Source organism: Chryseomicrobium aureum (assembly GCF_016909155.1).
GTDB lineage: Bacteria > Bacillota > Bacilli > Bacillales_A > Planococcaceae > Chryseomicrobium > Chryseomicrobium aureum.
On sequence record NZ_JAFBFG010000016.1, the window covers coordinates 1 to 57671 of the forward strand.

Consider the following 57671-nt stretch of genomic DNA (forward strand, 5'->3'; position numbering starts at 1 on the left):
CGTCTTTTCCTTTCTTCAGGTTTGTTAAGGACATTATATCCGTCAATTCCTGGACAAACAATACCGTCAACAAATTGACGTTTTTAATCAGCATTAACACTAATAAACAACAGACACTGTTGGAGGAACTACTGGCATTAGTCATACAACACAAATGATTTTTTTAAAGACAAAAAAACCGTCAAGTCATGGATGAAAATATCCCTCAACTTACGGTAATTATCTAGCGTCATTAACACTTGTAGCATTTGCTTATTTGTTTTTTTTCAATAATATCTTAACTACTAATACCCCTACAGCACCTAAACTAGTTAGTGCAACTGCACCACCATTTTTAATTCCTTTCCCAACACATTCTTTACAAAAAAATCCCATTTCAGTTATATTAGTGCATTCCTTGTTTTTACAAATGTTAAATTCAGTCTGACATGAATCGCACTGATATTTATTTTCCTTGGTCGCATTAAACTTTCTTCTACGATTACAAATAGGGCAATTTGCTTCAATCATCATTATCACTTCCCCAAATAATTTTCGGATCAACTAGATAAGAAACCTTCACATTTTTAAATTGAGTATCTGACAGTCTGTCATGCATTTTATTGGCACTTTCAATAATGGCTTCATTTTCCTTAATGCTATCTATTAAAGGCAATTTTCTTGTTTGTAGTTTTTCATGCATATCAGATATTGTTATTTTGTCATCAATGCTTATGTCTTTGATATTGAATATATATACCAGCTTGTTCGCTAAATCCAAAGAATATAATTTTACTTTCTCACTAAGCTTGGTATAGTATTTTTTTGAATTTTGATATTCACCAATAACTTGATAACATGTTCCGATTAATCCTAAAGTCTGAAAATAAATTTCTATTAGAAACCCAAATTCATCAATTAGTTCTTTTGAGTTTTTAATGTAATTGCTATTATATTCCGCTCTATTTTTATTGAATATATCCCATACTTTCAGTCCTTCGATAAAATCTTCTTTAAGACTGTGTTGAATTTTACGTTTTAATACACCTTCAATTGTCGCTTCGAAAAAATTTGATAAAATTATTAGCTCTGCAATACAAGTATTAACTCTTTCAATAGCTCTCTGATTAGGAAGTGAATCTATAGCTTCTTCAATTACAGATTTTATTCCATTTAAAGTTGAGACCTTTTCTCGCCATAAAAATGCATTTATATGCTCTATCTTTTCATCAATAGCTTCTAGTCTTCTTGAAATTTCTGCAGCCTGCATTTGACCTGATAAAGTGCATATACTTCTCGAAATGTTTGAAAGAGCAGTTGTTTGTTTAACTTTTCTCATATGTCTTTCAGCTTCTTGAAGCTTTGCTTTGCCTACAAACCTACCCGTTGTAGCGTTTCTTATTTCAATTGATCCTTTTTTTATTATCAATTCTCCATTTGATATACCTTCTTGAAATTCGGGTGTTACTATTACTTCCCACAAACTCTGAGCGGTTTCTCCAACTGATTGAATTTCTTGTTTGAATTTTTGTTTGCCTTGCAATGCTTTTGCTACAGCATCCATGATTTCTGGTGGTAATTCAAAATCATGTTTATATTTCTTTTCTGAAGTATCATTTCTAAAGCTTATTTCGCCATTTTCATATTCGACTATATCTATTTTCTTCTCCTTCAAAGTAAACTCCCCCCCTCTTTCATTCTATTCACACAATATGATAGTAAATTAAAGAGCAGCCAAAACTTAGTTGTTTACTGGCTGCTCTTTTGTTGAATTGAATTTCAATATCATTCTTCATTTAGATACTCTTCGGTTTTAATTATTACTTGCAGATTGTCACGACCGTTCTCAATTTTTGATAAGGTTTCTAGACCAATGCCTAGTTTCCAAGCTAGCGCTCTTTGTATTAGACCCTCGGCTTTACATTTACAATTGACATCCATTGCTCATGATGACGGCAACCGGTAAGCATCGATGTCCTCATCCCAATCTTGTGCCCAGTCGTCATAATCTTTATTAAACTTCATGTCTATCTATGCCTTTATACCCACTGGCGTTCAAAGTTCTTCTTCTGTTTCATACATGAATCTAGGATATAAATTGCTTTTCATACTATCATCACCTTTTGGTCAAATTACAAACAGAGTGTATTTTGTTCGTCTCGTCTGCTAATTTGAGTAGAGCCATTAGGTACTGATAAAGCAAGTTTATATGCAGGTCTATATATCCATTTTGAATTTTTCATAACTGTTAGCGAGCTTATATGTGACACCGTTCTCAAGTGCAGCAAAATGCTTCCGACCACATGTGATCTTTCCATCCTCTTTCATTCGAAGATCCTCCTGTTCAGTGCTCCCCTTTGTCTCAACAACGAAGAATAAGGTTTCTACTCCTTCTTTTTCAACCAATACCGCCCAGTCGGGATTGTAGTTGCCCAGCGGAGTATCTATTACGAATGACGAAGGAAGCTTAACAAATAACTTCACGTCTTCATCAGTATTAAGCTTCTCTGCGAATGCTCGCTCTACGCTAGAATCATAGCGAATGTAATTATAGACTGATTTGTCATTAGAAACTTCAACAGCATTGGCTTTCATGTAACCAACAAGCTCCTGATGCTCAAATAAAGATTGTTGATAAAAGGCATGGTCACCAATTCGCTCATATTTGATTCCATCGATAATTAGCTTTTTCTTTTCTCTGTTAATGATTTTCATGACAGCTTCCATGAATGCTTGTGGATTCTTTTCAAAGTCCTTCAAACGCTTGGAACCAATCAAGATATCAACAAGTGTACGTCTTTTTAAATTTGTTTGTTCTTGTAAATAACGAAGGATATCTGGCAAACGACGTTTCTCTTCTACCGCTTCATATACACGCATGGTCTGTCCCTCACCTGAAACTCCAGACTGATCCACTTTTAATAAGGCATTTTCTCGTTTGATTTTCCTAGCCTTGAAGGCGTCTAGCCTTTGTATTGCATCTATACAACGGATTTTAAGTGAATTAGAGTCCAAATCTACCGAATAAGTCGTCTTGTACTTTATCTGGCTCCATAGTTGATTAAAATCATCGCTCAAGAGAACTTCTTTATTCAGTTTGATTTCCACTTCATCTTTCTTATTGAAAATCGGTAACTTCTTAATGGATTTTCTTATGACCCCTTCAATATCATGCTTTATTTCTATAAATTCATCAGGAACATCGAAAGTATCAGCTGCAATTGCTTCCTTCAGCTTCGTTTCAACTTTTCCTTTTTTATCAAGGTAGTTTTCTTTAACAAGGAAGGAGTACACTTTAGCAGAATACTCATAACCTACTTCTTTAGACTCCCCAGTGAGCTGATCGGTCATGGTAATTGTAGAGAAGGATTGTTCTTCAAGATATCCAAACTTCACACCAGTCTCATCTTCCATTTCCTTCTGAAGTGACTCTGCAAAATCTTGGTACGACTCATTTGCAATTACTGTAAGAATATTGATATTTTCATCATACTGTCTCTGACCATGCTGATTCACAGACAAGCGCAATCCTCGACCAATTTTTTGACGCTTAGTGAAAGGGTCTTTGGTTTCAACTAAAGTACAGATTTGGAAGACGTTTGGGTTATCCCAACCTTCTTTAAGAGCAGAGTGGGAAAAGATAAATCGCAACGGAGTTTCAAAACTTAGCAACTTTTCTTTTTCTTTCATGATGAGCTCAAATGTAGATTCATCATCTTTATTCGAACGCAAACTACCATCTTTCGCAACATTACTGTCTTTATAGTTTCCACTTTTATCTTTTGAGAAGTATCCGTCATGAACTTCATCTGCACTTTGATTCGATATATACTGGTCTTCTTCAAACAGGGATCGATATTTGGGTAACTTAATCAGAGTGGCATACTCTTCTTCAAAAATTTTGGCGTACTTCCCTTTTTGCCAAGGCTGCCCTTTTGGATAAATCCGATAGTTTTCTACTCTGTCTATAAAGAAGAGGGTAAGCACTTTGATTCCTTGATGGACAAGTCTCTTTTCCTTGTCTAAATGCGTGCGAACCGCTTCTCTTATTTGATATCTCTTGAGTAGATCATCATCAATACTACCGATCGACTCTCCCAGTTTCAGTGTCTTACCATTTTCGAATTCAATCAATTCGTTTCCTGGATAACAATCGATACCTCCTACAATATAACCACGATAAAGTTCTCGTTCTCCAGATACTAGATATAAATTTTTTTTGCTGTTAAGGTTTATTTCTTTTTTTACTCTTGTAACAGTACCATTCTTCTTTTTTTCATCAATTTCAATAGTAGCCTTATATCCATTTTTATTAGAAACACTGACAAGCTTAATATATGGATCGTTAAAGTCGTCATCTGAATTAATGGATAGTACCTCAATCTTCTTAACAAGCTTTTTTTCATAAGCATCCACAGGGTCTAATTTGTACATCAGATTGTATGTGTCCCTATGAGTAGCAGAATATCGCAATTTACAAAGTGGATTTAATGAAGCGATAGCTTCCTTTGCTTTATCCGTGTTATCTACACTTTGTGGTTCATCAATAATTACGATAGGGTTCGTTTCTTGAATAAATTGAATCGGCTTTTTCCCGTTCATTGTGTCTCTTTCGCGATGGATCAGGTTAGCCTTGTTTTCCTTTTCTGGATCATCGAAGCTTTTTTTAAACGCATCAATGTTAATTATCATTACTTCAATATTGGTGCTTGTTGCGTATTCACGTACTTGTTCCAATTTTGAAGAATCATATTTAAAATAGTGACAATGTTGTCCAGGGTACTCTTTTGCAAAATGTTCTTCGGTCATTTGAAGTGATTTATAGACCCCTTCACGAATGGCAACACTAGGTACAACTATGATGAATTTTGAAAAACCATATAGCTTATTCAATTCGAATATGCTTCTTGTATACACATATGTTTTTCCTGTTCCTGTTTCCATTTCGACTGTAAAGTTCCAGTCTTGAATATTCGTGCTCTTTTGAAGATGATTTCTCACCTGTACTTTTTGAATATTTTCAAGGACTTCCGCTTCTGACAACTCCAGCTTGTTTCCAATCCCAAGCTCAGTTATTTCTTGTCCAACAATATCACCCATGCTTACTGTGAAGTTTGATACTTTTACTGTTTGGCCTTCAAAAATATCAGTAATGGAATGAATGGCATCAAGCTGATATTGTTGTTCATCAAACTTAATTTTCATATTACCATTCCTCCTAAATCACTCGAATATCATCTACACCATAACGCTTGAGGATTTGCTGCGCATTTGTACGAACAGTATCGTCCTTAAACCCTTCATCATAAAAGACAATTCGTGCAGGTTGTTGTTTTGCCATTTCTTCAATGTGTAGTAACGTTAAGTCACGTTCTAGACATATCAAAAGATATCCCAAACCAACAGAAAAAACAGTCTTCCCAGCAATACTCTTTTCTTCAATTTGGATTGTTAAATCAATACCATATTTAAGTAATATCTCATAAACAACATCATCTTGAGTACGTCCTTCTTTAACTGGTTCTACCAAATCTAATAAGTCTTTTTCAAGATTCAAGGACTCTTCGTCCCAGATTTTTAGGTTTGTCTTATCTAGCTTAAAGACTTTAAACCCAACATCTAGTTGATTTATTCCTATCCCATTATCCTGTAAAATTTTCTTTCCTGCACGACGAATGCGTTCTTTCCCTATATCACAAATAGTTTTATAACCTGCTTTATATGCTTCTGACTCCTCATCACATTGTTCAGGTAATTGCACTAAGATAAATTTGTAATGAGCGTCTACTTGTTCATTTAACTCCATAACTGCATGTGCCATTGTTGCTGACCCTGAAAAAAAGTCTAGGACAATATCTTCATCTTCTAGATTAGCCACAGTTAATAGTAATTTAAGCAACCTAACAGGCTTAGGACCATCAAAAACTCCAATATTATTAAACAGGGATTTGGTTTCTTGTTTTCCTTCTTGGTTGTGCCCAGCCTCATTATGAAAGATTATTGTATTCGGTCTCAAACCATTCTGTACTTCAGATAAGAATGTTTTAAGTCTAGGAGTACCGTCTCCTTTGGTACCAAACCAAATTCGATTATCCTGCACTAGTTCATCAAATCTATCCTTATTAACACTCCAATACCTGCCACTTGGCGGTGAACAAACTCGTCCGCTTGGTGTAACAATATCATATAACAGTTTACTAGAGCCAGATTTTGCAGAAAGGACAACAGATGTCCATACTCCCCGTGGGTCATTGTCTGGATTTGAATAACCCTGTGGTATTTCATCACCTCTAGGTAACAATCCTACCTTCCACCCGTTAACGTTACTTTGTATACTATTTTTACAGTAACATAGTATATGATCGTGCATTTTTGAGAAGTAAGTTGCATCGTTGGCACGGGAGAACTTTTTTTGCCATATTAAGTTTGCAACAAAATTAGTTTCACCAAAAATTTCATCGCATATCTTACGTAAATTAGAAACCTCTGAATCGTCAATGCTAATAAATATTACACCGTTTTCTTTTAATAGATTCCTAGCTATCTTTAAACGGGGATACATCATATTTAACCAATCAGTATGATATCTTCCGTTTGTTTCTGGATTAGATTTCATACTCTCATTATTTTTTTCTTTATAGTTATTCAAATTATCATGAAAATCATCTTTATAAACAAAATCTTTACCCGTATTATATGGCGGATCAATGTAAATCATCTTTACTTTATTCCTATAAGAACTTTGTAAAACTCGCAACACTTCTAAATTGTCTCCTTCAATATAAAGGTTTTGTGTCGTATTCCAATTAACACTTTCCTCCTTAGAAGGTAGTAGTGTTCCTGTTGTTTGATTATGAGCAAGATGAATAGCTTCTGTTTTTCCATTCCAAGTGAACTCATATCGTTCTTTTTCCTTCTCGACACTATCTCCAAGGGCAATTCGTAGTTTATCGAGATCAATCTTGTTTTCTGTTATGACTTCAGGAAATAATTCTTTTAGCTTTTCAATATTATCCTGAACAACATTGAGTGTTTGTCCTTCTAACTTCTGCAATTAGCACAACTCCTTTATTCTCAATAAATGTGTATTGATTTCCTGTTCTTGCCGCTTTATCTTCATATGCAATTCCATCTTTTTACCGAAATCAACTTGGCCTTTCTGTTCAAGCTGCAATTGTTCGATATTCTTACGATGTTTTTGAACATTTCTTAATATGTTGACTACTTCTTCTCGCTTGTCTTTACTGGTAGGTATCGTTCCGACTAACTGAATTACTTCTTCGCATTTTATCAATTGTTGAATATCCTCGTAAATGCTATACAGGTTTTCAAAAGATAAATTTGAAACGACTAATGCGTTTAGAAATTTGGAATATGCGGTATCTTCTTCCCTAGGGTTAAACCAGTCGGTAATGGTAGGTTGTTCAACAACCACTTTGGTCTTGTCATTTTTATTAAGCCTTTTGTGACTGGTACTCAAAAGAATTCGACCTTCCGAAGAACCAGCTACTAATACGACTGGATTGGGAATAGCCTTGTGAATAGCACTTGCAATTTTATTGATATTTTTAGTGATTCTTAAATCGACATATATCCAAACTACTTCTGAATAATTGAATTCGTCATCTTGAAAGCTGGGAATATTCATACTTTGTTGATTCATAACACTTATTAAGTGCATCCCCTCAATATCAGAAGTAAACAATTCCTTTTCCGTCGTAGAAAGGTCGGTTTGAGTAAAAAAGGCTTTCTTTGGTATTTTACGGTTTAGCACGGTCCGTTGCGGTATCTGCAAACGATTAATCAACCATTCCCTCATTCCATCACCTACTTTATAACTAAAAATGATATCAATTCAAAGTCATCAGAAGTTGCAGCTGTTTCCTGTAAAAGACTAGAATTTCCGAGACTGAACAATGACTCCATTCCTTTCTCTTCTACAATACCGAGAACAAATTCGACTGCCTTGTCTAGTAGATACTTGTAAGTAGACATGTCGTTCATATCCTCTGTTTCTTGAACGAACTGATGAATCAACTCGTTGAACACGTCCCCTTGACCATTAGCAACTTTACGGAAGAGATCCAGTATCTGCTTTGTCTTTAAATGTCCTAGTCGAACCTCTCCATCCATATTCATATAGACCAGATAATATGGATAAAGTGCGCTTGTTTCTTTTACTGGTGCTGCTGCATTGCGTTGTTTGATGCAGAATATTACCCCTGGTTCGGTATCAGAAGACGGAGCCAACTGAAGCGATGTAACTGCATGTAATCCTAGAGGGGCTGTTTCAACTTTCTTCTTATTGGTATCCATGTAATCAAGTAAATCCATTTTAAAGTCGTTCAGGGTCAAATCTGTGATAGAGATTCCTCCAGAAATGTCTTCCAAATCAACAACCTCTTCTTGTAACTGCTTCAGTTGCTTTTTACGGTATTCCAAATCGTTCATTTGCTTCTTTTCATCGTATTCTATTACGTTCTCTTCACCCGTTGCTGAAATATCAAGGAGTACCATTCTGCCACTGACACGTGCTTCTAAATTAATGTACTCATCAAGATCCATGTTCGGCCAGAAGTTCACCAGTTGAATGACATCATTCTTGGAGCCTAATCGATCGATTCGACCAAAGCGTTGGATGATTCGAACTGGGTTCCAGTGGATATCATAATTGATAAGGTAATCACAGTCTTGTAGGTTCTGACCTTCTGAAATACAGTCAGTTGCAATCAAGATATCAATTTCATCCAGTATTTTTGAATCGACTTTATTTCTTTCCTTTGAAACAGGTGAAAAATTCGTCAGTATAGAATTTAAATCTTTCTGGATTCCTTTCAATGTAGTCTGATTTACTCCAGAACCCGTAACTAGAGCTGAGTTAACACCATGTTTTTTTGCCACCCATACTGATAACTCTTTATATAAATAACTTGCTGTATCTGCAAAGGCAGTGAAAATGATGATTTTTTTATTTTCTCCATTGATAGGATGGAAGAGCTTTTGGTCAATCATGGATTTAAGTTGATTCAACTTGGCATCCCGTGGAGCTTGAACTTTTGCTGATTCAATGAGTAACTGCTCAAGCTTCTCTCTATCATCCTCTAGATCTTGCTTCCACTTAATACGGTCGATATCTTGAAGCAGCACTTTCACCTTAGATCCTATTAACATGTTTTCAATATCCTCATCATCAATATCAATTTCATTAATATTAATATCGGCATTGGAGTATTGCTGAATATTATCAAGCTTCAGTAACAAATCGTCGATTTTTTTTAAAAGAGAAGCTACTGTCATACCGAATGAGTGAATGGAGCTTTCCATCCGTTTAAGCAAGTTAACCCTCATTAGATGAACAAGGCTTCGTTCACGGTCAATTTGTTTAAACACTGAACCGCCTTTCACTTTCTTATCATATTTACGACTATACTCTTCTTGCTTTTCAGGCATTACATACTTCAGCGGTGAGTAAGCACTTAGATTTAATCTGTTAATGAGCTTATTGACTTCCTTTATTTCAGGGAATTCATTGTACTCATCAATATCAGCATATACGTTGCCTGGCTTTAATCGGTGTGGAAACTTACCAATCTCGGACATATCGTAGTATTTTTCAATATGTTTTCTTGAACGAGCGATGGTAACTGCATCAAGTAACTTGAAATAATCAAAGTTCAACATTTCCAAGAGATTGTCTGATTTTCGCTCGCCTTCATCTAACTTGAGCCATTTATTGAAGGACAGTTGTGCTTTTCTTAACGTTTGTTCAATACTTTCAATACCTGCTGACTCCAAAGCTTCATCTTTACCTTCTGTGATAAAGGCGACTTGGTTTTTCAAATCATTCATTTTGTTGTTTACAGGCGTTGCTGATAGCATTAGAACCTTTGTCTTAACACCCGCTTTAATAATTTGATTCATGAGTCTAGAATAACGAGTTTCCCTGTCATTTCTTGCCTGGTTATTCCTGAAATTATGTGACTCGTCAATAACGACTAAGTCGTAGTTACTCCAGTTCACAGTAGACAAATTAATATCTCCAGACAATCCGTCTGTACGACTCAAGTCGGTATGATTCAGTACATCGTAGTTGAAGCGATCCGTTGAAAGAATGTTTCTCTTATCGTTTTGAGTATAGATCAACCAGTTTTCTCTTAATTTTTTTGGACACAAAACCAGTACTCGATCATTTCTCAGCTCGTAATACTTAATAACTGCCAAGGCTTCGAAGGTCTTTCCCAAACCTACACTGTCTGCGATGATACAACCATTGTGCTTTTCCAATTTATCAATGGCTCCTAGCACACCATCTTTTTGGAATTTATATAGCTTGTTCCAAATTGTAGTGTCTTTAAATCCTGTCTTTGATTTTACTATCGCATCTTCATCGAATTCTTCTAGGTAGTCACTAAAAATGTTGTAGAGCGTGACAAAGTAAAGGAATTCTGGAGAATGATCTTTATAAATTGCTGCCATTCTTTCCAAAACATTTTCTTTTACTTCTTCAATAATCGGCTCGTTTTGCCAAATGTCATTGAACCACTGAATATATTGTTTTGTTAACAGCGGCTCATCCATTAAAGTGTTCATATGAAGGTTTGGGGAATATGTATAGCCTAATCCGCTGCTAGTAAAATCAGAGCTCCCTTGAATAGCTACTGAAGAACCATCTTTGTTTTCAATATGGACTAGGCGATTCTGTGTTAATGGTGATGTCAAAGATTTCATCTTTACTTTCGAACTTATCCAGTCCGCACATTCTTTAGCGATTTTCGCCTGAGTAAGTTCATTCCGCATCTTAATTTCGAGTTCAGAACCAGACAATTTTTTTTCTCGGTCTCTTTTATCACTGTCAATAGCATCCTTTGTATCTCTTTCTGAAGTAAATGTAGGATCAATAAATAAAAATCTTACCTCTTCCACTTTCATTAATTCTTTCTTTAGTGCTTCGAACGCATAAATTGTAAAGTAAGATGACATGATTGCTACTTTGGCATTCTTCTTAAAGTAAGGCTTCAAAGCATCTCCGACAATACCAGTTTTTTTGTTATCTAACATTTTATTAAACAATAAGCTCACCGCCTTATAAGAAATTAAAAAGTAATAAAATCATATGATTAGCATTTGAATATATTACTTATTTTATCATTCCAAAATATTACTAACTAGAGGTTCTCAAGAGATTTGGTGATATTTTCTAGAAAATTTGATAATTTCATTTTCATAAATTTTAGTTTTCTATTTTATTCGAAGCATTTCAGCTAGTTTCTATAGAATTATATAAATTTCAATAGACAATCCTAACTTTCTAAACATTCTTCAAATATATAATTTGAATTGAATTCCTTTGATAGAAATCTAGTGAAAATTATAGACGGAGCCTGTCACAGCCACAATTCTAGATCGGCAGATGACGAGCCACACTTCTTCGACTCCGTCTCGAACTGAGTCTCATCACCTGCCAGAATTGAGTCTAAAACAGGCACCTCACCCCTCGTCTTTCTTTTTGGAGGAGTTTTTAATGCAGAAGACTCTTGAGTGTGTAGAGATTTGAAAAGTAACTTGTCTGTTTGTGTAAACTTGCTGTCCTAGACTGTGACTATACGCTCGATGATTCGGGCCTTGCGTTAGCACAGCCCGCCCCAAGATTCTTACAGAGAGATTGCTTGAGTATCTAGATAAAAAAGGTAGAGGCGGAGCCGACTCGAATTTATGAGTGTTTGCGACTTCTCAGTAAAAAGAAGTACCGATATGTGTTTGGTCTGCTGTCTAAGGTTGATTATGTGGAGAACTAAGAAGAATAGTGGCCGATTCGCTTTTTGAGCGAATCGGCCACTGTTGGTTTTTATTTCTTTGACAGAATCGAACCTCGGGTGGTAGAAAAGATTTCTATCGGTGTGCTTTTTTCTTTTTATACGGAGCCTGTCACAGCCACAATTCTAGATCGGCAGATGACGAGCCACACTTCTTCGACTCCGTCTCGAACTGAGTCTCATCATCTGCCAGAATTGAGTCTAAAACAGGCACCTCACCTCCCGTCTTTCTTTCTGGAGGAGTTTTCAAGACAAAGAAAAAACCCCTTAATCTCAATGAGATCAAGAGGCTTTTGTGGAAGATGATACTTCCGGTTATTAACCATTGAACCTTGCCACTCAAGCAAGATTCGAATGGAGACGGCGGGATTTGAACCCGCGTCCAGAAACTCCAACACTTGAGCTTCTACGCGTGTAGCTTACCTATTAAAGTTCGTCCAATCCTTTGCCGATAAGCAGGCGTTAGATGGACTAGTCCGGAAATCTCTTGCAACTGACTCAGACTGCACCAGTTACCGTATCCCACTAAAAGTGAGCTCTACATAGCCACATGGGCGATGGATACATAGAGCAGATTCACGCTATTAAGCAGCGAATGCTAAGTTGTTGTTTGTTTTGCCTGTTATTATAAGTTCCGTTGTTACAGAGCCGAGCCTCTGACGCGCCACCCAAGCTTGAACCATTCCTGTCGAATCCATAACGTCCCCGATATGGAAAAAGTGAACTTGGTTGTTCTACACTTAGTATATATCAAAGAAGGTCAAACTTCAACCAATTTACTGGTTACGCGTTTTGAAAGCACGTTCGATCTCACGTTTAGCTTCCTTCTTCTTCATATCACTCCGCTTATCGTAATCTTTCTTCCCTTTCCCTAAACCGATCAGCACTTTTGCATAGCCGTTTTTGACATACATTTTGAGAGGAACGATTGTGTAGCCGTCCCGCTTCGTCTTGCCAATTAGCTCAGCTATTTGTTTTTTGTGAAGAAGAAGTTTACGCACACGCAGTGGATCATGGTTGAAACGGTTCCCTTGTTCATACGGACTGATGTGCATGTTCGAGATCCATGCTTCATTGTTGCGAATGCGAATGAAGGCATCTTTTAACTGCACACGGCCGTTTCGAATTGATTTGATTTCAGTACCTTGCAACACAAGTCCTGCTTCCATCGTATCCTCAATGAAATAATCGTGAGAAGCCTTCTTGTTTTGTGCAAGGACCTTGTCATCGTGTTTTTTTGCCATTTGACTCACCTACTGAAAGAGGAGGCTAGACGCCTCCTTATTTTTTTCGTTTCTTTTTCTTCTTTTTGGCTACATCTTCAAAGAATCGCTTCTTTTGAGAGGGTTTGCCTTTTGCTTTTGGTTTACCACTCTTTGCGTCTTTCCCGCGTTTGTCACCGCTGCGCTCCGCTGGTTTTCCTGAACGGCTTGCATGAATGACTTTCGGCGTTTGGCGACGCTCACGCCCAGCTGCTTTGATCATTCCCACGACTTCAAAGTCAATGGATGACTCTTCCACTGTAACGTTCGTGACTTTTACTTTCACTTCGTCCCCTAATCGGAACTCGCGACCCGTTCGTTCCCCACGCATAATCATCTGACGGTCATCGAAGTTGTAATAATCATCGGATAAGTTCGTGACGTGGATCAAGCCTTCGATTGTGTTTGGAAGCTCAACGAAGATTCCGAAGTTCGTAACAGAACTCACAATCCCTTCAAACTCTTCCCCAATCTTATCGACCATAAACTGCGCTTTCTTCAACGCTTCCACATCACGCTCTGCATCAACCGCGCGGCGCTCCATTTTCGAAGCGTGTTCTGCGATGTCCCCAAGGTTTGCTTGCCAGTGCATGATCGTCGACTGAGAAAGGTCGCCCTTAATCAAATACGTACGAATCAAGCGGTGAACAATTAAATCTGGGTAACGACGAATCGGCGATGTGAAGTGTGTGTAGTACTCTGTAGACAATCCAAAGTGACCAAGGCATTCCGGGTCATACTTCGCTTGTTGTAGAGAACGCAGAAGCATCGTCGAGATGACTGGCTCTTCTGGAAGCCCTTCAATCGATTCGATGATCTCTTGCAATGCTTTCGGATGAATGTCATTGCTTGAGCCTTTTACAACCAATCCGAATGATGTTAAAAATTCGAAGAAGCGTTGTAGTTTTTCAGGCTTTGGATCTTCGTGAATACGGTACATGAACGGAACATCCATCCACTTGAAGTGTTGCGCAACAGTTTCGTTCGCTGCTAGCATGAACTCTTCAATCAATTTCTCCGCAACTGTGCGATCACGGTTGACGATTTCAGTTGGCCAGCCGTCTTCGTTGACTAAGATTTTTGCTTCTGGGAAGTCAAAATCAATTGCTCCGCGTTCTTCACGTTTCCCGCGTAACACTGCAGCAAGTTCTGCCATCAATTCAAACATCGGTACGAGTGACTCGTAGCGTGTACGCAACTCTTGGTCGTTCTCTTCCAAGATCAAGTACACATCGCGGTACGTCATACGCTCAGCCGTGTTGATGACACTCTCAAAGATCTCGTGGTTGACGACTTGACCTTTCGAATCGATTTCCATCACACAAGAAAGCGTCAAACGGTCCACTTGTGGGTTCAACGAGCAAATTCCGTTTGATAAGCGGTGTGGAAGCATCGGAATCACGCGGTCTGCTAAGTAGACACTAGTACCACGCTCTAACGCTTCTAAATCGATTGGCGAGTGCTCTGTGACATAATGACTGACGTCCGCAATGTGAACTGACAGCTCGTAGTTGCCATTCTCAAGCTTCTTCACTCCAACTGCATCATCCAAGTCTTTTGCGTCTGCGCCGTCAATCGTGACAATGACCTCTTCACGTAAATCGCGTCGTCCTTCGATATCTGCTGGGTCTACTGTGTCGCCCGTTGACTCTGCTTGCTCGAGCACGTCTTCTGGGAACTCCGTTGGAATGCCGTGCTTATGGATGATTGATAAAATATCGACACCTGGATCATTTTTATGCCCAAGGATCTGTGATACTTTCCCGGCTGCTGAGTTTCTGCCTGAAGGCCAGTCTGTAATTTCTACAATGACTTTGTGTCCATCTGCAGCACCCAGTGTATCGCCTTTTGCGACGAAAATATCCATCGGTAGTTTTTTATCGTCCGGAATGACGAATCCAAACCCTTTGTTGTCTTGGAACGTTCCGACGATGCGGTCAAGACCACGTTTTGTGATTTTAATGATGGCTCCTTCACGACGGTCCCCCGATGAAGCCGATGACACGCGTACGAGTACCATATCTCCGTTAAACGCACCGTTGATTTCAGTCGGTGGAATGAAAATGTCATCCATGCCTTCCTCTTCCGGCGCAACGAATCCAAATCCACGTGCGTGTCCAATGAATTTCCCTGCAATCAAGTTCATTCGTTCCGGCACACCGTAGCGGTTCGAGCGTGAACGAACGATTTTGCCGTTCTCTTCTAAACGCACAAGCGTCTTCACAAATTCTTTGAAGTCATCCGCATCATCCAATTGAAAATGCGCTTCTAATTCTTTCGTTGTGAGTGGCTTGTAACTATCGTCTCGCATCAACTCAACGAGCGCTTGTTCTAGTTGTTGTGTATCCATTTCTGTCCCTCCTTTGTCTTACTATTTCCTAAAAGACGCTGCCTTACTCGTGCCAATCCAATTTATTTAAAAAGGCAAGAATGTCTTCGTGCAGTTGTTCTTTTTCTGGGCCAAGTGTAATCACATGACCTGATTGTTCATACCATTTGATTTGTTTGTCTGTCGATTCCGCCGTATCGTGAATGATGGTTGCAGAGTTCGTATCAATGACGTCATCCAGTCGGCCTTGCGCGACAAATAGTGGCGCATAAACGTGATCGACGATACCCCGAACCTCTTGGATCAACTGCTGAAGTTCCGGAAGAGTCTGCATCGGCGTTTGACGAATCGCTTCGATTTCTTGGTCGATGACATCCGCTTCTTTGCCTTCATACTTTTTGTATTCGCGAGCGTAGCCAAGAACTCCTTCAAACATCAGTTCTGTCGTTTTCATTGTCATCGGCGCACACATCGTGACGACACATTTGACGGGCATTTCTGATGCGACTTTCAATGAAAAGACGCCGCCTAGAGAAAGTCCTGCAACAGCAATCTCCTCATAGCCCTTCTCTTTCAATTCATTGTAGGCACCAATGACGTCTTGCCACCAATCGGCTGGACCCGTCGCAATGAGTTCTTCTGGCGGCACTCCGTGGCCTTTGTAGTGAGGCGCTATGGATGTGTAGCCATTCTTTTCAAGAAAACGTCCTAGCATTCGTACGTCAGACGAGTTCCCAGTGAATCCGTGAAGCAATAACACGGCACGTTTTCCCGCTTCAAAGAAAAACGGCTTTGGCGTTGAAATACGCATCTTGTTCCCTCCAAAAGTGAGTTGCGTTACGGGGCTGCTTTCCGAGGGCGCGGCGTGAGCCTCCTCGTCGCAGGCTCCTGCGGGGTCTCACGTTCCGACTTTACTCCCACTGGAGTCAGCCCCTTCACTCCACTCAATTTTTTCTAGAAATCCCGGAGGTCAGGTTGTCATTTCCCAGGGTGTAAGAGTTTTATCGAGACCCGGCAACGAAGCCGAAAGTGCTCTTCTTTCGGCTTACGTGGGGAGGCTCGGTAAAACTCTCCCTAGGACAATGATGACCTGACCGGAGGGATTTCCCCAAACTTGCAAAAAACGCCCAACCACACTACTTGTGGTCAGGCGATTAAAGAACATTTATAGTTTCATAACAGCAATCGTTAAAGCAAAGAATAGTACGGAAAGTACAATTGTTGCACGATGTAGGACTAACTCCATCCCACGTGCTTTTTGTTTTCCAAACAGTTGCTCTGCTCCACCAGAGATGGCTCCAGATAACCCGGCACTTTTCCCTGATTGCAATAACACAACTACGATCAATGCTAGCGATACGATGACAAGTAATGTCAATAGAAAGGCTTGCATTCACTCCACCTCCTGATAAGAACATACACAACAAGATTAATTTTATCAGACTTCTCAGGTAGTGACAAGCTGACCCGTATTATTTTTTCAAATTATAGAAAGTTTCACGGCCTAAATATTCAGCTGTAGAATCCAACATATCTTCGATGCGAAGAAGTTGATTGTACTTCGCTACACGGTCTGAACGTGAAGGAGCACCTGTTTTGATTTGACCTGCGTTTGTCGCAACTGCGATGTCTGCAATTGTCACATCTTCAGATTCACCTGAACGGTGAGAGATGACTGCTGTGTAACCTGCGCGTTTTGCCATTTCGATTGCTTCAAACGTTTCCGTTAACGTACCGATTTGGTTTACTTTGATTAGAATTGAGTTAGCGATGCCTTTATCAATTCCATCTTTTAATTTCTTCGTGTTTGTTACAAATAAATCGTCTCCAACAAGCTGAACGTTTTTACCGATACGCTCTGTTAGAAGTTTGAATCCGTCCCAGTCGTTCTCATCAAGACCATCTTCGATTGATACGATTGGGTATTTGTTGCAAAGCTCTTCGTAGAAATCAACCATCTCAGCAGATGTTTTCACGACGCCTTCACCCGATAAGTGGTACTTGCCATCTTCTTTGTTGAACAACTCAGAAGCTGCAACGTCCATTGCAAGAAGAACTTCTTCGCCTGGTTTGTAGCCTGCTTTTTCAATAGCTTCCATGATGGTTACAAGTGCTTCTTCATTTGATTTCAAGTTTGGTGCAAAACCGCCCTCGTCACCAACAGCTGTGTTCAAGCCGCGCTCTTTTAGAACCGCTTTTAAGCTGTGGAAGATTTCAGCGCCCATGCGTAGTGCTTGGCGGAATGACTCAGCGCCAACAGGCATGACCATGAATTCTTGGATATCGACGTTGTTGTCTGCGTGCTCTCCACCATTTAAGATGTTCATCATCGGTACTGGAAGTTGCTTCGCGTTGAAGCCTCCAAGGTACTGATAAAGTGGCATGTCTAGGTAGTCCGCTGCAGCGTGTGCAACAGCCATTGAAACACCAAGAATAGCGTTTGCACCCAGGTTGCCTTTATTTTCTGTTCCATCTAATTCGATTAACGCTTGGTCAATTGCTACTTGATCAAGAACTGTATAGTTTTCTTCTAATTCTTCAGCGATTACTGTGTTTACGTGTTCTACGGCTTTTTGAACACCTTTACCTAAATAACGGCTCTTGTCGCCATCACGCAGTTCTACTGCTTCGTATTCTCCAGTAGATGCGCCTGAAGGAACGATAGCGCGGCCAAATGCACCGCTTTCCGTAAATACTTCTACTTCAATTGTTGGGTTACCACGTGAATCAAGGACCTCACGAGCAAATACGTCTGTAATAATTGGCATTATCGTCTCTCCATTTCAAGTAAAGTTTTTCCTGTCATTTCAACAGGTTGTTCAATCCCCATTAAGTCTAGCATAGTTGGGGCTAAATCGGCTAAAATTCCACCGTCACGAAGCGTTATTTCGCTTCGCGTAACAATGACTGGCACGGGGTTTGTCGTATGCGCCGTCATTGGATTTCCTTCAAGTGTAGTGACTTCATCGGCATTCCCATGGTCCGCTGTGATAATCGCATCTCCACCTTTTGCAAGGATGGCATCGACTACACGCCCTAGACATTCGTCTACCACTTCGATTGCTTTGATTGTCGGCTCGAGCATGCCGCTATGACCGACCATGTCCGGATTCGCAAAGTTTAATAGAATCGCGTCGAACTGATCGTTCTCAATCGCTTCCACTAAAGCATCCGTCACTTCATACGCACTCATTTCAGGTTGCAGATCGTAGGTTGCAACTTTTGGTGAGTTTATTAGAATCCGGCTCTCACCAGGGAATTCTTCGTGACGACCGCCACTCATAAAGAATGTGACGTGTGGATATTTTTCAGTTTCGGCAATACGGACCTGCAATTTGCCGTGCGCTGAAAGAACCTCTCCCACAGTGTTTTTCAAATCTTGTTTTGCGTAGGCAATCCCGCCGATCACTTCGTCGTTGTATTCCGTGAAGGAAACGAACGGCAAGTGTTCCGGGTGATGCTCTCCGCGTGGGAAGGAATCAAATGTAGGGTTTGTAAGCGCAAATCCTAATTGAATCGCACGGTCTGGTCGGAAGTTGAAGAAGATGACACCGTCGCCTTGTTGGAACACAGCTTTTGGTGCTTCTTCCGTTCCGATAACAAACGGTTTCACAAACTCATCCACAATTTTTTCACTGTATGACGCTTCAATTCCAGCAATTGCATTCGCAAATCGAGGACCTTTCCCGTCTACAATCGCGTCGTATGCAAGTTGTACACGTTCCCAGCGACGGTCACGGTCCATTGCATAATAGCGGCCACTGATCGTTGCAAATGAGCCATAGTTCAAGTCCATCATGATGCGCTCGGTTTCTTCGACATATGGAATCGCTGTAGCAGGCCCCACATCGCGCCCATCTAAGAACCCGTGAACAAATGTCTCGCCTACACCTTGGTCTTTTGCAAGCTTCAAGAGTGCATGCAAGTGCGTGTAGTGACTGTGCACACCACCATCTGAAAGTAATCCCATAACGTGCAAGCGACCGTTTGTAGCTTTTACTTGCGCAATCAACTCTAGTACCGCTTCGTTTGTGAAGAAATCCCCATCACGAATGGATTTATTGATGCGCGTTAAGCTTTGATACACAATACGGCCCGCTCCAATATTTAAGTGACCGACCTCCGAGTTCCCCATCTGTCCTTCCGGAAGACCAACAGCTTCACCAGAAGCCGTTAGTTCGCTGTGCGGAAAGTGATTCCAGTAGCGGTCGAAATTCGGTTTCTTTGCCTGCGCAACAGCGTTTCCAGCTGTTTCATTGCGGCAAGCAAATCCGTCCAAAATAATTAAGGCAGTTGGCTTTCTCATTTCTGAGTCGCCTCCACCAGTTGTAGGAATGAATCCGCTTCAAGACTTGCGCCGCCCACTAGTGCTCCGTCAATATCTTCTTTTCCAAGTAGTTCCTCGATGTTTGCAGGCTTCACGCTTCCGCCGTACAGAATTCGTGTTGCGTTTGCTGCTTCTTCCCCGTGAAGGTCAAGAAGTGTTTCGCGAATTGCTTGGCATACTTGGTTGGCATCATCTGCAGTTGCAGTTTTGCCTGTTCCGATCGCCCAGATTGGTTCGTAAGCAACAACTGTTTTCTCTACTTCAGATTCAGTTAAGCCTTCAAATGCTTCTGCCACCTGTTTTGATACGACAGTTTCTGTTTCGCCTGCTTCACGTTGCTCTAAACTTTCACCGACACAAACGATTGGCGTTAGTCCAAGATCAAGTGCCGCTTTTGTTTTCAAGTTAACCGTTTCATCTGTCTCGTTGAAATATTGACGACGCTCTGAGTGACCGATGACGACGTGTGTGACGCCAACGTCTTTCAACATGTCCCCGCTGATTTCTCCTGTGAACGCACCTTCTTTTTCTTGGTGCATGTTTTGTGCTCCGATATGAATCGAAGAGCCTTTCGCAGCCTCAACTAGAGCTGGCAATTGTAAGAATGGTGCACAGATTACCGCGTCTACTTTTGATGCATCGATTGTTGCTGAAGATGCTGCATTCCAAAACTCATGAGCCTCTCCAACCGTTTTGAACATTTTCCAGTTTCCTGCAATGACAGGTTTACGCATAGTATTGCCTCCTATTCTTTATCGTGAAGTGCTGCAACGCCTGGAAGTTCTTTGCCTTCCATGAACTCAAGTGAAGCGCCACCGCCTGTAGAAATATGGTCCATTTTGTCTGCTACATCGAACAGTTCAACTGCTGCTGCAGAGTCTCCGCCACCGATGACAGTATAGCCAGCAGTTTCCGCCATAGCGTCTGCCACAGCACGTGTTCCTTTTGAGAATGGTTCCATCTCGAACACACCCATTGGTCCGTTCCAGATGATCAATTTGCTATCTTTGATAATGCTTGCATAGTGTTCAGCCGTTTTCGGACCGATATCTAGACCCATCCAGTCAGAAGGGATCGCGTCAGACGAAACTACTTTCGTTTCCGTGTCTGCCGAGAATTCTTGTGCGATCACTGCATCTTGTGGAAGGTGCAACTGAACACCTTTTTGTTTAGCTTTTTCAATAAACGAGTTGGCAAGGTCGAGCTTGTCTTCTTCAAGTAAAGAAGTCCCGATCTCGTGACCTTGTGCTTTTAAGAATGTATAGGATAGTCCTCCACCAATGATCAAGTGGTCGACTTTTTCTAACAAGTTTTCAATGACGCCGATTTTATCTTTGACTTTCGCCCCACCGATGATTGCTGTGAATGGACGTTCTGGTTCAGATAATGCTTTGCCTAACACATCAAGTTCTTTTTCAAGGAGTAGTCCAGATACTGCCGGAAGGTGCTTCGCAATACCTGCTGTCGTTGCGTGTGCACGGTGTGCTGCGCCAAACGCGTCGTTTACGAAAACATCTGCAAGTTTCGCGAACTGTTCAGCAAGTTTCGGATCGTTCTTTTCTTCGCCTGCGTGGAAACGAACATTTTCAAGCAACACTACGTCACCTTCGTTCAATTTTGCGATTTCAGCTTCAACTGATTCTCCAACAGACTCATCAAGTTTTGTCACTGGTCGGTCAAGTAGCTCGCTCAGACGTTCTCCGGCAGCTGTTAAGCGAAGATCTTCCTTCACTTCACCTTTCGGACGTCCCATATGGCTCGCTAAAATGACTTTGGCACCTTGTTCAATCAGGTGTTGAATCGTTGGAAGCGCTGCACGAATACGTGTGTCATCTGTGATTTTGCCATCTTTCATTGGAACGTTGAAGTCGACGCGACAGAAGACGCGTTGTCCCTTTAGTTCGACGTCTTTCATTGTTTTCTTTGCTAGCATGTGAAAACCTCCCAGGTTATGGTGTGTTCAAGTTACGGGCAAATAAAAAGAGTAAGGGTAGCCCTTACTCTCTGTTACCCTCTGCTCTTATTATAGAGGTTCAAGTGCATTCCTGCACGGGATATTAAAGACCTTTAGCAGCCATGTATACAGCTAGGTCGATACAGCGAGCTGAGTAACCAGACTCGTTGTCGTACCAAGACAATACTTTCACCATGTTGTCGCCGATTGCCATTGTTGAAGCTGCATCCACGATTGAAGAGTGTGTGTTGCCGTTGTAGTCAGTAGAAACTAACTCAAGTTCTTGGTATTCTAAGATACCTTTCAAATCGCCTTCAGCCGCTTCTTTTAACGCAGCGTTCAGTTCTTCGATTGTTACGTTTTTGTCTAACTCAGCAACGAAGTCAACTAGTGATACGTTTGGCGTTGGTACGCGAACTGCCATTCCATCGATTTTGCCTTTTAGCATTGGAAGAACTTTTCCTACAGCTGCTGCTGCACCTGTTGAAGTTGGGATCATGTTCTCTGCTGCTGCACGTGCACGACGGTAGTCGCTGTGTGGCAAGTCAAGGATGCGTTGGTCGTTTGTGTAAGAGTGAATTGTTGTCATCATTCCACGTTTGATACCGAACTTGTCGTTCAATACTTTCGCTACTGGAGATAGACAGTTTGTTGTACATGAAGCGTTTGATACGATGTTTTCGTTTGCTGCATCGTACTCTTCATGGTTAACGCCCATTACGTACGTTGGCATGCCGCCTTCACCTGGTGCAGATACGATAACTTTTTTCGCTCCAGCATCGATGTGCGCTTGTGCTTTTTCTGGTGAACGGAAGATACCTGTTGATTCGATAACGATGTCAACACCAATCTCGCCCCATGGAAGTGCTGAAGGATCTTTCTCAGCGTATACTTTGATTTTGCGGCCATTTACTAAGAAGCCATCTTCTTCAGCTGTTACTTCTGCATTCAAAGTACCGTGCACTGTGTCAAATTTTAGAAGGTGAGCAAGCATTGCAGCGTTTGTTAAATCGTTCACTGCTACTACTTCTACTTGATCATTTGTTAGTGCCTCGCGGAAAACTTTACGTCCAATACGTCCAAAACCGTTGATTGCTAATTTGATAGTCATTTAAAATTCCTCCTATAATGTATGTTCTTTTATAAGTTGATCGGCAGCCCCTTCGTCTGTAATCAATACAGTCTGTTTAGGTGCCTGTTGAAAATATGAGTCAAGTGCATGTGCTTTTTGTGCGCCACCTGCTACAGCAACGATATGCGGTGTCTGTTCGAGTTGCTCGAGTTGAACCCCAATCGTGCGAATGCGGTGAACGACTTCACCACGTGCATTGAAATAATAACCAAATGCTTCACTGACAGCCTGCTGTTCTTTCAAAAGCTTCAATTCTTCTGAGCTCGAACTTCTGCGGCGTGCCATTTCCGTTGCGTCACCAATGCCATGAACAAGAATTGACATCTGTTCATACAAGGCCATCATTTCTTGAACGAAAGGCTCTTGGGTCATGGCTTCGTAAGCAGATTCACTTAGTCTGTCCGGAATGTATAAAGTTTTATACGAACCATTCAGTTTCTCTGCAAACAGTGCAGCGATTGTGTTCGCTTGCAGCTGTACATCTTTTCCGATTCCTCCGCGCGCTGCAACAAATTGCAACTGCTCAATCTTTGACGATTGTGGAAGATGGTCGGCAATTTTTGCAATGGTCGTTCCACCGGTCACCGCTGTGATCATACGCGGTTTCAAGTTTGCAAAAATCCATTTGGCGGCTTCATCTGCAAGAAGCAGTTGAGCCTGTTCAGAGTCATCGCTGTTTCCAGCAACGATATGAACTTCTTCAATCCCAAGCAATCGTTTAAGGGTGGTCTCTTTTTCATGTCTTCCCGACCATTCATCCACAAGGGATTTTAGTTCGACTAGAAGTTGTTGACCTGGTGGAGTGACCTCCGCCCCTTCTCGCGATACAAGGATTAACCCTTGCGCTCGAAGTAGATCAAATTCTTTTCGAACTTCACGTTCCGAAAGTTGAAGAGTTTCAGCAAGCGTGCGCCTGCCAATCCCTTTTGATAAAGCGATTGTATAGAGAATTTGATAGCGCTGTTGAAGCATGTCTTTCCATTCGGGCATCAGCTCAAGCTGGGCCTTAAGAATATCCAAATCGACACCTCCTGCTCTATCTTTATGGGAACATTTTTGTCCCGATGTTCACTTTTCGTTCCCACCTGGGCAAAAAAATAATTCCTGCTCATTCATAGTACTAGATTACCCGAAAATTATCAATCCCAAACACTTTTACTATCAAAAAAAGCATCAGACGGAATCGTCCAATGCTTCGTAAAGTGTTGCGTAATCTAAGTTTCCGTACTGGATGACTTCCCCATTGTATTCCACTACAGGAATCATAATCATGTATTTTTCATGGGCTTCATCATCTTGTTCGATATCAATTTCTTCTATTCGTATCGGAAGATCTTCTGCCACCATGTCGAGCATGGCCCGACCTTCGACACATAACGGACATTGATCCCGTGTGTAGAAAGTAATTTTTTTTACCAACTTCGACCTGCACCTCCTCCACCAGAGCTACCTCCGCCGAAGCCACCAAAACCTCCACTGAAACCACCGCCGGAAGATTTACCGCCTCCCATGCCAGGACCAAAGATGAACGGGCCTCCTCGGCCACCGCGACCTCGAGGACCTCCTCTTCCGCCACCACTGCCATTGTTACTAAAAATGGTCACGATGATATAAAAGATCACAACAATCATAATAATAGTGAACGGAGAGATGCCTCCTTCGTTTGATGAAGGACGCGGAGGGGCAACAGATTCTCCCGTGTAATTGTATTCAGCTGCCACTTCTTCATATAAAAGTTCATAGGTGGATTGGACAGCACCTTCGATATCACCAGCCTCTAGAAAAGGTAGTGTGTATTCATCTAAAATACGTCCAATCTTCCCGTCAGGAAGACGTCCTTCAAGCCCTTGACCGACACCGATGTAAACTGCGCGGTCCCCAACTTTCGTAGGATCCATTTCAAGTAAGAAGACGAGCCCGTTGTTTTCTTCCGGACTTCCAATTCCCCATTCGCGAATCAATTCGACCGCATAGCTATTTTCATCCTGTCCTTCTAATGATTCTACTGTGACGACAACCACTTGTGCTCCCGTACCTTGATCGAGATCAAGTCCAAGTCGTTCAATATGGCGCTCCAAGTCTTCTGGAATCACATCATAGAAATCATGTACATAGGACTTCCCTGGAATGGGATCTGGAACATCTGCTAGCACAGCCATTGAAGGAAGTAGAACTAGAAATGCTAGTACAGTTACGAGTAGTTTCTTCCTCACTCACCATCACTTCCAAAGTCGACTTCTGGTGCTTCTTCCGCACCATCTTCGGCTTCAAAATATTCCCGCTCATCAAATCCGAAGACTCCTGCCAGTAATGCACCAGGCATACGATTTACTTTGCGATTGTGTTGAGATACAGATTCATTATAATCTTGACGTGCTACAGAAAGACGATTCTCCGTTCCTGCCAGTTCATCCATCAGTTGACGGAAGTTTGCATCTGATTTTAAATCTGGGTAGTTTTCAACAATCACGAGTAATCGTGAAAGCGCACCTGCTAATTCGCTATCTGCTTCTGCTTGTTCATTTGGAGAGTCTGCTCCTGCAAGACGTGCACGAGCATCCGCAATTTCTGTAAGGATTTCGCGCTCTTGATCAGCGAAACCTTTGACCGTTTCTACTAAGTTCGGAATTAAGTCTACACGTCGTTGGAGCTGTGTCTCCACTTGTGCATAGGACTGGTTGACGTTTTCATTTGAGTCAACGAACCCGTTGTAACTTGGAATTAAGAGTGCTGCTAGGATTACAAAAAATCCAATAATAATGATGACGGGAATCAGCATTTTTTTCATAAGAATCCACCTTTCGTTATCTGTTTGTAGTTTCCCCTGTTTTCATGAGAAATCAAACCTTCTCTTTTTATACGAACAACTCGCGATTTCGTTTCAGTAAATAGAAAAAACACCGCGCAAGTGGCGGTGTTTGATGACAATTAGTCTTTTTTGCTGTCGCTGCGGTCAATGATGTGATCCACAAGACCGTATTCTTTTGCACGTTCAGCAGTCATGAAGTTATCGCGATCTGTGTCTTTTGCGATGACATCGATCGGTTGACCCGTACGATCTGCAAGAATCTGGTTCAATTTTTCACGTAAGAACAAGATGCGTTTTGCAGCAATCTCGATTTCCGTCGCTTGCCCTTGTGCGCCACCAAGTGGTTGGTGAATCATTACTTCTGCATTTGGAAGAGCGTAGCGTTTTCCTTTTGTACCAGCTGCAAGTAGGAATGCTCCCATAGAAGCTGCCATACCGATACAGATTGTCTGTACGTCTGGTTTGATGAACTGCATTGTGTCGTAAATTGCCATACCAGCCGTAATGCTTCCGCCTGGGCTATTGATATAAATTGAGATATCTTTTTCTGGATCTTCTGCTTCTAGGAATAATAGTTGCGCGACGATTGAGTTCGCAACGTTGTCGTCGATTCCGCTACCTAGCATGATGATGCGGTCTTTTAAAAGACGAGAGTAAATATCGTAGGCGCGTTCCCCACGGTTTGTTTGTTCAATAACTGTTGGAATTAAGTTCATCAGTCATACCTCCGATTTTTTATGAATAACTAGCTGTATGTTTATGATACACATGAAGGTCAAGAAAGGTCAAATCTGATGCACTGCTTTTTTTGCAGTTGTCTTTTGCAGTACAGAAAGCTATAATAATAAAGTCGCTTGCCCCCGTAGTTTAATGGATATGACGTAAGATTCCGGTTCTTGAGATGGGAGTTCGATTCTCTCCGGGGGCGTATATGGACACCTGATAGCTTAGGCTTTCGGGTGTTTTTTTATGTTTTAGATGTGGAGCCGACTGTTCAGAAATTGTGCGAGAAGACAGCGTGGACTGTGAAGCGCTCTTTGCTTCATAGGCCGCGATGGCTTCTTGCGGGATTTCTAGGAGGCGCAACTCGATTCCATTTTAGATGTGGAGCCGACTGTTCAGAAATTGTGCGATAGGAGACGTTGAGCTCCTTTACGGGGCTGCTTTCCGAGGGCGCGTCGTGAGCTTCCTCGGCAAAGAAACACGCCTGCGGGATCTCACGTTCCGCTTTTAATCCCTCCGGAGTCAGCCCCTCCACTTCACTCAACTTTATTCTCCGTGCCTGTCACCACTTACTATTCTCCGTGCCTGTCACCATTTACCAGTGGTTTCCATTTGGTGCCTGTCACCCCCTGGTTATTCTCGGTGCCTGTCACCATTTACCAGTGGTTTCCATTTGGTGCCTGTCACCCTGCCCTGAGCGGTCGTTCAACGGATGAGTTCGGGATTTGTTCTACCGAAATCTTAACTTCTTCTACCGAAATGAACATTTATTGTACCGAAATCAGATTTGTTCTACCGAAGTCATATTATGGAAACCATTTCAAAACCCAAACCTAATATCTTAAGTTCCTTACTAGTAAGATCTTATAACTCTTACAATCGACAAGAGTTTTCTCGGTGCCTGTCACCATTTACCAGCAGTTTCCATTTGGTACCTGTCACTCTCCCCTCACCCTGCCCTGATAGCTAGAAATTCCGGAGGCCAGGTCGTCATTTCCCGGGCTATCTGAGTTTTTCCGAGACCCGGCAACGAAGATGAAAGTGCTCTTCTTTCATCTTACGTGGGGAGGCTCGGTGAAACTCACCCAGGAAATGACGGCCTGGCTGGAGGGATTTCCTTTCATAGAAAAAAGCATCCGCAGTTGATCGGATGCTTGCAGTTTACTCTTCAGTTATAAATTTCGATAATGTATCAATCGCAGCTTCTTTATCAGAACCCTCTGCATATAGCACGACTTCTTCCCCGCGCCCCACAGCTAGACTCATGATACCCATGATGCTTTTTGCATTGACTTTCTTGCCGTCTTTTTCAAGGAAAATCTCACTTGCAAAGCGGTTTGCCTCTTGAACAAAAAGAGCTGCTTGGCGAGCTTGTAAGCCATTTGATAATCCTACATCCATCGTCTTTTCCATCGCAACCAATTCCTCTCTATTATATCGATTCGCCACGACGCAAAGCGTCAGCTATGTCATCTAATTTGCGCAATCGATGATTCACACCTGATTTACTTACATTCCCGGTAGACACCATTTCCCCGAGTTCTTTTAACGTGACATCTTGATACTCGACACGGAGTCGTGCAATCTCACGCAACTTATCCGGAAGTTGGTCTAAACCGATAGCGTTTTCAATAAATCGGATATTTTCAACTTGGCGAAGCGCTGCGCCAATTGTTTTATTTAAGTTGGCGGTCTCACAATTGACCAAGCGATTGACACTATTGCGCATATCGCGAATAATTCGGACATCCTCAAATTTGAGCAGAGCTTGATGTGCTCCTACCAAACTCAAAAAATCTGCAATTTTCTCTGCTTCCTTTAAGTATGCCACAAATCCTTTTTTACGTTCAATTGTTTTTGCGTTCAACTCATAGCCATTCATCAATTGCACAAGTGCATCACTGTGTTCTTTGTACAATGTGTAGATTTCTAAATGGTACGACGAAGTCTCTGGATTGTTGACAGAACCACCCGCTAGAAAAGCGCCGCGAAGATAGGAACGCTTACAACACTCGTTTTTAATCAAGTCTGCATGAATTTCGTTTGAAAACTCATAGCCATCATTCATAATGTGCAGATCTCCGAGTATCTCACGCGTGCCCTCTCGGATACGTGTGATGTAGACATTGTTCTTTTTGAGCTTCATCTTCTTACGGACAAGAAGTTCTACTTTTAAGTTGTAGACTTTTTTGATCAACGTATAAATGCGACGAGCAATCGCTGCATTTTCAGTTTGAATATCCAAACTCAAATTTTTATTGCTAAATCCGAGTGTCCCGTTCATGCGAATAATCGCAGATAGTTCGGACCGTGCACAACAGGCATCAACTTCAGATTGGGTCATTTCTTTCTTTGTTTCGGATGCAAATGACAAAATCATTTCCCCCTTTCTTCGGAAATTGTCATCTCACTTTCTATAGTTAAGCGCTTCATACACTAGCCAAAGCGCTACTTTTTCAGCATTATGGCGAACACTGCCGTCACGGACGATTGCGATGTCTCGTTTGATCACGTTTACACCGAGCGACCGTATCTTTTCAACATCTACGACAACAGGTGCCGCATGTTCTTCTGAATACGAAGTTATAACACGGTCAGGTACATCGATATCTGAAGCAAGCACAACATCAATCAGTCCGGGTCCTGTGTGATTTATAATTGCTTGCAGGTGATGAGAAGCTTTGTACTTTTCTGTCTCACCTGCTTGCGTCATCAAATTACACATATAGACGCGTAAGGCTTTCGAATTTCGAATTTCTTGTTGAATTTCAGTTACTAGCAAATTCGGTAAAATACTTGTATATAAGGAACCCGGTCCAATGACAATCAGGTCCGCTTTACGAATCGCTTGAACGGCTTCGGGAAGGGGCTCTACATCTTCTGGTGTGATCATCACACTTCGAATGGGCTTATCTACAAGCGGTATTTTGGATTCACCTGTCATAATGGAACCATCTTCATAGACGGCATGGAGTGTCACGACTTGATTGGCAGCTGGTAAAACTTTGCCGTTAATATTTAAGACGCGACTCATCTCACTCACTGCATTCCCAAAGTCTCCTGTAATATCGGTTAAAGCGGCAAGCATCAAATTACCAAGTGAATGGCCTTCTAAATCTTTGGAGTGATTGAACCGGTACTGGAACATCGCCTCTACGAGCGGCTCAACATCCGAAAGAGCAGCAATGACATTACGCACATCTCCTGGAGGTGGAATGTCATAATCTTCACGAAGTCTGCCCGAGCTTCCGCCGTCATCTGCAACTGTAACGATTGCTGTGATGTCGACAGGCAATTTTTTTAATCCACGTAGTAAGGTGGATAGACCTGTTCCGCCGCCGAGGACGACGACTTTGATGCGTTCAGTTGGCTTCGGCAACGAATGGCCCTCCTTCTCAATTATTTTACGTCTCGATGTTTGATTACTGTTGGTGCTTCTTTTTTCAAATAGTCTCCGAAGTATTCGGCTAACGTGACAGAACGGTGCTGGCCACCTGTGCAACCAAAAGCAATGACTAGCTGACTTTTTCCTTCACGCTTGTAATGCGGAATCATAAATTCAAATAGATCCGTCAACTTCTCAACGAGCTTTTTTGTTTCCGACCACTTCATGACGTAGCTGGATACTTCGTGATCACGCCCTGACATCGGACGCAGCTCTTCAATATAAAATGGATTCGGTAAGAAACGCACATCGAACACTAAGTCCGCATCAATCGGCATTCCGTGTTTGAATCCGAAAGACATCACGTTGATGATGAACGGTGAGTGGGCTTCATTTGAAAATGTCCGCTCAATCTCAGCGCGCAATTCTTTTGGTTTCAAATTTGATGTATCAATGATGTGTTGAGCTCGACCCTTTAATTCTTCAAGCATCAACCGTTCTTTATTAATCCCTTCAAGAGGAAGACCCAATTTTGCAAGAGGATGTGATCGTCTTGATTCTTTGTAACGGCTTACCAGAGTTTGGTTATCCGCCTCTAAAAATAAAATACGCGGGCTGATATTGCGGCTTTCCTGCAAATGGTTGAGTGTTTGCGAAATCGGACCAAACACTTCACCGCCACGAACATCCATTACAAGTGCGATTTTAGTCAATTGTTTATCTGAATCCACAAGCAAATCTACAAATGTTGATAAAAGGTCTGGTGGTAAATTATCGATACAGTAATACCCCATATCTTCGAAGCTTTGAATCGCGACAGATTTCCCTGCCCCTGACATACCTGTGATGATGACGATATCTGTTGATGGTTGTGGTGTTTCTTCCATCATGACGGATGCACCTCCTGAGATGTTTGTAATCGATAATCCAGCAATTCAAAATCTTCTGTATAGGTGAATGTCCCGTATTGGATTCCTGGTTGCGTAGCAGCAAACACAAGATTCATCCGGTCACCTTCAGCCATTGGTAGCGTTTGAAGCGCTTCAACGGGATGCCATTCTAAAACACCTTCATGGTTTTCTTTATACGGAACTCCATCCAAATCAAATGCGACAAGAGTCGATAAAAGCCATTCCGAGATGACGGTCTCTCCATCTTTGATCAACATGGTGTATAGACCTTTAATATGAGGATTTACTGGCGTTGTACCGGTTTCTTCGGTAAATTCGCGAATGCCTGCTTCAAAAACAGACTCTCCATGATCCGTTTTTCCGCCCGGAGCGACATACCAGTTTCGTCGAGGTTTTTTTAATAGAAGTACTTTGCCATCTTTGATGACAAGTAGGTTTACAATACGCTGCATCGGCTCTCTCCATCTTTTTCTATACTATCTTATTAGTATACTATAATTTCGAATCTCTACATAAAAAAAGAGGCTGCCCCCTCGACTTATAAAGCGAGGAAACAGCCTATCAAAGAAAACCTATATAAAAAGGGGGTCAATTTATAGTTCTTAGTATACACGACTATTGTTGCATTCTGATTACAGCAGTATTAAGAAATGATTAAGATAATTGATCTTCTAATTTCTCAATATAGTGTTGAGCAGATTGTGCAGCAATCGAACCGTCACCAGTAGCTGTAACGATTTGACGTAGCATCTTTTCACGAACATCTCCAGCAGCAAAGATTCCTGGAATTTTCGTTTGCATTTTTTCGTCCGTTACGATGTAGCCCTGGGTATTCAAGATACCTAAGTTTTCAAATGGTTTTGTAAGTGGCAGCATTCCGATGTAGATGAAAATACCATCTGCTTTGAACTCGGTTTCTTCTGCACTTTCTGTAGACACGAGTGTCACAGAGCCTACTTTTCCATTTTCCTCATTGATTTCTTTGACTGTTGTGTTCCAGATGAAGTTTACTTTGTCATTTGCAAATGCGCGGTCTTGAAGAATTTTTTGTGCGCGTAATTGATCACGACGGTGAACAATTGTCACTTTGTCAGCAAAGCGTGTTAAGAATACGCCTTCTTCTACGGCAGAATCTCCGCCGCCGACTACCACTAGTTCTTTCCCTTTGAAGAAAGCCCCGTCACATACTGCACAATAGCTGACTCCACGGCCACCTAGTTCGTTTTCTCCTGGAATGCCCATTTTTTTGTATTCAGCACCGGAAGAAATGATAACTGCCTTTGCACGGTATTCTTTCCCACCGGCTTTCACAAGTTTCGTATCTCCTTCATCAATGATGCTTTCGACATCCCCATACGCGTATTGCGCACCAAATTTCTTAGCGTGATCAAACATTTTTGTCGAAAGTTCAGGGCCGAGGATCGTCTCAAAACCTGGGTAGTTTTCTACTTCTTCAGTGTTAGCCATTTGCCCACCTGGAATACCGCGCTCTAACATTAGCGTCGATAGGTTGGCACGTGATGTATATACAGCGGCTGTCATCCCAGCAGGACCGGCACCGATAATAATAACGTCATAATTGTTCGTGATTTCTGACATGATTGTTCCTCCTACATGTAAGTAATTCTATCCTTATCTCAATCTACTTGATTTGACAGTAGCATTCAACATTTCTGCCCATTAAGCGTCGTAAAAAGGAAAGAATGCCATTAGCTCGTTCACATATTTGGTGAGCGTCGGTACAGACACCTCATAATGCTCGGCAAATTGCTTTTTCGTTGCGTCTTTCGAGCGAGAAGATGCATACATATAAGCTGTAGCTGCCGCCAATGCTTTTGTATTTTTAAACGTATAGCCCTGTTGCAACCCGCGTTCCATCATAACGAACCACATTTCATACATGTAGGCATGTTGATAGGTCAACGGACTGTGGTGCTGATAAAACAAGTCTGCTACTTTCATCGCTTGGACAAAGGATTTTTCAGCAGGAACTTTCATCGAGAATTCATGATTCAGCGAATAGCCAACGATTAATTTTTCGAATGCCGAGAGCTTCGTTACATCAATCAGTTTTGGATGCGCCACAATCGTATGCAGATGCACAGATTTCCCCATTAAATAAAGGGCGACGGCTCGAGAAGGAGCAGAGTCACTTTGTAATTTTTCGATTAAAAAGTCATATTCATTTTCTACCCCAGAAGGGTCTTCTTCTTCCTGCACCTTCCATGGCTCAAAACCTTCTTTTGTTGGATCCAGTCGAATCAATTCTAACCACGCTTGATGCGCGCGGTCTTTGCGCCCTGAAAAATACGCAGAATGAGCGAGCCAAAAGTAAAAGCTCGGGTCTTCACCAAACCCAATCTTCTGGAGCTGGCGTAAAATGCGATAGCCTTCTTCATGTTTCCCAAGAAGCGCAAATGTCGCCCCTAGTTTGAACCGCTGGTCGATTGCAATCGGCTTAATCTTTTCGAGAACAGCAAGCACTTCTTTTAATTCTTTATACGATTGTTTGTAGTGGGCAAGAACGGCTAAATTACAAAGTGCGTGCAAGTTTCCTTGATCGACTCGCAATACTTCGTGGAGTAGTGCTGTTGCTTGTTCTTCTTCACCGATATAGAAATACGCAAGCGCTAAGTTATTAAACGCCGGCCAGAACGTATCATTTTCAGCGACAATTGTTTCAAGTAGCGCAACGGCTTCTTCAAACCGACCACGCTCCATCATCTTACGCGCTTTTTCTTGCAAGAAGACCACGTCGGAAGAAGGGCCATCTTCTGATAAATCCATCCCACCTTCGACTTCCGTGAAATCCAAAATCTCAAGGGCTTCTTCTAAGTAGACTCCGTCGTCTTCCATTTGAATATAGTTGGTTGCGTAGCGGTTCGCTTCTGCAAACATGCCAAGATGCGCATGGATTTCAGCTAAAAAGAACACGATATCGGAATCGTTCGGGTCTAAGGTATGCGCTGTATAGAGATAGTCCTGTGCTTCATCGAAACTTTCAGCCTCCATGAGTAAGATGCCATACTGCATCAAAATCATCGGGTCTTCTGGACTTAACTCTACTGCGCGCTTCAAATATTTTTGAGCCTTTGCAAATTGTTCCTTCTTCAATTCACCAAGCGCTTTTTGATAGTAATATTCACCTGTCGGGATAAAACTGACAACATTTTCTGGTTGTGATTTACGTGATTTTTTCAAGAGTGTCCTCCAAGGTTTTCATCATGAAAGAACAGGAACGCGGCAATCACGTTCCTGTTACGTTTATTCTTCAGTATAGCATAATGTGGAAAGTTTTTCGCACTCTTGATTTCACTACTTCGCAGCACGCTGTTCAAGGATTTTCAACACTTCATCAAATGGTACATGCTGGTTTTGTAGCATGACAAGTAAGTGATAGATCAGGTCAGCAGCTTCCATAGAAAGTTCTTCTGCATCATTGTTTTTTGCAGCGATGACTACTTCTGTCGCTTCTTCTCCAATTTTCTTCCCAATCTTGTCGACGCCTTTTTCAAACAGATAGGTCGTGTAGGCGCCTTCTGGTCGAGATGCGTAGCGATCTTTGATGACTTCTTCCAGTGCAGCAATCGCTTGGACAGAAGGACCAGCGTCACCTTCAAGTACCGGTTCAAAGAAGCAGCTGTCTGCACCGGTATGACACGCTGGACCATTTGGAAGTACGGCTACAACAAGAGCGTCTTGATCACAATCTGCTGAGATAGAGACGACGCGCTGTGTGTTTCCAGAGGTAGCTCCTTTGTGCCACAGCTCTTGGCGGCTTCTGCTGTAGAGCCATGTCTCTTTTGTCTCTAGGGTTTTGTTGTACGATTCCTCGTTCATGTACGCAAGGGTCAGTACTTCTTTTGTTTTTGCATGTTGGAGGACAACTGGAATCAGTCCATTTTCGTCAAATCGAAGGTTCATTGTACCACTTCCTTTGCTTGTGCAACTGTGAATCGTCCACTGTAAATTGCTTTTCCGACAATGACGCCTGCAATCGTCGACTCTTTTGCCGCTGCTTTCACAGAACGAATATCATCGAGTGAACTAATGCCACCTGACACGATGACGTTCAATCCTGTCTCTTTAGCGAGTGTTTTGGTCGCTTCTAAATTAGGTCCTGCGAGTGTACCGTCCATCGCAATATCAGTGAAGACGATATGTTTTGCTCCCGCTTTTGCAAATCGGTTCCCCACTTCCACAGCTGTCAGTTCAGATGTCTCTAGCCAACCGTGAGTTGCGACGAAACCATCTTTAGCATCGAGCCCAAGCACGATACGGTCACCACCAAATTTCGAAAGCATCTCTTCGACAAGTTCAGGCTCTTTCACTGCAAGGCTTCCGATGATTACGCGGTCAATGCCCTTGTCTAAATAGAATGCCGCATCTTCAAGAGATCGAATCCCTCCACCGATTTGAACAGAAATCCCAAGCTCTTGTTTGATTTTCACAACTTCATCTGCATGAGGTTTTGTGCCGTCTTTTGCTCCGTCAAGATCCACTAAGTGAATCCAATCAGCACCTTGCTCTACAAATGATTTCGCCATTTCAAACGGAGAGTCTCCGTATATGGTCTGTTGATCATAATCGCCTTGGTAAAGACGCACACATTTGCCATCTTTCATGTCGATAGCCGGATATAGTTGAACCATTGTTGACTTCCTCCTTACGATAGAGAGCCCTTTGTAGAAGGAACTCCTGTTACACGTGGATCGATTTGTGTCGCTTCATCTAACGCTCGTGCCAATCCTTTGAAAATCGCTTCAATCATGTGGTGCGTATTGTGTCCGTAATGCACGATGACATGGACGTTCATTCGTGATTCCAACGCAAACTTCCATAAGAATTCATGCACGAGCTCGACGTCGAACGTGCCGACTTTTTCTTTCGGGAACTCTGCTCGGAACTCTAAGTGAGGGCGGTTCGACACATCAACCACCACTTGCGCTAAAGCGTCATCCATCGGGATAAAGGCACTGCCGTAGCGCTTGATTCCTTTTTTATCACCCAGTGCTTCTAGAATGACTTGCCCGAGTACGATTCCGACATCTTCTGTCGTGTGGTGATCATCGATATGCGTATCACCTTTCGCAGTAATTTTCCCATCAAACAACCCATGGCGAACAAACAGGTCGAGCATATGATCTAAAAAGCCAACACCCGTATCAATTGTCGATTGTCCTGTCCCATCGATTGCTAGTTCTACGTTTACATACGTCTCGCTCGTCTTTCGCTCTTTTTGTGCTTTACGTGTCGTCATGTTAGTTGTCCTCCAGGTCTCTTCGTATTTCAACAGCGCGCGCATGTCCCTCTAACTGTTCCATGCGAGCTAAACGGGCTACTTTTGGGTAGTTTTCTTGCCATAGCTCTTTTGAATAATAAATAACACTCATCTTTTTTTGGAAATCTTCTACACTTAGGCCACTTGAAAAACGAGCTGTGCTGTTTGTCGGAAGCACGTGATTCGTCCCTGCAAAATAATCCCCAATCGGTTCAGATGAATAGCGACCGATGAAAATGGCTCCGGCATGTCGAATCTGCTTGCTCACTTCTTCAGCGTCACGTGTCATGATTTCTAAATGTTCCGGTGCTAGTTGATTCACTGCAGCAATGGCTTGATCCATCGACTCGACAACATAGCTCGTTCCATACGCTTCAATCGAAGCCCTAGCGATTTCTTCACGCGGAAGTGTTTGAAGTTGGCGTTCAACTTCTACTGCTACTTCGTCTGCTAGTTTGTCACTTGTTGTGATGAGAATTGAGCATGCTAACCGGTCGTGTTCCGCTTGAGCGAGAAGGTCCGCTGCGACATCTGCTGCAAACGCTGTCTCATCTGCGAGCAGGGCCACTTCACTCGGACCTGCGATACTGTCGATGGACACAGTGCCGAACACTTCACGTTTTGCGAGCGCTACGAAGCGGTTCCCAGGCCCTGTGATCTTGTCGACTTTCGGAATCGATTCCGTTCCGTATGCTAAAGCTGCAATGGCTTGTGCGCCACCGACTTTGTAGATTTCATCGACACCTGCAATAGCCGCTGCCACAAGCACTCCAGTAGGAATTGTTCCGTCTGCAGAAGGTGGTGTCGTGATAACAAGCTTTTTGACGCCTGCGACTTTCGCTGGAATTGCGTTCATTAGAACAGAAGACGGATAAGCCGCTGTTCCACCTGGTACGTATAGCCCCGCTGCGTCCATTGGCAAGAAGCGGTAGGCAAGATAGCTCTCCGCATCTAATGGATGTACGATATCTTCACGTAATTGAAGCTCATGGAATCGACGGATATTGTCTGCTGCTTCTTCAAGGTCTTGCTTGAGTTGTGGGTCAATCTCCGCAAGTGCTTGTTGAATTTCCTCTTGAGTAACGCGTAATGTGTTGAGTTTTGCTTTGTCCCATTTTAATGTGAACTCGAAAAGCGCTTTATCACCAGACAGTTTGACTTGTTCAATGATGTCTTGCACGATTTGGCGGTCTGCTTCTGACCCTTGATCAACTGAGCGCTGAATAGAAACCTCTTGAGACCAGTTTACTTTTTTCATTCCACTTCCGCCTCCACTGCTTCTCGAAGTCGTTTCGCCATTTCTCGAATACGCTGTTGTTTGATGCGGTAGCTGACCGGATTTGCAATGAGTCGAGATGTGATATCGACAATTTTTTCATATTCTACAAGTCCGTTTTCTTTTAATGTTCGCCCTGTCGATACGATATCGACAATGCGATCTGCAAGTCCAATCATCGGCGCAAGCTCAATCGATCCATTCAGTTCAATGATTTCGACTTGCTCTCCTTTTTCTTTGTAAAACGAAGTCGCAATCGACGGATATTTCGTTGCAACACGTGGTGCCACATCATTCATCTTCGTATCTGGAAGGCCTGCTGTTGCCATGTAACAGTAGCTGATTTTTAAGTCTACAAGCTCCATGACACTGCGTTGTTGCTCAAGGAGCACATCTTTTCCTGCCACCCCAAGGTCTGCAACACCGTGTTCTACATAGACGGGAACGTCCATCGGTTTCGCTAAAATAAACCGTAGTTTTTCTTCCGGCACTTCCACAATCAGTTTACGGGAGTCTTCCATCTCTTCAGGAAGTTGATAGCCCGCTGCTGCAAGAAGTTCCAGTGCCTCTTCAAATATACGGCCTTTTGGCATCGCAATTGTTAAAAAGTCCATTACAGTTCACCTTCTGTCAAATCCGTCACTTGATCAAAGTTCTTCTCAAAACTCTCTGTGTCTTGGACGGCTTGTTTTAATTGAATCGTTACAAATTCTCCTTGTTGCTTATACTCTGCAGCCAGGTCGAGCGCTTTTGCGTACATGCTTTGAGTCGTATACAGTAAGCGACGAGTTACGGGTTCAGTTGACGTTGGCAAGATTTCAAGAAGGTGGTCGATACGAATACTAAATCCAGTCGCACCCACTTCTGTTCCAAATTGCTTCAATAAATCATCATAGCGTCCACCATTTCCTAACGGGAAGCCACTGCCTGCACCGTACACCTCAAAAACCATTCCTGTGTAGTAGTGCATGTGACTGACGACTAACGGATCTACCTGAAACACATTTTTTAATTCCGGTAGTGTTTCAATCGTTTCGATGACCGATACGAATTGTTTCGTCTCATCTGTCGCAAGTTCAGGGAAGGCTTGGAGTAGGTCTTTTAAAGAAGTACCCCCGATCGCCTCTTGGAAAAACGCATAAAATGGATTTGACTGTTTATAATCTGCAGCCCAGCGGTCGATGCTGACAAAGTTCTTTTCCACTAAAAATTCTCGAACACGCTGTTGCTCTTCAGCTGATGGAATCAATGTCTCAAGTGCTTGATTGATGAGCCCAGCATGGCCAATCGTAATGGTGAAGTCTTCAAGGCCCAGTTCACGCAGTAACCCTGCGGCTAGCCGCAAGATCTCGCTGTCCGCGAGTGCCGATGTATCCCCTAAAAGCTCAAGTCCTAATTGTTCAAATTCGGCTGGACGTCCGCCCTCTCGTTGTTGCGCACGGAACACTGTCGAATTGTAAGCGAGTCGCAATGGGTTTTTTTCTTTCAACAGTTTCGCAGCTGCTACTCGTGCGATTGGTGTTGTGAGGTCTGGTCGAAGAACGAGCATCTCCCCTTGGTTATCTACGAGTTTAAAAAGGGCTGCTTCATCGAGAGCACTGATTTTCCCGATAGTTTCGAAGTATTCCAGTGACGGCGTTTGAATAAACTCATAGCCGTTTTTGGTTATATAGGACATCGCTCTTGTGCGAAGGGTTTGGTGGTGTGTGTAGAGTTTTGGAAGTGTGTCCCGCATGCCAAGCGGTTTTTCGAACGGTTGTATGATTGACATCTAGATCGCCTCACTTTAAACACTTTAGTATGCTAGAGTAGTAGAGAAATGAATTATTTATTTAGTGTACGGTATGCTATAGTATTCGTCAACTGTTGGGGCTTTTCCTTTATCTATTAGATGTGGAGAACGCCACTCTAGAAACTCCGAGGAAATTAGACGTACCCATGAAGGCGTTTTTCAGCCTTTGTGGGTGCGGCTGATTCCGGAGCGTGTTTCTGGCGTTCGCAACTCGATTCCAATTAGATGTGGAGCAGACTGTTCAGAAATTGTGCAATTTTAGACGTTGAGTTCCATTACGGGGTTGCTTTCCGTGGGCGCTGCGTGAGCTTCCTCGTCGCAGGCTCCTGCGGGATCTCACGACAGACTTTGATCCCACTGGAGTCAACCCCTTCATTCCACTCAACTTTAGTTTTAGATATGGAGAACGCTGCTCTAGAAAATTCTGATACATCGTGAGATACGCGTTGACAGAAACCCAATAAAATAGGGGTACTCAATTGCCTGTTTATGTTTCATTGAATTTACAATGGTTGACTGTTTAGTGGCAACAAATCCTGGAAGCCAGGTCGTCATTTCCCGGGCCATCAGGGTTTTCCCGAGACCCGGCAACGAAGATGAAAGTGCTCTTCTTTCATCTTACGTGGGGAGGCTCGGGGAAATCCTCCCAGGAAATGACGACCTGGGTGGAAGGATTTCTTGGTATAATTCGGTAAATTGTGACAGGCACCATATGGGAGTGGTTTCCAAATGGTGACAGGCACCCACAAAAAAGTATAAAAGAAAACCCGGCCCACTCTTGGACCAGGTTGAGTTAGTTGCGTATGATTTGCATTGGGTTTCCACCGACGAACGCTCCAGCAGGAACATCTTTGTGGACCAAAGTTGCCGCTGAGACTGTGGCACCGTCCCCGATTGTGACACCAGGTAGGATGGTCGTATTTGCGCCAATTAAGACATTGTCACCAATGATGACATCTCCGAGACGGTATTCATCAATCAAATATTCATGGGCAAGAATGGTTGTGTTGTAGCCGATTATTGAGTTCCGTCCGACTTTAATTTTCTCTGGGAACATGACGTCGACCATGACCATCAGGGCAAAAGCTGACTGTTCCCCAACTTCCATCTTCAAAAATGTCCGGTAGAGCCAATTCTTCAACTTCAGTGAAGGCGAATAGCGCGTCATTTGAATGACAATGAAGTTTTTCATGACTTTAGTTAAAGGAACCGTTTTGTAAATCTGCCAAAGCGAGTTACTTTCAGTTACAGGGTAACGCGTAGTGTTTCTCATTTGTCTTCGCCATCCACAATCGTAAGAAGTTCATCCATACTATGTAGTGTAAATTTCGGCTCAAACGCAAGTAAATAATCCAATCCCTTGATAGACCAAGCAACAGCCACTGAATCTACACCAGCTGCTCGCCCCGCCATAATATCATGGAAGTTATCCCCTACCATCAGTGCTACTTCAGGAGCTACATTCAGCTTTGACAGTGCCAATTGTACAGGTTCTGGATCTGGCTTTGCATTCTTTACGTCATCTAAGCCTATAACGGCAGAGAAATACTCACGGATAGCCATTAGATTCAAAGCGCGTTCGATCATTTCGTTTCTTTTCGTCGAAACAATCGCTAACTGGATGCCTCTGGCGTGCAGCTCTTTCACTGTATCTACCACTCCAGGAAAAGCCTGCACCATCGAATCGTGGTTCTCTACATTCCATTTCCGGTAAGCGGCAATCAAGTCGTCCACTTTTGTTGGGTCTACTTGAGTAAAGGTCTCATAAAGAGGCGGTCCTAAGAAAGGAAGGATGGATTCTCTTGAATATTTCCCTGGAAATTTCTCATCCAACACAGTTTGGAATGTTTGAATGATCAATTCATTTGTATCAATCAATGTACCATCTAAATCAAATAAAACTGCTTTGTAGTGTGACATAGCTACTGCGTCACCTCTTTCTGTTGAGTGCGTTCTGCTCTCCTCCAGACATACGCGACAGCGATTGTTAAGACGAATGCTGTAATTAAACGTATTAATAGGAGTGGCAGAATAGGAATTCCTAAAGGTATAAAGATGAGTGTATCTTCTACAATGGCGTGACACGCAACTAGGAAGATAAATACGAGTGTTGCGTCTTTTTTGCTGACCCCGTCTTCTTGCACGGCTTGAATCATAACGCCTGCACCATAAGCAAGCCCGATCACTAGACCCGCTACGAGCGTAGAGGATGCATTTGGTTGTACACCTAAAACGCGTGTGAGCGGTCCCATGCGGTCACTAAGTTTTTGCATATAGCCTTTCTCGCGTAAAAACTGAATGACAATCATGAGTGGAATAACGATGAGTGCTAATTGGAACACACCGATCGCCGCTTTTTGTAAAGCAAGGAGCACGATTTCTCCCCATCCTTCTGGAACGGCAGTTTTTGCTTGAATGACCCCATATTGAGCCGTCTCACTTCCACCTTTCCATAGCCAATTAATCAATACAGCGGAAATGATGGCAAGCCCGAAACGGACAACTAAGACGACCCAAAGTTTGACACCGACTCGCAGTGCCACACCCGTCTCAATGAAGATGTTATGGGAAAAAGATAGCATAACGGCTAATATAAATACTTCTTTAACCGTCAGCTCTAAAGATAAGATCCCTGCGATTCCTGCATACAAATTCAATGCATTCCCCAGAACAAGTGGGATGGCTGCTTCACCAGGTAAACCAATCAGACGCATGAAAGGCGCAATCAATTCTGTTACCCAAGGAAGTACCGGGGTGAACTGCAAGATAGTTAAAATAAACGTGATGGGAAAGATGATTTTCCCGAGTGTCCAAGCTGTCTTCAGTCCTGCTTGCGCACCGCGTTTCCAAATCCCCACGAGCATGGCCTTCTTTCTTAATCTTGATAGCGTACTTTCACTTTTAACACAAAACGACGATATACAAATACAATGATTGCGACAACAATCGTTACAAGGGAAACGACCTGTGCCGTTCTCAAATCTCCCACTAAATAAAGACTATCTGTACGAAGCCCTTCAATAAAGAAGCGACCAACAGAGTACCATGTTAAGTAGAACAAGAACATTTCACCGCGCAACAGATTCACTTTGCGAAGGACGATCAAAATGACGACCCCCGTCAAGTTCCAGATAGATTCATACAAAAATGTCGGATGATAATACGTTCCACGAATGTTCATCTGTTCGATGATCCAGTTCGGAATGTATAAACTTTCTAAGAAACTGCGCGTCACTTCACCACCATGCGCTTCTTGATTGATGAAGTTGCCCCAGCGCCCAACCGTTTGCCCAATTAAAATACTTGGTGCGACAATGTCGGTTACTTTCAGGAACGAATCTTTCCGCTTTCTTGTGAAGAAGTACGCTGTTAAGAACGATGCAATCAACGCACCGTGAATCGCGATTCCACCTTCCCAAATTTTAAAAGCGTCCAGTGGATTGTCTGCGTAGTTTTCCCACTTGAAAATAACGTAGTAAATACGTGCTCCGATGATTGCGAGTGGAATTGCCCACAGCAATAGATCAGTTAAATATTCTTGATGGAAGCCACGCTTGACCATCTCTTTTTGCGCTACTAAAAATGCAACGACGATTCCGAGCGCAATAATAACGCCATACCAACGAATTGACAACGGTCCGAGTTGAAACGCAACTGGATCGATGGCAAGTAAAACACTATCCCACATGCAAAGTTCCTGCTTTCTATTTAGAATTGATGACGGAATCTAAGCGGTTTGCAAAATCTTCTGCCGCGTTCATCCCCATTTTTTTCAATCGGTGGTTCATGGCGGCCACTTCAATAATAACCGCTAAGTTTCGACCTGGTCGGACAGGAACCGTCAATTTCGTAATTTCCGAACCAATGATTGGCATTTTTTCTTCTTCTATCCCGAGACGATCATAATTTTTTGCCCCATCCCATAGTTCCAGTTCAATAACGAGAGTGACTCGCTTTTGACTACGGACTGCCGAAGCCCCGAACAAGGTCATAATGTCGATGATACCGAGTCCGCGAATTTCTAGCAAATGTTCAATCAATTTAGGCGCTGATCCAATCAGTACGCCCTCGCCTTCTTGACGAATCTCCACACAATCATCTGCCACCAGTCGGTGACCACGTTTGACAAGTTCTAGAGCCGTTTCACTTTTCCCGACGCCAGATTTCCCGATAATGAGAACACCAACACCGTGGATGTCGACCAACACGCCATGAACGGCCGTCATCGGTGCAAGTTCCCGTTCTAAAAAGTTTGTCAGCTGACTATAAAAGCGCGTCGTCGGAATATGCGTTTTAAATACTGGCACTGATTTTTCATTAGAAGCTGCAAGAAGTTCTTCTGGCACTTTATGATTGTGCGCCACGATAATGGCAGGTGTATCTGCAGCACAGAGCTTCAGCATACGCTGCTGTTTTTCATTTGGCTCGAGTAGTTCAAAAAATGAGAGCTCGGTCTTTCCTAATAGTTGGACGCGGGAAGACGGATAATGTGTAAAATAGCCCGCCATCTCAAGTCCTGGCCGTGAGATATCAATAATCGAAATGTGTCGTCCAATTCCTTCTTCCCCACTAACGAGTGTAAGCGGAAATTGTTCGAGCAAATCTTTTGCGGTGACGTGGGCCATATGGTTCCCCCTTTTCAAAAACATATCTCTTATTGTAGCACGACTTCTCGAGGGAGTTGTATCCTTCCGCCCTCCTTTTCTCTATTTATTCTGAAAAGGAGGAGAAGTCAATGTGTATAGTTTTGGACCCAGGTCATGGCCCTTTCACTGCTGGTAAGCGTTCACCGGATGGTAGATTGCGGGAGTATCATGTCAATGCAGCGATTGCAAAATTTGTTCAGCAAGAATTAGAGGGAATTGTGACATGTCACTTCACCACGAACGGAGATAGGGACGTCCCTTTATGGGAAAGGTCTCAGTTTGCCAATCAGTTAAAAGCCAGTTTATTTGTGTCAATTCATGCAAATGCGTATGGGTCGACCTGGAACGCTGTTTCTGGAATTGAAACCTACATTGCCCCACGAGCGAGCAAGAAATCTCATCTTGTCGCTAAGGCTGTGCAGGCTCAGTTAGTGAAGAAGACGGGACGCTTGGATCGAGGTGTAAAAACAGGGAATTTCCATGTACTAACACGCACTACTATGCCAGCTATCTTGGTAGAGGTGGGTTTTATGACAAATCGAGTGGAGTGTGAGTTGTTGTTGTCGGAGGAGTACCAGCGGAAGTGTGCGAAAGGGATTGCTGCAGGGATTCGAAGTGTACTTTAGAAGAAAGGGGTGACAGGCACCATTTGGGAACTGATGGTAAATGGTGCCTGTCACCCCCATGTAGCATCCACAAAAAAAAGCCTTGCCGCGATGGCAAGGCTTTTCCTATGAATTAGCGATTCTCTGGGTCATGCGTATTTGATGAATCGAATGCATCATTTAACGCTTCCGTTGTCGATGTATCTTCTGTAGAAGTCGTCGCTGCAGGAGCGGTTGCATGTGATTCTTCTGTTGTTGTATAGCGAACAACAACAGTACCTGTCTTCGCTTCCCCTGATACGTAGAGAGGTGCTTGATCGTCATCTGTTGCTTTTGTGAACGAAACTTTCTTCATCATAAATTGTTCCGAATGATTCGTCTGCGTCACATCTGCAAGTTGGACATCTAGCTGCCCTAGTTGTGTAGAGGCTTCACCTTTAAGTGGTAAGTGACGTGGAACGTATAATTCCACATTACCGGCTAACGCGGAACCTTCTAATTTACGCGGTGACTGATGCTTAGTCGTCAATACAAGATTTCCGTTGACGCTCGTCGCTTCAAGGTCACGAATTTTTCCTTCTACGTAAATACGGCCGTTCACTGCTTCTACTTCTACTGCTTCCCCGTTTACATCCTTCAATTGAACAGCACCATTGACAGTTTCAATGTCCACTTCCTCAATTTCCATGTGGTGGAGCGAAACTTTGCCGTTTGTCGTCTTCACTTTAATATGTTTCGCATCAAACGATCCAGCCGTTAAATCGCCGTTGAATAAACGAACGGTTAATTGCTCGTAGTGATGTTTCGGGACTTTCAAGGTAAGGTGAGCAGCAATCGTCTTCATATCGCTAAATACACGTAAGCGCCCATCTTCTTCTTTAAATACAAAGTCGGAGTGTAATTTTTGACGTAACTCTTCTTCCGGCATAGAACGGTATGACTTTACTGTCACATCTCCTGTAACATGCGCTTCGTCTGTCGGATAAATTTCCACTTTCCCATTTGCGATGTCTACTGTAATCGAACGAAGTGATTCCGGGTGAAGCGTATAAGAATCTTTAATCGTCACAGCGTCTCCAAATGGATTGTCGAAATCAAATTGCCGAAGCTTTTCGACCGTCCCTTGCATCATCTGCATGACACGCTCACCTACTACAGTAAAATCACGCTTTGCATCTTCAATGAAATCACGGTTACGATTCGTCGTTTCTTTTGTGTCTTGTTTGAAGCTCGTATGTGTCTGTTCTTGTTGTTTCGATAAAGCATCCAGCAGTCCCATTGCCTCTTGTGCAGTAATTTGTCCGTTTTCTAGCATATCCAATATACGTTTACGTTCATCTTGCATGGTGTGGCCTCCTCTTTCTACTGGTATTCTTTCTTCCTACAGTATCTCATACGTCTGGCAAACAAAAAAGTTTCATCCCTTGGCTTTATTTAGCTTTTGTAGCTGTCTTCACAGAAGCTTCCATACGCGCTTTGTCACGCTCAAGCACCGGCTTTAAATAACGGCCTGTATACGATTCAGGAACTTCACATATTTCTTCAGGGGTTCCAGTAGCTACAAGAGTACCACCTTTGTCTCCGCCTTCTGGACCGAGATCGATCATGTAATCTGCCGTCTTGATAACATCCAAATTATGCTCGATAACCAACACAGTTTCCCCGTTGTCTACGAGACGTTGCAATACGACAAGTAAACGAGCGATATCATCTACATGTAGTCCAGTTGTTGGTTCATCCAAAATATAGAAGCTTTTTCCTGTAGAGCGTTTATGCAATTCACTTGCAAGTTTCACACGTTGCGCTTCCCCACCAGAAAGTGTTGTTGCTGGCTGACCCAATGTCATATAGCCAAGTCCGACATCGACAATCGTTTGGAGTTTACGATGGATCTTCGGATGATTTTCAAAGAATAGAACCGCATCTTCAATTGTCATCTCTAAAATATCTGAGATGTTTTTCCCTTTGTATTTCACTTCCAAAGTCTCACGGTTGTAACGTTTTCCATGACATACTTCACACGGCACATAGACGTCTGGTAAGAAGTGCATCTCAATTTTTAAAATCCCGTCTCCGCGGCAGGCTTCACAGCGACCGCCTTTCACGTTGAAACTGAAGCGCCCTTTTTTATAGCCGCGCACTTTCGCTTCATTCGTCGCAGCAAACACATCCCGAATATCATCAAACACGCCTGTGTACGTTGCCGGATTGGAACGAGGCGTTCTCCCAATCGGAGACTGATCAATATCTATGATTTTTTCAAGTTGTTCGATTCCAGTGACTCCTTTACTCGCACCCGGTTTTGTTTTTGCACGATTAATTTTTTGTGCGAGTGATTTATAAAGGATTTCATTGATCAATGTACTCTTTCCAGACCCGGAAACGCCTGTGACTGCTGTGAATAAACCAAGTGGAATGTCGACAGAGACACCTTTCAAATTGTTTTCCGTTGCTTCATGAATCGTTAATTTCCGACCATCTGATTCTCGGCGTTCCACTGGCACGGGGATGAACTTCTTACCACTCAAATAGTGGCCCGTGAGTGATTTTTTACTCTTCATCACTTGTTTAGGAGTTCCAGCAGCAACAATCTCTCCGCCGTGCACACCAGCTCCTGGACCTATATCAATGAGATAATCCGCCGCCATCATTGTATCTTCATCATGTTCAACGACAATTAATGTGTTCCCGATATCTCGCATGCTTTGAAGCGTCCCGATGAGTCGGTCATTATCGCGTTGGTGAAGGCCGATTGATGGCTCATCTAAAATGTATAGAACTCCGGTTAAACGCGAACCGATCTGTGTCGCCAAACGAATACGTTGCGCTTCTCCACCAGAAAGGGTTCCAGCAGCGCGGTTAAGCGTTAAATAATCCAGTCCCACATTGATTAAGAAACCTAGACGCTCTTCGATCTCCCGTAAAATAAGGCGGGCGATCTGCATATCTTTTTCAGAAAGGTTCAAACCGTTGAAAAACGCTTGTGCTTCTTCAATCGAATACTCACTGACTTCCCCGATATGCAAGCTCTCCACTTTTACTGCTCGCGACTCTTCCTTTAAGCGGTACCCACTACATGTCGGACATGCATGTTCTGCCATATATTTTTCCATTTGCTCACGAATATAGTCGGACGATGTATCTTTGTAGCGGCGTTCAACATTTGCAAGTACTCCTTCAAAGTAAATCATGTTATCGCGCACTTGCCCGAATTCATTTACGTAGCGGAAGCGAATCTTCTCTTTCCCGGAACCGTTCATGATTTTATCCCACTGGTCTTTAGGCAAATCTTTAACCTGCTTTTTCATGGAAATTTTATAGTGTTTCGCCACAGCTTCTAATAATTTTGGATAGTAGTTCGAACTCGTCGGCTGCCAGGCAACAATTGCCCCATCCGCTAATGATAAGGACATATCTGGAACAACTAGTTCTGGATCTACTTCTAATTTCATCCCCAACCCATCACAGTCTGGACAGGCTCCAAATGGACTGTTAAACGAGAACATACGCGGCTCTAATTCACCGATTGAAAATCCACAGTACGGGCATGCGTGATGCTCAGAAAACAATAACTCCTCTTCTCCGATGACATCGATAATGACATTCCCTTCTGCCAAACGTAGTGCCGCTTCTAATGAATCACTTAGTCGAGGTTCCACACCTTCTTTGATAACGATACGGTCGATCACGACAGAAATTGTGTGCTTTTTATTTTTGTCTAACTCTATATTGTCATCTAGATCAACTAAGTCTTCATTGATACGTACTCGGACATACCCCTGTTTTCGCAAGTCTTCAAACAATTTCACATGTGTCCCTTTACGTCCGGAAACAACAGGAGCTAGCACTTGAAGCTTCGTTCGTTCTGGATATTCCATAATGCGGTCCACCATCTGTTCGATTGTTTGAGAGGTAATTTCGATTCCGTGATTTGGACAGATCGGTTTTCCTACTCGTGCATACAATAGGCGTAGATAATCATTGATTTCTGTTACCGTCCCTACTGTAGAGCGAGGATTACGACTCGTAGTTTTTTGATCGATTGAAATCGCGGGAGAAAGACCCTCAATCGTATCGACGTCCGGCTTATCCATCTGGCCTAAAAATTGACGCGCATAAGCAGACAGGGACTCTACATAGCGTCTCTGTCCTTCTGCATAAATCGTATCAAATGCGAGAGAAGATTTACCGGAACCCGACAATCCGGTCATCACGACCAGTTTGTCACGAGGAATGGTCAAACTCACATTTTTTAAGTTATGGGCACGTGCCCCTTCTATTCGAATCTCTTGGTGCTTCATTTAGCTTCCTCCCTCTAACTTTAATTCGAGAAGTGCATCCCGAAGCTCTGCTGCTCGCTCAAAGTTAAGTGCGCGTGCAGCATCTTTCATTTCTTTTTCAATGCTCATGATGAGCGTCTCGCGTTCTTCTTTCGTCAACTTCTTACCAGAAACAAGTTGTTGTGCGTAGCTTTCCACTTCTTCCGTCTCTTGCGTCGCACGAATTACTTCACGCACTTTTTTCGCAATCGTCGTTGGTGTGATGCCATGCTTTTCGTTGTACGCCATCTGAATCTCACGACGACGTTTGGTCTCATCGATGGCTTTTTGCATGGAATCTGTGATTTTGTCGGCATACATAATCACTTCACCATTCGAGTTACGAGCTGCACGCCCGATCGTCTGAATGAGTGAACGTTCCGAGCGCAGGAAGCCTTCTTTATCTGCATCAAGAATCGCTACTAACGAAACTTCTGGAATATCTAGACCTTCTCGTAACAAGTTGATTCCAATCAACACGTCATATGTTCCCAGTCGAAGCTCGCGAATGATTTCTATCCGCTCTAGCGTCTTGATTTCAGAGTGAAGGTATTGCACTTTAATTTGCAGCTCTTTTAAATAATCCGCAAGATCTTCTGACATCTTCTTCGTCAATGTTGTAATCAACACACGTTCGTTTCGTTCTGCTCGCACATTGATTTCATGAATCAAATCATCAATCTGTCCGGTGATCGGACGGATATGAATGACAGGATCAAGTAAACCAGTCGGACGAATAATTTGTTCAACCATTTCTGGTGTATGGTCAAGTTCATACGGGCCTGGTGTGGCCGACACATAAATTGCTTGATGAATGCGTTCTTCATACTCCTCAAACTTTAACGGACGGTTGTCGAGTGCGGAAGGTAATCGGAAACCGTGTTCGACTAACACAGATTTACGCGCTTGGTCACCGTTGTACATGCCGCGCACTTGTGGCAAGGACACGTGACTTTCATCGACAATAAGTAAGAAGTCATCTGGAAAATAATCGAGCAATGTATACGGAGTGGCACCCGGTTCACGCAATGTCAAATGACGAGAGTAGTTTTCAATACCCGAGCAGAAGCCCATTTCACGCATCATCTCTAAATCATAGTTCGTGCGTTGTTCTAGGCGTTGCGCTTCTAGTAATTTATCTTCAGCACGTAATTTCTTCAGTTGTTCTTCAAGTTCGCGCTCAATATTTTCAATAGCAATCTTCATTTTCTCTTCACGCGTAACGAAGTGGGATGCTGGGAAAATAGCCACGTGATCTCGTTCTGCTACAATTTCACCGGTCAATGCGTCTACTTCTCGAATGCGATCAATTTCGTCTCCAAAAAACTCAACACGAATACACTTCTCATCTCGAGAAGCGGGGAAAATTTCTACCACGTCACCTCGCACACGGAATGTTCCTCGAATAAAATTCACATCGTTGCGCTCGTACTGGACATCTACAAGGCGACGCAGCAGTTGGTTGCGTTCAATCTCCATACCCGTTCGAAGAGATACAACCATTTCTTTGTATTCTTCCGGATTCCCTAAACCATAAATACACGAAACCGATGCAATGATGATGACATCTTTTCGTTCAAAAAGAGAGGATGTAGCAGAGTGGCGAAGTTTATCAATTTCATCGTTTATGCTTGAATCTTTTTCAATATACGTATCGGTTTGGGGTACATACGCTTCCGGTTGATAGTAGTCATAATAGCTGACGAAGTATTCGACTGCATTGTTTGGAAAGAATTCTTTGAACTCACTATAAAGTTGACCAGCAAGCGTTTTATTATGTGCCATCACTAAAGTGGGGCGATTAATTTCTTTGATCACGTTAGAGACCGTAAATGTTTTCCCTGTGCCTGTTGCACCGAGTAATGTCTGATGCCGTTTTCCTTCTTTGACGCCAGCGATCAGTTCTCGGATTGCGGTTATTTGATCTCCTGCTGGTTCATAAGGAGCTTGCAAGTCAAAAAGGGTCTGTTCCGCCATTTCACTACACTTCCTTCTATATAAAATCTCTCCGTATCTTCGTTTCTCTCATGATACCCTTTTTACAAAGAGTTAAAAACGAACGTATGTTTTTATAGTAGACTTTCTATAGCGATTTCGCAATCATTTACTCTTTTTGAAAACACAAAAAAACTGCCAAGTCGGCAGTTTTTTCATTCGGCTTTATGTAGCTCATTGAGTTGACCCGTATACAGCATAAATTTCTCTTGATCCCCCGCGTCGAGCGCTTCATCGATTAGTAACTCGAGTCTCTCTAGAAGTTGCTCGCGGTGAATATGGTCTAAGAACATATCCAGATAGATTTCTTGTAGCAGCGCGGCCGATGTATTCTCTGTTCCCGTGTCTGACATAGCTTTTAGAAAATCTGTGTATGAATAGTACTTGTCCATAATATTCACCTCTTTTGATTTCTATTATAGCAAGACTTTCTTTTTTTGCAATAACTTTTTAGAAAATTCAAATTAAACAAACTACATTATTTATTTTAAATAATCAATCAATAGATATTGTCTAATTTCCAATTAACGGTATAATAGGAAGTATTCTAATGCGAAGGGGCTATACTATTTGAAAGCAAAACGAGTAGCTAAAGACACCTACTTAACTTTGGATACAGCCATGGTACGACCTGTATTCAATGAGTTTAGTATTCAGGCGGAAGTAGTCACGTTGAGTGGGACTTCTACCATTTTTGCAACAGATTGTTTTACATTAGTTCGAAACACGTGTGAGTTTTGTGGAAATACGATTGGGAAGGCAATTAAAGATTCTCATGAATTGGTGGGGCAATATCATAAAGTTCCGATTGTTATTGAAAATATTAAAGGTGAACCCTTTGTTCTTATTCCACTTATGTCGCCACGCTCTCCCTTGAACACTTGGATTTCTCTACATGCAATTGAAATGCATAAAAAATCTACAGTTGCTGCTGGCTTTACGGACATCCACTTCACAAATGGAAAAGTAATTACGGTGAATGCGTCCTTTTCTACATTGAACCGCCAACTGGTTTTAGCAAATGCAATCCGCAGTGGATTTTTAAAAAGATTAGAAAGCAGAGAACAGTTTTTCACACATCCTGTTCAGCTGACAACGCCTAAATAAGTTCTTACATATTCTTCAACTTGGTTGCGGAGTCGCACATTTAAGTAGCGTCTATGCTCTTCGTAACCTTGGTGATAGAAAATAAACTCCGTAAACAATTCATCACCTTTTCCACGCACTACTTTTACTCCTTCTTTTCGAATGATTTCATGAACTTCTTTCAACTCTTGTTGTACTTGTTTATCCGCACGTTCTAAAAGTTCTAGGTAGGGCCGAGGTAATTTAAAACCAGCCTTAGCAATTATTTCTCGATCTTTCGCAAATACAGTCATTACCATAGGCAAGTAAATCAGTTTTTCCAATTGATTGACCAGCTCTTCTGATCCTACTGGCATCTTCCTCACCCCTTAAATAGAACACTTGTTCTTATTTATCTATTTTACATCGAAAAATAAAAAAAGCAACTTCTAGATGAAATTTTTCATCAGAAGCTGCTCATTTTTATTTTGTAAATTTTAAAAGGTTTAAGATTGGACGATAATTCTTTCCAGCAAGACCAATGATTTCGACAAACAGTTCAATGATTACCAACATGACCGCTACCAGAAGAAGTGCTCCCCAGATTGTAGCTTGGGAGAAAATTAAAGCTGTCACACCAAAAAGTGCAGCAATTGAGTAAATGATTAAAACCGTCTGACGATGTGTGAATCCAACGTTAAGAAGGCAGTGATGCAAATGCGATTTATCCGCTGCTGAGAGCGGTTGTTTTTCGCGAAGCCTACGAATGATTGCAAAGAATGTGTCGGATACTGGTACACCGAGCATAATGATCGGGATGATCAAAGCGAACATCGTGACACCCTTAAATCCAAGAAGTGCAAATACGGAAATCATGTAGCCTAGGAATAAAGCTCCCGTGTCTCCCATAAAAATCCGTGCAGGATAGAAATTGAATACTAAGAATCCAAGAGTGCTCGCTGCAAGAATCGCTGTTGCACTAGCAACAAAAGGATTCCCAATAATAATTGCCATTGCAGACAAAGTGATGAGTGCAATAGTTGAAACTCCCGCCGCTAAGCCGTCTAAGCCATCAATTAAATTTACAGCATTTGTAATGGCAACAATCCATAGAATCGTAAGTGGAATAGAAAAGTAACCAAACTCAAGTGTTCCACCGAAAGGCAAGTTAATAAATTCAACTTGGATGTCACCAAAAACAACAATAACTGCTGCTGCTGAAAGTTGTCCTAAAATTTTTGCTTTCGCAGTAATTTCAAGCATGTCATCTAACATGCCGGTAATAATTATAATGGTTGCACCAATCAATAGTGCTTTATCAAATTCGCCATCTGGGCGGTAAACTAAATAAGTAAGTATAAATGATAAATAAATGGCAAGTCCACCAAGCCTTGGCATAATGCGTGCGTGAACTTTGCGGTAATTAGGACGATCCACAGCACCTATCCGATAAGCCAGACGCTTAACAAACGGTGTAAAAACAACGGATGCGACAAATGCCAAAACCAATGCATAGGCTAGCATGCCTTTCCTCCTCTTTCTTTAATCAATAAGATAATTATGAATTAATGTTAATAAATAGACGTATAGAATGTACTAGATGTTTCACATGTAATTAGCAAACTCCATGAAAGTATATAGGAAAGGGTTTTTATTGTCAAAAGACCGAATACTTACACTAAACTTTATATACTTAGTAATTCATTTTAAGTTTAATGATAGCCATCTTCCTAATTTTCAGAATCATCGTTTTCAATTGCGATATATGATATACTTTCTTTAATTTGAATAGATAGGGGAATCGCCATGTTAAGAGATTTTTTTATCGCTTTATCTGAAAACCAAACGTTAAATGCTGCAGCAAAACGCTACGGTTTAAAAATGGGCGCACAACACGTAGTAGCAGGTACTACAGTAGAAGAAACTATTGAAAGCATTAAGAAATTAAATGCAATGGGTATTTCAGCAACTGTAGACAATTTAGGTGAATTTGTTTTTGAACGTGAAGAAGCACTTGCTGCAAAAGCACAAATTTTAGAAGTGATTGATGCAATCAACGAACACCAAGTAGACGCACATATTTCTTTAAAGCCTTCACAACTTGGTCTAGATATTGATTATGATTTTGCATTAGAAAATCTTTATGAAATCGTCGAGCGTGCGAGCAAAACCGATATGTTTATCAACATCGACATGGAGTCCAATAAGCATCTTCAACCGTCGTTTGACATTTTAGATGAGCTATCAAAAGAATTCACAAATGTGGGTACTGTAATTCAAGCGTACTTCTTCCGTGCTGAAGAAGACATTCAAAAGTATAAAAACTTCCGTCTACGTATTGTAAAAGGTGCTTATAAAGAACCTGCTGAAGTTGCGTATCAGACGAAAGAAGAAATCGATGCGAACTATATCGAATTGATCGAGTATCACTTGTTACACGGCAAATTCACATCCATCGCGACACATGATCACAATGTCATCAATCATGTGAAACAGTTTGTAAAAGAGAACAACATCTCAACTGACAAATTTGAGTTCCAGATGCTTTACGGCTTCCGTACAGACATGCAAAAAGAATTAGCACAAGAAGGCTATAACTTCTGTGTGTATGTGCCGTTTGGTCAAGACTGGTACGGCTACTTCATGCGTCGTCTTGCAGAGCGTCCACAAAATATGAATCTCGTCGTGAAGCAAGTATTCACGAAAGACACGAACAAAATGATTGGGCTTGCAGCTGCTGCATTTGCAGTTGGGCGTCTATCGAAGCGTAAAAAGAAGTAAGAGTATTTTAGATGTGGAGCCGACTGTTCAGAAATTGTGCGAGAAGACAGCGTGGGCTGTGAAGCGTTCTTTGCTTCATAGACCGCGATGGCTTCTTGCGGGATTTCTAGGAGGCGCAACTCGATTCCAATAAGAAGTAGAAAACGCCACACGCGAGGTTAGTATTTCCTCATGTGTGGCTTTTTTTGAATGCTATGTTAGAAACGCTAAATGTGAGGACAGCAAGTTTGGATAAATTTATTTAGTTAGCAGAGCCTGGAAGTAAGGCCGTCATTTCCCGGGATATCAGAGTTTTACCGAGACCCGGCAACGAAGCTGAAAGTGCTCTTCTTTCAGCTTACGTGGGGAGGCTCGGTGAAACTCTCCCAGGAAATGGCGGTCTTGCTGTAGGGCTTCCTAATAAAAAGGTGACAGGCACCATTTGGAATCGACTTCCAAATGGTGCCTGTCACCTGTTCTTACCTGTTCTTTAATTAAAACTCAATCGTCCACCCAAATGGGTCTGGTTGTTCCCCTGTCTGAATTCCCGTCAATGTATCATAAAGCCGAGCAGACACTTCTCCTGTTTGGCCATTATTCACATAAAACAATTCATTCTGCCAACGGAACTCGCCAATTGGTGAAATCACCGCTGCTGTTCCCGTCCCCCATGCTTCTTCCAATTTACCTGTACGATGTGCATCCCGAACTTCTTCCATCGAAATACGCTTTTCAATCACAGGCACTTCCCAGTAGCGGAGGATATCGATGATGGACCGGCGCGTGATGCCATCTAAAATGCTTCCATTTAGAGCAGGCGTGTATACTTTTCCATCGATTTTGAAAAACACGTTCATGCTTCCTACTTCTTCGATATACTTTCGTTCGACTCCATCTAACCACATGACTTGAGCATAACCTTCTGCTGCGGCTGTTTCTTGGGCTTTTAAGCTCGCCGCATAATTTCCGGCTGTCTTCGCAGTTCCTGTACCGCCAGCTACGGCCCGTACATATTGATTCTCTACAAGAATTTTAACAGGAGCGATTCCTTCTTTATAATAAGAGCCCACTGGGGAAAGGATGATCATGAATTGGTACTTTTGTGAAGGTGCCACACCTAAATAGGCTTCCGTTGCGATCATGAAAGGACGAATATACAAACTCGTTCCTGGGGCTGTTGGAATCCACTCTTTCTCAAGTTGAAGGAGTTCCATCAACGCATCAAGCATTGCATCTGGGTCAACTGCCGGCATAGACATACGTGCACAAGACTCATTCATCCGTTCAAAGTTTAACCGCGGGCGGAACAATCGGATTTTGCCCGTAGAAGATTTGTACGCTTTTAATCCTTCGAAAACTGTCTGACCGTAATGAAGAACAATGGCAGAAGGGTCTAAAACAAGCGGCTGATAGGGCTGTATGCGGAAATCATGCCAGCCATGCCCCGCGCTGTAATCCGCAACAAACATATGGTCTGTAAATGTGCGACCGAAAATGAGTTGCTGATCCGGCACTTTTGCTTTTCTATCATGTGAGATTGACTTTTCTACTTGAACAACCATTCAACATACTCCCCTTCGACATTTTGCAATATCCTGCAATATATTATATGTTATTATACGCTCATTTCCAGAAAAGAAAAGCTATTTTTCGAAATTTCTCATAATAAAAGTCCCCTTCAGTAGAAGGAGACCCACTAATCTTTTATTGGCGACCGTAGTTCATACGCTCATAACGTCCACGAATAAATTGATAAATTCCATAAAGTATAAAGCCCGCTGCTACAATTGCGAGTAAGAACATGCCATAAGGTTGAGACGCCAACTCATCAAAGGCCCCTCCCACTCCTTTAGATTCATCAGGATTATGTGTCCATGCAGTACGTAAAAAGAAGAAACCGATCATCGCTAACACTAAACCTCGTGCAATCAGTCCGACTCTTCCTGCCTTTTCAGCAGCAGATTTCTCCTTTGCATCCATCTCATGCGTTTTTAGTTGTTCCATAAACTTGAGAAGTGCGCCACTTTGCAATTCGTAAAGCCCATAAAGCATAATAATGACCCCAACCAATCCTACGAGCCACACTCCAAATGGCTGCTCCATCAATCTAGCCGAAATCTCTTGTTCCGACTCTCCTCCACCTGAAGAGGATTTTTGTCGCATGGCAAGTAAAATTGCTCCGATTGCTAGATTTCCATAAATGATAGCACTCACTAAATAGCCAATGCGCTTTACAATCCCCTTGGCGTCCTTCCCTTCTCCCTGTGGGTCTTTGATTGCTTTAATCAAATTCCAAGCAATATACCCAAATAACCCAATTCCAATTATCCATAGCAATAGTCTTCCAAATGGCATAGTTGCAACTGACTCGACAGCTCCTGTAGTTCCTGTTGTTTCTCCACCGGTTCCAAAAGCTGCGAGAAGGGCGAGTATACCAATGATGATAAAGACGATTCCTTTTGTCATGTACCCGACTCGGCTAAAGCGCCGAATCCAAGGTTTAGTTTCTTCCATATGTAAGCCCTCCTCACCTGTTTGCTTACCTATTCCCATATAAACTAAAATAAGAAACCTAATTCTCAAAAAAGCCCGATTCATTCGTCATGAATCGAGCGAGCACTTATTTTCCTTCGATTTTTGCGGAAATAATTCCACAAACAGTACCAAGAAGGGCCCCAGCGGCAACCTCAACAGGTTGATGTCCTAAAAGCTCTTTTAGTTCTTTTTCACGTTCAATATATTCATAACTTGGAAACTCTCCTGAGATTTTAGAAAATTGGTCTTCCAAATCATTTACAAGTTGGGCAATCTCTCCTGTATGTCTCCGAATACCTTGTGCGTCGTACATAACAATGATCCCAAATGTGACGGATAATGCAGTTTCAGTGTGGCGAAACCCTTTATTCGCAGCTACATAGGAGGCAAGTGCAGAAACTCCTGCTGAGTGAGAGCTTGGCATCCCACCTGTCGAAATTGCCTTTTTCACGTCCCAATTACCTGTTACTTTTTTATGTGTTAATATCTTTAGTCCTTGTGCTAATCCAATCGCTCCAATCGCGGTTAAGATGCCACGATTCATTCGATAGTCTGGTTTTGGTGTTTTCATTCAAAGGCCTCCAGTTTTAAAATTCATTTTTCTTACTATACCCGACCTCCTCTAATGACTAAACGGTTTTCACACATAAAAAAAGAGGCGCATGGCCTCTTTTGATTAGTCGTCTAAATCGTCGTCATCTTCTGTATCCTTTTCGAACTTCAGAATTTCTCCTGTGAATGCATCGATATCAAATTCGTATTCTACATTTCCA

Annotated in this window: 52 protein-coding genes, 1 tRNA gene and 1 other RNA gene (1 of these 54 running past the window's edge); 4 read left to right on the plus strand and 50 right to left on the minus strand. The window is 42.4% G+C overall.

Features of this window, described 5'->3' with window-relative positions; all coding sequences use genetic code 11:
• Window positions 1-252: 252 nt before the first annotated feature.
• From JOD03_RS10505 to clpP, 22 genes are all read right to left on the minus strand, one after another.
• Window positions 253-513, minus strand: coding sequence for a hypothetical protein (locus tag JOD03_RS10505; protein ID WP_204590911.1), 261 nt, complete (start codon window positions 511-513; stop codon window positions 253-255).
• The gene (locus JOD03_RS10510) at window positions 503-1654 is read right to left on the minus strand and encodes a hypothetical protein (RefSeq protein WP_204590913.1); all 1152 of its coding nucleotides are present in this window, start codon (window positions 1652-1654) and stop codon (window positions 503-505) included. The genes JOD03_RS10505 and JOD03_RS10510 overlap by 11 nt, the downstream gene beginning before the upstream one ends.
• A gap of 110 nt (window positions 1655-1764) precedes the next feature.
• The gene (locus JOD03_RS13925) at window positions 1765-1920 is read right to left on the minus strand and encodes a helix-turn-helix domain-containing protein (protein WP_100353736.1); all 156 of its coding nucleotides are present in this window, start codon (window positions 1918-1920) and stop codon (window positions 1765-1767) included.
• A 276-nt stretch (window positions 1921-2196) separates the two neighbouring features.
• A complete protein-coding gene (locus tag JOD03_RS10520) occupies window positions 2197-5184 on the minus strand; it encodes a type III restriction-modification system endonuclease (protein WP_204590915.1) in 2988 nt (995 codons plus the stop codon).
• Window positions 5185-5197: 13 nt separating this feature from the next.
• Window positions 5198-7033, minus strand: coding sequence for a site-specific DNA-methyltransferase (locus tag JOD03_RS10525; protein ID WP_204590917.1), 1836 nt, complete (start codon window positions 7031-7033; stop codon window positions 5198-5200).
• Window positions 7034-7798 (minus strand): DUF4391 domain-containing protein, encoded by a 765-nt coding sequence (locus tag JOD03_RS10530; RefSeq protein WP_204590919.1) that lies wholly within the window; start codon window positions 7796-7798, stop codon window positions 7034-7036.
• An 8-nt stretch (window positions 7799-7806) separates the two neighbouring features.
• Window positions 7807-11049, minus strand: coding sequence for a helicase-related protein (locus JOD03_RS10535; RefSeq protein ID WP_204590921.1), 3243 nt, complete (start codon window positions 11047-11049; stop codon window positions 7807-7809).
• A 1095-nt stretch (window positions 11050-12144) separates the two neighbouring features.
• Window positions 12145-12499: a transfer-messenger RNA gene (gene ssrA / locus JOD03_RS10540) on the minus strand.
• Window positions 12500-12568: 69 nt separating this feature from the next.
• On the minus strand, window positions 12569-13036 hold the full coding sequence (gene smpB, locus JOD03_RS10545) for an SsrA-binding protein SmpB (RefSeq protein WP_204590923.1): 468 nt from the start codon (window positions 13034-13036) through the stop codon (window positions 12569-12571).
• 37 nt (window positions 13037-13073) lie between these two features.
• Complete coding sequence (rnr, locus tag JOD03_RS10550; protein ID WP_204590925.1) at window positions 13074-15404, minus strand: ribonuclease R; 2331 nt, start codon at window positions 15402-15404, stop codon at window positions 13074-13076.
• Between the two features lie 43 nt (window positions 15405-15447).
• Window positions 15448-16194 carry an alpha/beta hydrolase gene (locus tag JOD03_RS10555; protein WP_204590927.1) on the minus strand — a complete coding sequence of 249 codons (747 nt, stop codon included), beginning with the start codon at window positions 16192-16194 and terminating at the stop codon, window positions 15448-15450.
• A 354-nt stretch (window positions 16195-16548) separates the two neighbouring features.
• Window positions 16549-16776 carry a preprotein translocase subunit SecG gene (gene secG / locus JOD03_RS10560; protein ID WP_204590929.1) on the minus strand — a complete coding sequence of 76 codons (228 nt, stop codon included), beginning with the start codon at window positions 16774-16776 and terminating at the stop codon, window positions 16549-16551.
• 79 nt (window positions 16777-16855) lie between these two features.
• Entirely contained in the window at window positions 16856-18151 is a 1296-nt protein-coding gene (gene eno / locus JOD03_RS10565; protein WP_204590931.1) for a phosphopyruvate hydratase, read from the minus strand.
• Complete coding sequence (gpmI, locus tag JOD03_RS10570; RefSeq protein ID WP_204590933.1) at window positions 18151-19689, minus strand: 2,3-bisphosphoglycerate-independent phosphoglycerate mutase; 1539 nt, start codon at window positions 19687-19689, stop codon at window positions 18151-18153. The genes eno and gpmI overlap by 1 nt, the downstream gene beginning before the upstream one ends.
• The gene (gene tpiA / locus JOD03_RS10575; protein WP_204590935.1) at window positions 19686-20444 is read right to left on the minus strand and encodes a triose-phosphate isomerase; all 759 of its coding nucleotides are present in this window, start codon (window positions 20442-20444) and stop codon (window positions 19686-19688) included. Before tpiA ends, gpmI begins: the two co-directional genes overlap by 4 nt.
• Window positions 20445-20455: 11 nt before the next feature.
• Window positions 20456-21643, minus strand: a complete 1188-nt coding sequence (locus JOD03_RS10580) for a phosphoglycerate kinase (RefSeq protein WP_204590937.1) — start codon at window positions 21641-21643, stop codon at window positions 20456-20458.
• 124 nt (window positions 21644-21767) lie between these two features.
• Complete coding sequence (gap, locus tag JOD03_RS10585) at window positions 21768-22775, minus strand: type I glyceraldehyde-3-phosphate dehydrogenase (RefSeq protein ID WP_204590939.1); 1008 nt, start codon at window positions 22773-22775, stop codon at window positions 21768-21770.
• A 12-nt stretch (window positions 22776-22787) separates the two neighbouring features.
• A complete protein-coding gene (locus JOD03_RS10590) occupies window positions 22788-23816 on the minus strand; it encodes a sugar-binding transcriptional regulator (RefSeq protein WP_204590941.1) in 1029 nt (342 codons plus the stop codon).
• Between the two features lie 153 nt (window positions 23817-23969).
• A complete protein-coding gene (locus tag JOD03_RS10595; RefSeq protein WP_204590943.1) occupies window positions 23970-24215 on the minus strand; it encodes a glutaredoxin family protein in 246 nt (81 codons plus the stop codon).
• Window positions 24209-25009 carry a TPM domain-containing protein gene (locus tag JOD03_RS10600; protein WP_338032467.1) on the minus strand — a complete coding sequence of 267 codons (801 nt, stop codon included), beginning with the start codon at window positions 25007-25009 and terminating at the stop codon, window positions 24209-24211. The genes JOD03_RS10595 and JOD03_RS10600 overlap by 7 nt, the downstream gene beginning before the upstream one ends.
• Complete coding sequence (locus JOD03_RS10605; RefSeq protein WP_204590945.1) at window positions 25006-25584, minus strand: LemA family protein; 579 nt, start codon at window positions 25582-25584, stop codon at window positions 25006-25008. The genes JOD03_RS10600 and JOD03_RS10605 overlap by 4 nt, the downstream gene beginning before the upstream one ends.
• Before the next feature lie 140 nt (window positions 25585-25724).
• Window positions 25725-26321, minus strand: a complete 597-nt coding sequence (gene clpP, locus JOD03_RS10610; RefSeq protein ID WP_204590947.1) for an ATP-dependent Clp endopeptidase proteolytic subunit ClpP — start codon at window positions 26319-26321, stop codon at window positions 25725-25727.
• 140 nt (window positions 26322-26461) lie between these two features.
• Here clpP and JOD03_RS10615 point away from each other — a divergent pair.
• Window positions 26462-26533, plus strand: a tRNA-Arg gene (locus JOD03_RS10615).
• Between the two features lie 956 nt (window positions 26534-27489).
• Here the strand turns inward: JOD03_RS10615 and JOD03_RS10620 are convergent.
• The 18 genes from JOD03_RS10620 to hprK form a co-directional block, all read right to left on the minus strand.
• Window positions 27490-27741 (minus strand): HPr family phosphocarrier protein, encoded by a 252-nt coding sequence (locus tag JOD03_RS10620; RefSeq protein ID WP_204590949.1) that lies wholly within the window; start codon window positions 27739-27741, stop codon window positions 27490-27492.
• Between the two features lie 19 nt (window positions 27742-27760).
• Window positions 27761-28702 carry a DNA-binding protein WhiA gene (gene whiA / locus JOD03_RS10625; protein WP_204590950.1) on the minus strand — a complete coding sequence of 314 codons (942 nt, stop codon included), beginning with the start codon at window positions 28700-28702 and terminating at the stop codon, window positions 27761-27763.
• A gap of 33 nt (window positions 28703-28735) precedes the next feature.
• Entirely contained in the window at window positions 28736-29707 is a 972-nt protein-coding gene (locus JOD03_RS10630) for a gluconeogenesis factor YvcK family protein (RefSeq protein ID WP_204590952.1), read from the minus strand.
• Between the two features lie 20 nt (window positions 29708-29727).
• Window positions 29728-30600 (minus strand): RNase adapter RapZ, encoded by an 873-nt coding sequence (gene rapZ, locus JOD03_RS10635; RefSeq protein WP_204591011.1) that lies wholly within the window; start codon window positions 30598-30600, stop codon window positions 29728-29730.
• A complete protein-coding gene (locus JOD03_RS10640; RefSeq protein WP_204590954.1) occupies window positions 30600-31076 on the minus strand; it encodes an NUDIX domain-containing protein in 477 nt (158 codons plus the stop codon). Before JOD03_RS10640 ends, rapZ begins: the two co-directional genes overlap by 1 nt.
• A 202-nt stretch (window positions 31077-31278) precedes the next feature.
• Complete coding sequence (trxB, locus tag JOD03_RS10645; protein WP_204590956.1) at window positions 31279-32223, minus strand: thioredoxin-disulfide reductase; 945 nt, start codon at window positions 32221-32223, stop codon at window positions 31279-31281.
• An 81-nt stretch (window positions 32224-32304) separates the two neighbouring features.
• Window positions 32305-33825, minus strand: a complete 1521-nt coding sequence (locus tag JOD03_RS10650) for a tetratricopeptide repeat protein (protein ID WP_204590957.1) — start codon at window positions 33823-33825, stop codon at window positions 32305-32307.
• A 114-nt stretch (window positions 33826-33939) separates the two neighbouring features.
• Window positions 33940-34548 (minus strand): bifunctional phosphoribosyl-AMP cyclohydrolase/phosphoribosyl-ATP diphosphatase HisIE, encoded by a 609-nt coding sequence (gene hisIE, locus JOD03_RS10655; RefSeq protein ID WP_204590958.1) that lies wholly within the window; start codon window positions 34546-34548, stop codon window positions 33940-33942.
• Window positions 34545-35276, minus strand: a complete 732-nt coding sequence (hisA, locus tag JOD03_RS10660; protein ID WP_204590959.1) for a 1-(5-phosphoribosyl)-5-[(5-phosphoribosylamino)methylideneamino]imidazole-4-carboxamide isomerase — start codon at window positions 35274-35276, stop codon at window positions 34545-34547. The genes hisIE and hisA overlap by 4 nt, the downstream gene beginning before the upstream one ends.
• A gap of 14 nt (window positions 35277-35290) precedes the next feature.
• The gene (gene hisB, locus JOD03_RS10665) at window positions 35291-35884 is read right to left on the minus strand and encodes an imidazoleglycerol-phosphate dehydratase HisB (RefSeq protein ID WP_204590960.1); all 594 of its coding nucleotides are present in this window, start codon (window positions 35882-35884) and stop codon (window positions 35291-35293) included.
• A gap of 1 nt (window position 35885) precedes the next feature.
• A complete protein-coding gene (gene hisD, locus JOD03_RS10670) occupies window positions 35886-37163 on the minus strand; it encodes a histidinol dehydrogenase (RefSeq protein ID WP_204590961.1) in 1278 nt (425 codons plus the stop codon).
• Window positions 37160-37795: an ATP phosphoribosyltransferase gene (gene hisG / locus JOD03_RS10675; protein WP_204590963.1), complete on the minus strand. Its 636-nt coding sequence runs from the start codon at window positions 37793-37795 to the stop codon at window positions 37160-37162. Before hisG ends, hisD begins: the two co-directional genes overlap by 4 nt.
• The gene (locus JOD03_RS10680; RefSeq protein WP_204590965.1) at window positions 37795-38952 is read right to left on the minus strand and encodes an ATP phosphoribosyltransferase regulatory subunit; all 1158 of its coding nucleotides are present in this window, start codon (window positions 38950-38952) and stop codon (window positions 37795-37797) included. Before JOD03_RS10680 ends, hisG begins: the two co-directional genes overlap by 1 nt.
• Window positions 38953-39766: 814 nt before the next feature.
• Window positions 39767-40246 carry an acyltransferase gene (locus JOD03_RS10685; RefSeq protein WP_204590967.1) on the minus strand — a complete coding sequence of 160 codons (480 nt, stop codon included), beginning with the start codon at window positions 40244-40246 and terminating at the stop codon, window positions 39767-39769.
• Window positions 40243-40893, minus strand: coding sequence for a pyrophosphatase PpaX (gene ppaX, locus JOD03_RS10690; protein ID WP_204590968.1), 651 nt, complete (start codon window positions 40891-40893; stop codon window positions 40243-40245). The genes JOD03_RS10685 and ppaX overlap by 4 nt, the downstream gene beginning before the upstream one ends.
• Before the next feature lie 2 nt (window positions 40894-40895).
• On the minus strand, window positions 40896-41837 hold the full coding sequence (locus tag JOD03_RS10695; protein WP_204590970.1) for a nucleoside recognition domain-containing protein: 942 nt from the start codon (window positions 41835-41837) through the stop codon (window positions 40896-40898).
• An 11-nt stretch (window positions 41838-41848) separates the two neighbouring features.
• On the minus strand, window positions 41849-42661 hold the full coding sequence (lgt, locus tag JOD03_RS10700) for a prolipoprotein diacylglyceryl transferase (RefSeq protein ID WP_204590972.1): 813 nt from the start codon (window positions 42659-42661) through the stop codon (window positions 41849-41851).
• A 16-nt stretch (window positions 42662-42677) separates the two neighbouring features.
• Window positions 42678-43598 (minus strand): HPr(Ser) kinase/phosphatase, encoded by a 921-nt coding sequence (gene hprK / locus JOD03_RS10705; RefSeq protein ID WP_204590974.1) that lies wholly within the window; start codon window positions 43596-43598, stop codon window positions 42678-42680.
• A gap of 110 nt (window positions 43599-43708) precedes the next feature.
• On the opposite strand from hprK, the gene JOD03_RS10710 reads away from it, so the two are divergent.
• A complete protein-coding gene (locus JOD03_RS10710) occupies window positions 43709-44245 on the plus strand; it encodes an N-acetylmuramoyl-L-alanine amidase family protein (RefSeq protein WP_204590976.1) in 537 nt (178 codons plus the stop codon).
• 112 nt (window positions 44246-44357) lie between these two features.
• Here the strand turns inward: JOD03_RS10710 and JOD03_RS10715 are convergent, their stop codons facing one another.
• From JOD03_RS10715 to JOD03_RS10730, 4 genes are all read right to left on the minus strand, one after another.
• Window positions 44358-45569: a DUF4097 family beta strand repeat-containing protein gene (locus JOD03_RS10715; RefSeq protein ID WP_204590978.1), complete on the minus strand. Its 1212-nt coding sequence runs from the start codon at window positions 45567-45569 to the stop codon at window positions 44358-44360.
• An 85-nt stretch (window positions 45570-45654) separates the two neighbouring features.
• On the minus strand, window positions 45655-48525 hold the full coding sequence (uvrA, locus tag JOD03_RS10720; protein WP_204590980.1) for an excinuclease ABC subunit UvrA: 2871 nt from the start codon (window positions 48523-48525) through the stop codon (window positions 45655-45657).
• Window positions 48526-50520, minus strand: coding sequence for an excinuclease ABC subunit UvrB (uvrB, locus tag JOD03_RS10725; protein ID WP_204590982.1), 1995 nt, complete (start codon window positions 50518-50520; stop codon window positions 48526-48528).
• A 173-nt stretch (window positions 50521-50693) separates the two neighbouring features.
• Window positions 50694-50930 (minus strand): IDEAL domain-containing protein, encoded by a 237-nt coding sequence (locus JOD03_RS10730; RefSeq protein WP_204590984.1) that lies wholly within the window; start codon window positions 50928-50930, stop codon window positions 50694-50696.
• Window positions 50931-51108: 178 nt separating this feature from the next.
• On the opposite strand from JOD03_RS10730, the gene JOD03_RS10735 reads away from it, so the two are divergent.
• Window positions 51109-51645, plus strand: coding sequence for a competence protein ComK (locus JOD03_RS10735; RefSeq protein ID WP_204590986.1), 537 nt, complete (start codon window positions 51109-51111; stop codon window positions 51643-51645).
• Here the strand turns inward: JOD03_RS10735 and JOD03_RS10740 are convergent.
• Together JOD03_RS10740 and JOD03_RS10745 are read right to left on the minus strand one after the other, a co-directional pair.
• Complete coding sequence (locus JOD03_RS10740) at window positions 51624-51980, minus strand: YhjD family protein (protein ID WP_204590988.1); 357 nt, start codon at window positions 51978-51980, stop codon at window positions 51624-51626. The two genes, JOD03_RS10735 and JOD03_RS10740, sit on opposite strands and share 22 nt — an antisense overlap.
• Before the next feature lie 106 nt (window positions 51981-52086).
• On the minus strand, window positions 52087-53127 hold the full coding sequence (locus JOD03_RS10745; RefSeq protein ID WP_204590990.1) for a glycosyltransferase family 4 protein: 1041 nt from the start codon (window positions 53125-53127) through the stop codon (window positions 52087-52089).
• 282 nt (window positions 53128-53409) lie between these two features.
• Here JOD03_RS10745 and JOD03_RS10750 point away from each other — a divergent pair, with 282 nt between their 5' ends.
• Entirely contained in the window at window positions 53410-54384 is a 975-nt protein-coding gene (locus JOD03_RS10750; RefSeq protein WP_204590993.1) for a proline dehydrogenase family protein, read from the plus strand.
• Between the two features lie 473 nt (window positions 54385-54857).
• Here JOD03_RS10750 and JOD03_RS10755 read toward each other — a convergent pair whose 3' ends face one another.
• The 4 genes from JOD03_RS10755 to JOD03_RS10770 all read right to left on the minus strand — a co-directional run.
• Entirely contained in the window at window positions 54858-55925 is a 1068-nt protein-coding gene (locus JOD03_RS10755) for a branched-chain amino acid aminotransferase (RefSeq protein WP_204590995.1), read from the minus strand.
• A gap of 142 nt (window positions 55926-56067) precedes the next feature.
• The gene (locus JOD03_RS10760) at window positions 56068-56877 is read right to left on the minus strand and encodes a DUF1206 domain-containing protein (RefSeq protein WP_239584951.1); all 810 of its coding nucleotides are present in this window, start codon (window positions 56875-56877) and stop codon (window positions 56068-56070) included.
• 106 nt (window positions 56878-56983) lie between these two features.
• Window positions 56984-57469 carry a divergent PAP2 family protein gene (locus JOD03_RS10765; protein WP_239584952.1) on the minus strand — a complete coding sequence of 162 codons (486 nt, stop codon included), beginning with the start codon at window positions 57467-57469 and terminating at the stop codon, window positions 56984-56986.
• 105 nt (window positions 57470-57574) lie between these two features.
• Window positions 57575-57671: the end of a PepSY domain-containing protein gene (locus JOD03_RS10770; RefSeq protein ID WP_204590997.1), read on the minus strand. 506 nt of this gene lie beyond the right edge of the window; only the last 97 of its 603 coding nucleotides appear in the window; its start codon lies off the right edge, out of view; its stop codon occupies window positions 57575-57577.

What these genes read in the sequence shown, in the direction of transcription:
- JOD03_RS10505 (WP_204590911.1), bottom strand. Translation starts at nt 513, where the DNA reads ATGATGATTGAAGCAAATTGCCCTATTTGTAATCGTAGAAGAAAGTTT.
- JOD03_RS13925 (WP_100353736.1), bottom strand. Translation starts at nt 1,920, where the DNA reads ATGGATGTCAATTGTAAATGTAAAGCCGAGGGTCTAATACAAAGAGCG.
- JOD03_RS10520 (WP_204590915.1), bottom strand. Translation starts at nt 5,184, where the DNA reads ATGAAAATTAAGTTTGATGAACAACAATATCAGCTTGATGCCATTCAT.
- JOD03_RS10530 (WP_204590919.1), bottom strand. Translation starts at nt 7,798, where the DNA reads ATGAGGGAATGGTTGATTAATCGTTTGCAGATACCGCAACGGACCGTG.
- smpB (WP_204590923.1), bottom strand. Translation starts at nt 13,036, where the DNA reads ATGGCAAAAAAACACGATGACAAGGTCCTTGCACAAAACAAGAAGGCT.
- rnr (WP_204590925.1), bottom strand. Translation starts at nt 15,404, where the DNA reads ATGGATACACAACAACTAGAACAAGCGCTCGTTGAGTTGATGCGAGAC.
- JOD03_RS10555 (WP_204590927.1), bottom strand. Translation starts at nt 16,194, where the DNA reads ATGCGTATTTCAACGCCAAAGCCGTTTTTCTTTGAAGCGGGAAAACGT.
- secG (WP_204590929.1), bottom strand. Translation starts at nt 16,776, where the DNA reads ATGCAAGCCTTTCTATTGACATTACTTGTCATCGTATCGCTAGCATTG.
- eno (WP_204590931.1), bottom strand. Translation starts at nt 18,151, where the DNA reads ATGCCAATTATTACAGACGTATTTGCTCGTGAGGTCCTTGATTCACGT.
- gpmI (WP_204590933.1), bottom strand. Translation starts at nt 19,689, where the DNA reads ATGAGAAAGCCAACTGCCTTAATTATTTTGGACGGATTTGCTTGCCGC.
- tpiA (WP_204590935.1), bottom strand. Translation starts at nt 20,444, where the DNA reads ATGCGTAAACCTGTCATTGCAGGAAACTGGAAAATGTTCAAAACGGTT.
- JOD03_RS10580 (WP_204590937.1), bottom strand. Translation starts at nt 21,643, where the DNA reads ATGCTAGCAAAGAAAACAATGAAAGACGTCGAACTAAAGGGACAACGC.
- gap (WP_204590939.1), bottom strand. Translation starts at nt 22,775, where the DNA reads ATGACTATCAAATTAGCAATCAACGGTTTTGGACGTATTGGACGTAAA.
- JOD03_RS10605 (WP_204590945.1), bottom strand. Translation starts at nt 25,584, where the DNA reads ATGAAAAAAATGCTGATTCCCGTCATCATTATTATTGGATTTTTTGTA.
- clpP (WP_204590947.1), bottom strand. Translation starts at nt 26,321, where the DNA reads ATGAACTTAATTCCAACAGTTATTGAACAAACAAACCGTGGGGAACGC.
- JOD03_RS10620 (WP_204590949.1), bottom strand. Translation starts at nt 27,741, where the DNA reads ATGGAAAAGACGATGGATGTAGGATTATCAAATGGCTTACAAGCTCGC.
- rapZ (WP_204591011.1), bottom strand. Translation starts at nt 30,600, where the DNA reads ATGGAAGAAACACCACAACCATCAACAGATATCGTCATCATCACAGGT.
- JOD03_RS10640 (WP_204590954.1), bottom strand. Translation starts at nt 31,076, where the DNA reads ATGCAGCGTATTGTAAACCTACTTGTCATCAAAGATGGCAAAGTACTT.
- trxB (WP_204590956.1), bottom strand. Translation starts at nt 32,223, where the DNA reads ATGTCAGAAATCACGAACAATTATGACGTTATTATTATCGGTGCCGGT.
- hisIE (WP_204590958.1), bottom strand. Translation starts at nt 34,548, where the DNA reads ATGAACCTTCGATTTGACGAAAATGGACTGATTCCAGTTGTCCTCCAA.
- hisA (WP_204590959.1), bottom strand. Translation starts at nt 35,276, where the DNA reads ATGGTTCAACTATATCCGGCTATCGACATGAAAGATGGCAAATGTGTG.
- hisB (WP_204590960.1), bottom strand. Translation starts at nt 35,884, where the DNA reads ATGACGACACGTAAAGCACAAAAAGAGCGAAAGACGAGCGAGACGTAT.
- hisD (WP_204590961.1), bottom strand. Translation starts at nt 37,163, where the DNA reads ATGAAAAAAGTAAACTGGTCTCAAGAGGTTTCTATTCAGCGCTCAGTT.
- hisG (WP_204590963.1), bottom strand. Translation starts at nt 37,795, where the DNA reads ATGGACTTTTTAACAATTGCGATGCCAAAAGGCCGTATATTTGAAGAG.
- JOD03_RS10680 (WP_204590965.1), bottom strand. Translation starts at nt 38,952, where the DNA reads ATGTCAATCATACAACCGTTCGAAAAACCGCTTGGCATGCGGGACACA.
- JOD03_RS10685 (WP_204590967.1), bottom strand. Translation starts at nt 40,246, where the DNA reads ATGAGAAACACTACGCGTTACCCTGTAACTGAAAGTAACTCGCTTTGG.
- ppaX (WP_204590968.1), bottom strand. Translation starts at nt 40,893, where the DNA reads ATGTCACACTACAAAGCAGTTTTATTTGATTTAGATGGTACATTGATT.
- JOD03_RS10695 (WP_204590970.1), bottom strand. Translation starts at nt 41,837, where the DNA reads ATGCTCGTGGGGATTTGGAAACGCGGTGCGCAAGCAGGACTGAAGACA.
- lgt (WP_204590972.1), bottom strand. Translation starts at nt 42,661, where the DNA reads ATGTGGGATAGTGTTTTACTTGCCATCGATCCAGTTGCGTTTCAACTC.
- hprK (WP_204590974.1), bottom strand. Translation starts at nt 43,598, where the DNA reads ATGGCCCACGTCACCGCAAAAGATTTGCTCGAACAATTTCCGCTTACA.
- JOD03_RS10710 (WP_204590976.1), top strand. Translation starts at nt 43,709, where the DNA reads ATGTGTATAGTTTTGGACCCAGGTCATGGCCCTTTCACTGCTGGTAAG.
- JOD03_RS10715 (WP_204590978.1), bottom strand. Translation starts at nt 45,569, where the DNA reads ATGCAAGATGAACGTAAACGTATATTGGATATGCTAGAAAACGGACAA.
- uvrA (WP_204590980.1), bottom strand. Translation starts at nt 48,525, where the DNA reads ATGAAGCACCAAGAGATTCGAATAGAAGGGGCACGTGCCCATAACTTA.
- uvrB (WP_204590982.1), bottom strand. Translation starts at nt 50,520, where the DNA reads ATGGCGGAACAGACCCTTTTTGACTTGCAAGCTCCTTATGAACCAGCA.
- JOD03_RS10730 (WP_204590984.1), bottom strand. Translation starts at nt 50,930, where the DNA reads ATGGACAAGTACTATTCATACACAGATTTTCTAAAAGCTATGTCAGAC.
- JOD03_RS10740 (WP_204590988.1), bottom strand. Translation starts at nt 51,980, where the DNA reads ATGCCAGTAGGATCAGAAGAGCTGGTCAATCAATTGGAAAAACTGATT.
- JOD03_RS10745 (WP_204590990.1), bottom strand. Translation starts at nt 53,127, where the DNA reads ATGCTAGCCTATGCATTGGTTTTGGCATTTGTCGCATCCGTTGTTTTT.
- JOD03_RS10750 (WP_204590993.1), top strand. Translation starts at nt 53,410, where the DNA reads ATGTTAAGAGATTTTTTTATCGCTTTATCTGAAAACCAAACGTTAAAT.
- JOD03_RS10755 (WP_204590995.1), bottom strand. Translation starts at nt 55,925, where the DNA reads ATGGTTGTTCAAGTAGAAAAGTCAATCTCACATGATAGAAAAGCAAAA.
- JOD03_RS10760 (WP_239584951.1), bottom strand. Translation starts at nt 56,877, where the DNA reads ATGGAAGAAACTAAACCTTGGATTCGGCGCTTTAGCCGAGTCGGGTAC.
- JOD03_RS10765 (WP_239584952.1), bottom strand. Translation starts at nt 57,469, where the DNA reads ATGAAAACACCAAAACCAGACTATCGAATGAATCGTGGCATCTTAACC.